Here is a 57,671-nt window from a genome sequence, read left to right as displayed (position 1 = left end):
GAATATTCTTTTTCCTTTCATTGCAGCTAATATCGTATCTAAAGCAGCTACATACATCTGCCGTTCATTTTCATTGGATTTGGAACGCTTTTTTAAGTCGGGTTCTGTAAAGATTTTACTTCCATATTTAATAATTTCTATAAGGTTTTTTTCTACATCGAATGTTTTCAGGATATACTGCGCTTTGGGTGAAACCATTCCTTTCTTACTTCTATTTATCCATTCGGCAACGATTATATTTGCCATAGCCTTATTTGCAACTATTAAATGAAAGTGAGGGTTATACGTTCTTCTCTGTGGATTGAAACAGCATTCTAAAGATTTTACACCTATTAGTTTCTCACCCGTTCCTCTCTGATCCTGCTTTTTATGCTTTTCAATGATTCGCTTAAATGTACTCTTCATTGATCTTATATAAGATCTTAACTGATTGTGGTTACAGGACTTTACGGTTAAGGTTATAAAATGAGGATCTTCCCATTCTTTTATTACTGGTAAATATTTATTAATGATTTCCGCTTTGCGAATACTACAACATAATGTGCAAAACCTATTTTTACAATATTTACCATAAAGTTTCCCCTTTGAAGTAGTTATGGAACTTTGACAATAGTATGTATTCCAATAAGCTTTTTCTCTTTCAGAATCATCTTTTTCTTTAACTACATCTATAAGACTTAAAGCCATAGACTGAGTAATAGTTTTTCTCTTAGCCCTTCCTTTTAAGGCTTCTTTATTGCTGAGGTCTGAACCTTCACCGGTTACAAATATGTGATCCTGTCCCTTTTTATCTGTCCCGTTTTCTGCTAATGTATACATATACCTAATTTTTGATTGGATAATTCCGTTAGAAGAATCTTAGCTACGTTTGTATTTTAGGGACTTCACACCTTCCAATGAATTATCAATATCGGTACGATTGATAAGAAGAATCCTGCCCACTTTTTTAGCAGGTATAAATCCTTTTTTGATGTAGTTGTGAACTGACTGCTCAGAAACCTTTAGAAGTTTGGCTGTTTCTTTTACGGTTAGGTTTTCAGGTTTTTCTTTATCCTCTGGTTTGTGTTTGATCTCCAGAAGAAGAGTTTCGATGTTTGCTAATCTTTGGTTTAGCGTTTCAAATGGGTTATTCATGACAAAATACTTTTAGAATTTCTTCGAAAGTATATGTCAGTGATTGAGGTAAGGGGGATGTAACTATTACATTATACCGTTACCTATTTTTAGATTGTGCTAATTTCAATTCTTCTAAAGCGATGTTTCGTGCTTCAGGATACTTATTAAGCATCTTTTTTGCTACAAATGATATATTAGAAATTTGATTGTTAGCTATCCGGTTAGTCTTGTGGTTGCTAATTTTGTTATATGCAATCTGAAAATATTTAGCCGTTGTATCTATTACCTTACTTCCTTCCAACAGTTCTTCAATTGCTGCTAATTTACCATTTGAATGATTTTCAAAATATTCGATCTTTCCGGCTGCTTGCATGTAATAAATGTATAGAGCGAATTTAAGAACAGTTATTTCCTGTTTGTCTTCTCTATTTTTCTGAGATTTATTTTTTAAGTATGGTGTTATTTCATCAATGAATTTCTTTTCACCTTTCAACCATTTCTTTAATACTTTAATATAACCGGATTGTTTAGAATTGTCAATGAGTTGCATTTCAAATAATTCCGTTTCCCTTTTTTTAATTATTAAGTCATACTTGATTTTCTCAGTATCTGTTAACAAGCCTGCCTTTAGTAGTGAATTACCATTCACCTGGCTTAAAATATTCTTTGTAGTATCTATTAATGATTGAGTTAGAGATTCTTTAGTATGAAGTTTAGCAACCTTTACATTCGAATACCTGTTTAAATGAAATGGCTCTGCAAGAATTGGGATATTAGTTCTATATCTTTCTCTTATATTATTGAAATAAGTAAGCTCAAATGGGAAAATTTTGTACCATTTATGATAGGTGCTTAGTAAAAGATTCAGATCTGGGTTTTTATTCTCAGGGTTGTCTTTTCTGAAACTATTGATGAAAGCCTTTATTTTTTCAATTCTTATTTTGATTTCTTTTTTAGAGATTTCATCTGACGTTATACTATTTTCAACAGTTCTAATTAATTCCAGTACATACAAAAAGTAACTTCCTAATTGAAATGATCCACCATATTGGGGGGGTAATGTTCCAATACTCTCAGTTACATAAGCTATATAGTCAGTAATATCTTCATACCAATCTTCATTATCGATTCGATCTATAATGTGATGATGAGTGAAATATACTTTATCGGCAATTTCTTTGTCTAAGTTTTTATAATCCTCAATATTAAAATCGGGAAACTCAGTCAGTTTTGCATGCTGTTCGCAGCAAAATGGAAATTTATCAGTTAATGGTCTAATCTCTTTCATCAATAATTCATGATTTTCCCTGCAGCTTTCGCAATTCTCAAAATTATGCGCACAATCGGTAGGTTGTATCGAAAAGGGAATTTCGTATTCACCCCCTGTAAATTGAAACATTTGATTGCCACAAAAACTTATTTCTTCTACTTTATCAACAAATAACTTTTTTCTTCTATGCATTACTCAGCTTTTTTTAATGGTGAATTTTTCATTTTCCATACTGTTTGCATAAAATCCTTTTTGTCTTCGTTATTAGGTTTATAGTATTTGTTGAATACTTCTAAACTCCTATGTCCGGTATATCCCATAATAATTTTATCGGGAATCTTTTTATTTTTCATTATTGTTATAAAGCTTCTTCGTGCTGTATGTGAAGAGATTCTTTCATAGAAGAAATTTTCTTTTTCGATAAGGTCTTTGCCTATCTTAATAGTTTTCTTTAATCGGTCTTTGTATTCCATTTCTTCAAAAACATCTTTGATATAAGAATTGAATTTTTGGGTAGAAATAGTAGGTAACTTATAATCGTACTTTTTCAGAATGTAATTTGAGAAGTCATTAAGTGGAATTTCTAAGGACTTATCTTTATTCTTCTGATCCCTAACTTTTATATTGCCGTTCTGAATGTCATTCTTCTTGATTTTAGAGTAATTACTTATTCTTAGACCTGTTACACAGCCAAATACAAATAAGTCCCTTACACGTTCTAATTTTGGTTTTTTACTTAGGTCATATTCAAATACTTTTTCAACCTGATCGATTGTTAAGGCAATTTCATCAGTTTGTTGAGCTTTAGGTGCTTTGAATTTCTGAAAATCTGTTTTGTAGGTGTGATTATTTTCTAAAGCCCAATAAAGGAATGTTTTTAATAGACCAACATTTCTTCTAAGTGTATTGGCTGAATGTTTTTTTTCTTCAATACAATACTGAATGAATTTGTTATAAAAGCTTTGATTAATCTGGTTGAAATGAATCTTTTTCTTCCTGTGGTCCTGAAAGTCTTCTAATAACTTTTTATTGTATTCGTATCGCTTTATGGTAGTTTCAGAATTGGCTTCATCTGTGAAATCACTTTTCTTCATATACAGAAAACTATCATAAACGCTGAAAAACTTATTTGAGATTGCCTTAGTACGTTTAAATTCAATATCAAATTCATCTTTTATGTCAACTATTAATAGCTCTCTATTTGAAAGCTTAAATGAGTTTACAGTATCAGTAAAGAAGTTGGAATACCTGTCTAGCTGTCTTTTAATAGTTCTTTGTTGATCTGACTTTGCAGTTCTCCCGTTGAGGTTCTTTGGCTGTCTATTTTCAAAGTCCCAATCGATAGGATTAATCACTTCTCCGGTAGAGTAGACAAATTTTCTTCCTTCGTTTTTGAAGTAAGCTGAAAAGAGTATTAGGGAATCCCCATCTTTCTTGGGTTCTTTCAAATTAAATGTTGATCTCATAACTTTTACCAGTTGACAGAATAGTTGACAGTAAAGATATAATTTAATAACGGTTGAGGATATAAATAATAGTTGTAATTATCAACAAACCCCTGTTAATTAAGGGTTTATTTAAAATAGGCTATATCTAAAATTATATAGTTCAAATACCTCTTTCTCCGCAAAAGAAAACCCGCAATGAAAATTGCGGGTTTTTTGTTTTAAACAAAGTATACCTGGTTCTTTAGTTTAATTCTTAAGATTTCCACCTGGATGATATTTTAAATCATCTTTATTAATTTTCTTTAACCTGAATAAAGCTTACTCTAACTCTTTGCAGAGTCCTCGTAATAAAAAAACCATCAACGAATTTGATCGTTAATGGCTTTTGGCTTGAAAAAATAGATTGGTTAGTTTGGATGATCTCTGGATAAAAAGATTAGAGAAGTGACTGCCACCATAGCTTAAATATGAAATTACAACCCTACCCATAATCTCAATTCTTAAAGCAACCCCAATTTAGGTGTAGCTGCCACTTGCCCTAATTTTTTTATAAAACTAAATATTTTGTTAAGATCAATTCTGCCCGTTTAGTAAACGTGTGGATTTTGGCAGTAAACGTTATATCTCTAAGGTAATGATGACTGTAGTTCCTTTGTTTTTTTTGGAATTTATGCGAACGGCCTCCTCTACATTATAACCTAGTAACGCCAGTCGCTCCTGGACGAGGCGCACCCCTTTTGAATCATGCAATTTATTAGTTGTACCTGAAGTAAAGCCAATACCGTTGTCTTGAATTTTACATTGTAGCAGATCCTCTGTCAATAGCTTAAAGGAAATTTCTAACCTGGGATCTTTAATATCACCGGGGAATGCGTGTACAAATACATTTTCCACAAAGGTTTGCAATATCATTGTAGGGATCTCCACCTCGTAGGTATCAATTTCAGGATCTATGCTCATTACCACTTCAATTTTATTATTGAACCTGGTATTTTCGATACGGATATAAGATCGTAAATATTCAATTTCCTCGACTAATAAAATACTAGGTTTGGTGCAGTGATCGAGGTTGAGCCGAATTAATTTGGCAAAATCACCCAGGAAAATGGTGGCGTTATCTATATCGCTGTCCATGATATAATTCTGTATGGAATTCATCGCATTGAAGATAAAATGCGGATTCATCTGCGCCAGGAGAGCTTCCATTTTTGTTTCTTCAAATCGTTTCTGGATAAGTCTCTTTTGCATTTCAAAATTCCGGGTTTGCCGTATCTGAAATTTATAGATGCTAAAAATCAATAGTGAAATTGTGGACATCACGATTAAAAGAAACCACCAGGATTTATAGAATGGAGGTAAAATCGCCATATTTAATAGAGACTGTGTATAACTTAAACCAGTGCTTTTATCTAAGACCCTCACATCAACCTCGTAATCTTTTGATGGTAAAAAAGGCAGAAATATTTGTGGTTCTGGAAAGGGACGACTCCAGTTCTCACTATTATTCAAACGATATTGATAACGTAATTTATGAGGATAAGGATGTGCATTGGTGCTAAATTTCAGCAATACAGTATTCTGGTCATACGGCAGGTCAATCTCCGTTTCTCCAGTGAACTCTTCGTATGCGAACTCATTGTTATTGATAAAAATTTCCTTGATATTCAGATCATTTACCAAAGGTTCGGCATCGCTTACCCGGTTAAGATCAATGGTGTAATAACCATCCTTGCTTCCAATAACTAACCTGTTTCCATCTACTTCTCCGCTAAGAAATGGCTGTTTCAGGCCCTGTTCCTCATTTAAGTATATAAACCTATCATCTTTATAAAGGCTTAGTCCTTTTTCAGTTCCTATCAACAAACTTCCCTGGTATTCCTTAAGGAATGAAATCGTATTACCCTCAATTTTTGCCCGTGGTATTTTCTTTAAGATTTCAAATGATTTTCCATCATTAACAATGAATACATCCCCAAACTCATTAGAGATAGCGAGGTTTTTTCCTAAGGAAGTGATATGTCTCAATTTTTTTTCTTTCCATCTTCCGCTTTGAATATAGGAGCTAAATTCATCCTTCTCCCAGGCATAAAGTCCTGAGAAAACCGAAAGAAAATAGGTCTTACGGTTTGTTTGTAAGCTATTGACCACCAAGGTAGGTGTTTCGGGATGATCCTGTAAAAAGTGGGTATACTCAAATTTGTTCAGATCCTGGTAGACTCTTACGCCACCATAAGGATGAGTTTCAATGAGATCTCCGTTTATTGTAAAGTTGATCTCTTCTGAATGTAGAGGCAGGTATCGATGCAATTTTCCGTTTTCCTCAATAGCGAATATCCCAATATTAGTATTTACCCAATAAACGTCTTTGTAAGTTTTAATGTCGTAAAACTGAATATCCCTGGCCCTGGTGGAATAATCTAATTCGTAAAAGGAATCTTCATGTTTTGGCAATGGTTGTTTTGTGGTTTTTATATATTCCTCCTGCCATTTTTTAAGCTGATCCAGGTTAATTTTGATCTCTTTTTCTTTTATAAGAATACCATTGCTGGATAATTCTGCGGAAGTGTTTCCGGTCCTGGCAAAGCCTATGATATTTTTACCTTCAGTTCTATGGAATTTTACCAGAGGATCTAATTTGATTTCAAACAAACCAGCATCCCTGGTACCTACGTATAACTTTTCAAATTTATCATCATAAGCAAGGGAGATCACTTCTTTACTGAAAATATTGAAGTCTGAAGCCCTTGAAATTAGTTCATCATTTTGGACCTCATAAATCCCTCCACTAGTATCATATATACCCCAGCCAGCCGCAAAAATTTTCTGATCCCTGGTTTTTATGTAATCCCAGATAATTGAATATCCAAGTTTTTTCGAAGATATAGTATCGCCCTTTTTTAAATAATCTGTAAGCGTAGTTTTCCTGAAAAAGCCTTTTTTACTGATGTAGATGCTGTCATTATTTTTTAATACGGAATAAACATAATCGTCGTTATTGACCTTGGTTAGAACCTTTTCATTGTCCTTTCCTGAAATTTTATAAATGCCAGATCTATAGGTAACCACATAAATTTGTTCCTTGACCTCAAAAAAGTTCTGAACTCTAAACAATTTCTCGCTTTCCGGAATATTAAAGGTGTGAACGTCATAGTTGTTAATGTTGACTAGGGAAACCCCGTCGCTGGTGCCAATAAACATGTGGTCCTTATGAGAGAATAGCTTGGTGACCTCATTATGAGCCAGTCCATCTTTCTCTGATATTACCCGGAATTTCGCGCCATTATAAATACTTATACCTTCGCCATAACTACCAAACCACAGGTTCTTATTCCTGTCTTCAGCAATTGCCCAGCAACTGTTCAGGGCCAAGCCATCCTCTTCAAAAAAGTATTTAAAAACATCGTTCTCCTTTTTTACCACCCCGTTATCGGTGCCAATCCAGAGTACATTATCGCTGTCCAACAATAGGGCTCTAACGGTATTGTTTGGCAACTCACTGGCAGCGTTATAATTTTTGCTGGGAAAATTTTGAGAGAACGCAATATTAAACCATAAAAAGAGTAAGAAGAAAAGTCTAGTGGTTTTGCAGAATCGCATTGATAAATTCTTCTTCTTTGCGGAAAGAGACAGGAAGTTTCTCTCCATTGGTTAATTCAACTTCTTTATTGGCCTTATGGTATCTAACCACATAATTTAAATTGAGAACATAGCTTTTGTGTATCCTTTTAAAGGAATTGGCAGGAAGGATCTCTTCTACAAATTTTAAGGTCTTCGCAGCCGTTTTAGTGCAACCGTCAATTTTCTTTATGCAGCAATAATTGCTCTCTGCTTTGCAATATAAGATTTGATTGGAATGTACGAGTTCAAAACCATCCACAGTAGGAAAAGCGATCTTACTCACGTTCTGGTCATTTACATTCAGGTTCTCGAGTAGTAAAGAAAGTTTTTTCTGAGCAGAACTGCCGGTCTTTTTAGATTCAAACCTTTTAATGGCTTCAGCAAGTTCGAGATGATTTATAGGTTTCAGTAAATAATCCAGCGCACTGCGCTTGATCGCTTTAATGGCAAATTGATTATAAGCTGTAGTGAAGATGACCTCAAAATTTATAACATCGAAATACTTGAATAATTCGAAACCATTTTTTTCGGGCATTTGTATGTCTAAAAACACGAGGTCTGGTTCATGTTCTTTAATCGCCAGAACCCCTGTGTCTACTGAATTGCACTTACCTGCAATATTGAATTTATTTGGGAAATATCTATCCAGGGTTTTTTCCAGTAAACTCTGGGCATTTAATTCATCGTCGATGATCACAGCTTTTATCATAAAATAAAACTACTATTTATTGCTGAAAAGAAAACCATTTAACCCTGTATTTCTGTTTTTTGAGGATTTTTTATTTCCTTTTCATTGCAACAATGCTTTATTTTAGAAAGCCTGTTTTATAAAGATTCTTCTCTTACTTCGAAGATGATCGGTAAAGTATAGACCACGCTTACGGGGCGGTTTCTTTGCCTTCCCGGACTCATTTTAGGTAGCATTTTAACAACTCTCTCAGCCTCTGCTTCCAGTAATTTATGTGGGCCACGGGTTTGGATTCCAGTTACATCACCATGCTCGTTGATTCTGAAAACTACGTAAATTCTATTGATACCGTACATGTTTAGGTCCGCACCAAGATTCGTATTGAACTCATCTTGTATCAATTCATCAATTTTGGTCGACATACATTTCTTTTTAGAAGCATTATCGGGTTGGTTCTCACAACCAGGATATACAGGCACATTTTCAATAAGCACAAAGGGAACTTCTTCTACCTTTTCTTCTAACTTTTCTTCTTTGATTTCGGCCACTTCGATCACCTTCTCGATCATTTGTTCCTGGCTGGATTCTGTAGATCTAATTTCGGTTTCTTCTACTTCCAGTTCATCGGCGACCACTTCGATCACTTCTGGTACGGGTGGGGGAGGTGGAGGAGGCGGAGGTACATCCTTTATCGCCGTCACCGGGATATCTTCCATATCGAATTCGGGTACAGTGACCTCATAGTTGAAAGTATCAGAATGTTCTGTAAACTTCCATTCAATTCCAAAATAAGTGATTGAAAGAATGATGATCAATCCTATCTGGAAATATATTAAGCTGTTACGGCTTAGGTCTGCTTTTGGATTTTTCTTGACTTGCATGGCTATGATATTTTAAGTCAATAATTATTAATCCTGAAGGTACTTCTAATACCCGCTAAATAATATGACAGGTATCATCTAACCAATCATTTGAGTCTACTCTTATTTTGGAGATTCCCGACCCGATCTTCATTTAAGCCCTTCAAAAATTTAGTCGGAAAACTCCTCCATTTTCCACGGATATAGCCGTTTAATTTTAAAGTAAATACAATGAATTAAATCGCAGCTTGACGTCTATATGATTCTTAAAATGAGCTGGTTATGATGTAGGTCATATTTTATAAGGATGAGCCATCGTATTTTGTAAAGAATTTAAAGTACAGGTCATGAAAAATATTCTTCTACCAACAGATTTTTCAGAGAATTCGGTAAATGCGATTAAATATGCGCTGAGGTTTTTTGAGAAGAGGAACTGTAATTTTTATCTACTGCATACTTTCACCCCGGCTTCCTATCATTCGGGTAAAGCTTTTCAGAATTTTACTTCTATGGAACTTGTCCACGCCACCAGGGATGCGGCGGCTGAAAAAATAAAGGCTCTTATAGCAGATCTCAAATCTGAATTCAAGAATCAGAAACACCATCTTAAGTGGGTAGTAGATTTCAACCTGCTTATAGGGAAGATTAGGAGCATGGTAAAGGAGAAGAATATAGATCTCATTATTATGGGAACCCAGGGTGCTACCGGTGCCAAAGAGATCTTTCTGGGTACGCACACCATGTATACCATCAAGAAAGTGAATTGTCCTGTGCTGGCCGTGCCTTCGGGATATCACTATAAAAAGCCGGAAGAGATATTGTTCGCAACAGACTATAACATCTTAAGGCCCCAGGATCTCAGGTTTCTGGAATATTATATCGGGTTACACTCCGCACGTTTACATATATTAAATGTTTATACCGAAACCCTGGACGAAAAACAACGGGAACACCGCAAACAGCTATCTGAATTTCTGAAAGATCGTAAACCTGTTTTTCATCTTACCGAAGGTGATGATATTCCCGAGGCTGTAGAGGCTTTTCAAAAAGAGAATAACATAGATCTTATGATGATGGTACATAAGAAGCATAGTTTTTTCGAAAATATACTTTTTAAACCTGTCATCAATCAACTGGTATATCATACCAATGTGCCCTTTATGGTCATGCCGGTACGGGAGAAGCAGAGTGAAGAGTAAGGTATGAAACTTAAGAAAAGATCACCCCTTTACAAATACCAAACAATGCTGCCAGGGTAGGTTATCAATATTTTTCTTCAATTTAAAACCGTTTGCTTTAAATTCTTTTACCGCCTGCTCTTCAGTCATTTTGTGAAGTTCTTTGATGGGGATCGAATCGTCCTCCCCGCGGTATTCTATTAGATAAATCTGGCCATCCTCACGTAAAGCTCTATGCATGGATTCCAGCATCTCTACCGGGTAACTGAATTCGTGATACACATCTACCATAAGGATCTTATCTACCGAGTCTTCGGGTAGATTTACTCTCTTTTCTGATCCCTTTACGATTTCAATATTGTTCAAACCCGATTCCTTCTTTCGTTCAAGGATGGACTGCAACATTTCCGGTTGGATATCTACGGCATAAATGAGACCTTCCATGGCTAGTGGAGCCATTTTAAAAACGTGATAGCCAGAGCCCGCGCCTATATCCGCGATGCTGTCTCCTGGTGAGATATCCAGGTTCTCAATAAGCCTGCTCGTATTTTCTTCTTTTTCACGTTCCGGGCGCTCCAACCATTTTATTCCCTGGTATCCCATTACATGAGAGATCTCCCGGCCTTTGTAGAATTTACCTGTGCCGTCTAAACTGCCAGATTGGTACGTATATTGTTCGCTGTTTTTTTCGGTTTGTCCTTTGCATTGAAAAAAGCTTAGGGCCAATAAGCTTATTATTATGGAATAAATGTAATTTCTCATGGGATCATCTTGATTTCCATAAATTTAAGCAAAGGAGAGCTCAATTTCGCTTTTCAGACCTTAGGAATCCCCATTTAATTAATTCTCTTTAGACTTTTCCAGTTTGCTGTTGCCCAGTCTGAACTTTGTTTTCAGTTTTCGCTCTCGCTCCTTTTTGCTTTCTTTATCCTGGATGATCTGTAGGTAAAATTTGGCTCCCGACTTTTCAAATGAGACCTTCTCAGGTAATTCAAGACCGTCCCTGCTCTTAAAAATATTATTCCAGGGAATAGAGATCCAGAGGTTATAATATTCGCCAGGCTTGAGTTCTCCTTCTACGAATAATTGCATCGCGGTAGATTGTATCTGCGTTCTGGGCACCATGATCTTACCGTCTATAACCTCGAAGGTTTGTTTGATAGGTTGGAATTCTAATTTTTCAAATCGTTCTTCTTTCAAAAGCACCACGCTTTCTACCAATGGTTCATAATCATAAAGAGCCAGTTCTGTGATATTTACCATCATAGTTCCGTTGAGGGAATTCATTTTCAGTTTACCCTGCTCACCCAAGATTCCGTTTACATCGAAATTCAAATCCATTTCACCACTGATCTTTTCTGCTTTCCGCAGTTCGTCATCCTTGAAATAATCAAGGTCCTTTACTAACTTTTCAATCGCGAGATCTTCGATATTCATCTGAATTCGAACAGGCAAATTCTTGGAGGTTTCAAGACCTGCCTGAAACATAAGTTTAGCCGACCCCTCAAAATACTTTAAACTAGTATTGTGTATTCTCAGGTCTCCGCTGTCATTAAAGCCAATTTCTGAAGCGAAATCTGAAACTGCAATATTATCATAAATGAGGGTGTCGATCTGAAAACTGGCAGAAGGGAAATAGGAATTATTGAGGTTGCTTAGTAATTCCTTCAGGTTTTTCATTTCGAATTGACTGGATTTTGAACTGTCCTTTTTCTTTCCGTTACCCCCAACAAATTTTTTAATATCCTCGCTATGTAGATAAGGAGACCGAATCTTAAATGAAGAATTATGGGAATCTATCGCCTGTTCGTTATTGATGAAATTGGAGAAATTATCTATCTGGCCGGTTATATCTATAGAGCTTTTACCGGGCAGTTTAATATCCAGGCGTTCCAGGGTAGCAAGGTTATTTTTGATGTAAAGGTGGAGACTGTCTACCGGGACCTGTATAGAAGTACCCTTGATATCTACTCTGGTCTTTCCAAGGATTAGATCTCCGCTGGCGTTTGAATTCATGATCTTAAGATCCCTGGCCTCCCCGTTATAACTTCCACTGAACTCAAAATTCCCAGATCTAAGATCGAAATTTACCGTTTGTAAAAGATCATTCAGATCTTTAGACCTTCCCGATGCTTCTGCTGAAAACTTAAAATTAAAGGGATTTTGATTGGCCACTGACGCCGTGGTTTCCTGTGCTGCCAGCTCACCCCTTATCTTTGCTTTGGAATCCCTAAAATGGATTTCCAGGTCTTCGAGTTTTAGGATTGAATCGTTCTCAAAGTATACTTTTGCGGCAATATTTTCGGCCTTAAGATCTTTGTAATTCAGAGTGTCTACCACTAGTTCAAATTCGGGATCAAACCTGTAGATATCAGTAAAAATAGCTGCCAGATCCCGTTTTTTAAGTGATTTATCTGCTTTTTCAAGGTCCATTGAATTTATGGTTTCTAACCACTCATCTATATCCACCAAAGGTGCATCCAGGCGCACAAATACCTTTCCGTTACTTTGAATGCTGTCCAGAAGGAAACCTGGAAAATCTTCAATTCGGCCTCGAAGGGCAAAAGGTTGATGTTCATCAATTTCAACTACGAACCTATCCAGTTCAATTCCAGCATTATGTACGGCCACTTTAAGTGAATCAAATTCGATGTCTATCGCCGCTTTCGGATAGTAGAAACTAGCATTCAGTAATTTCAGGTCACCGTTGATATTACCAAGTAATTGTTCGGTTTTTTGAACATTGCCGGTAACATTTCCGGAGAAATTATATTCGCCTGCATTAATTTCTAATAACTGAATATTAAAAAGATCCTGGAATATTTCTAAAGGACCAGAAGAGTTTGCAACTACATTTAAAAAAATAGGCTCTTCAAAATTATTATCGGGTTTGGGGATCTTTAAAGTTCCTTCAAGCTCGGTAAAGGCATCCTGGAAGATAAAACTCAGGTTACTGAAACTAACCGTTTCCGGATCTATAAGTTGAATATCGGCTTCCAGAACTTCATAATTGTTATTATTATACTCTACAGAATTAATATCCAGCCTGAAGCGCGGCTGGAATTTCCTGTATATCGCATTAAAAGTTTGATGTAAGGTCTTTAAATCATTCTTTGATCTTTCTGCCGGTGGAATAAATTCCTTGGCTGTGATAATTAGCTCATTTATGTTCAGCGCATCAGACTCTAGAAATACATCTGCTGTTGCGGGTTTTTCCGGTTCATCGGCTAGAAGCGATGAGATATTTTTGATAGTGCCTTTAAAGACAAATTGCTCTTCATTCGGTAAATTAACTATAAGGTTTTCTAGTATCGAATTCTGGTTATTCAGTTTGATGTCCAGTAACTGTACAGGTAGTTGCAGGTTATTTTCATTCAGAATTACGCGGGTATTTCTCAGGGTAAATCTTCCGGTAGCAGAATTAAAAACTTCTCCGGCACTGGGAATGTCGCCGATGATCCTGGCATTAAGGTCAAATGTACCACCCAGGAAATTGAAATTGCTGTTTTGCATGATCCTGGCCAGGGTCTCATTGGAGCCATACAATTTAAGGTTGGCATCTACATAATTTAAAGCTTCTTCTGAAGATTGAAAATACGAATCTCCGGCTTCAATTTTTAGGTCTTCCAGGTCTGCATTAAGATCTTCAAAATAAATTTTGATATCACGACGCGATGGTTCAAAATCTTCGTCCTTATCATTTTCAAGCGTATTGGTAAGGTATCCGCTGAGATTGATATTATCCAGTTTAAGACTGTCGTTAATGCTTCCGGTATTTCCTGTTGTGGAAAAGTCGGCATCTATAAATGGAATATCCCCATATAGAAACTTACCTTTTAATCGAACCTCTGCAGTGATAGCTTCTGAAATTTCATAAGCAGAAAGCTTCGTAGAAATATTTTCAGGCAAAAGTTTTTTCAGTTCCTGAAAATTGGTTTCATCATTCTGAAGAGAAAAGTTATAGCTGTTAGCTCCGTTAAAATCGAAATCGGCCTGGGTCTTAAAACTTTGACTTCCTATTTCCAGAAGGAATTCAGGAATATTTAGAAGATTGGTATTCTGGTCAAGCTGAAATTCAGGATTTCCGGTAACCATCGCACTATTGAGGTAACTTCCTTTCCTGGTATTGAATCCCAGGGCATTTACAATTCCTTTGAAATGAAGCCTTCCACTTACTTTTTCATCCTTAATTTGAATCTTACCGGAGGCATCAATCACTTCCACGTTGAAATACTTGTGGAGCATACTGTCTTTGGAAACAAATTTTATATCGCGTAACCTGAAATCTGTTTTTTTAGATAACCATTCAGGCAGATCGAGACCCGTTGAAGGGTTAGCTTGTTTTTGATTTTTTAATCGAATATATTCCTCTATGGTTTTTTTAGAAATAACCTCGGTTTGAATCTCGGCATTTTCGATCTTAATATTTTTGAATTCAAGATTTCCGCTTAAAAGATCGGTCGCAGCGATACTTACCTGGGCTTGCTTAATAGAGATCGAGGAACGTTTATCCAGGATCGTATCGAAACTGCTTTGATAAATGTTGTTAATGGTAAAACCAACATTTGGGAAACCGCTTAAAAAGGTGGCGTCTACATGCCCGATTTCTAACTGCCCACGGCTATTATTTTTATACCAGTCCTGCAATTGATCGATAAGCAGGTCGCGGTTAAACCAGCCAATCGTGAACAGGAGTGTCGGGGCCAGCAAAAGCGCTGCCAGGATAAGACCTATGCGTTTGAGCAATTTAAGCCTGGTTTTCCTATGTTGAGTAGGTTCGGGTTTCACGATTTAGAGCTTAGGAGATCTGGTTTTTATTCCTAGTGCCGATAATTAGCTAATTCTTCAGGAAATATCGTCAATTTAATTCTTTTTTTCAGTTTTATGAATTTTACTGAAACGGTTACTAAAACGTTGCTTTATTTGTAGATAAAATATTCATCCATTTCTATTAGAATGCTGATAATTTGGATTTCGGGAAGAATTTGAAATTAGGAGCTAAAGTTCTTCTGGGATAGTTTTTTTGCTGTGGTAAGCCTTACCCTGGATAATGGATATTCCACCAAAAGATAAGTTAGACTGGAAAATAGAATGGTTAAGGCCAGGTATGCAATGCTGTTGTAATATTTGCTCCCGAGGTTATAATCATGAAGGATAAAAATAAAAAGGCAGTGGAACAAATAAATACTGTAAGAGATATTCCCAATGTATCGCAGGATCTTCCATTCGAATATTTTAGAAAAAAATCCCTTGCTATCTTTTACGAGGACCATTAAAAGACCTATCAATATTGCATAGGTTAAAAAACTAATATTGAAGTAATGTCTGTCCACCACTAGTAAAGGGAAGATAGAATCAACGGTAATGAGCAATCCCAGGATTATTGGAATGAGCAGATCATAAGAATACGGCCTGAACCTTAATTGGTCTATTATTCCCAAATAGGACCCAATTATAAAAAATGGTATATAATTCACTAATCGGAAATACTCAAAATCTAGCTGCTGAAAGTATAGTGTAGAAATCAATACAATTGATACCAGAAATGCCTTAATGTGGTTTATTTTCCAACGAAATAATTTAAATGCTAAATACACTATAAGGGGAGAAATAAAATAATATTGGAATTCGACCCTAATAGACCAATACATAGCTTTTGCCTCCTGAAAGGTCAAATGCTCCAGTATACCTGATGGATATTTTATGATATTCAAGGTAACAAACCCGAAGCGGTATGATATATAGTAAACGATAAGAGAAATAAAGAAAAGTGGGAAGATCCTCAAAAATCGACGTAAAAAATAGTTACACCAGTACTGTATATTACCAAGCCCATTTATTAGAGCTTTGCTAATTTGCATATCCAATAGATAAGCAGAAAGGACAAAAAATATAAAAACTCCAAGTTGACCTAAATAGGTAAAATCCAGGATGAAATCAATTCTATCGGTAACTTCACTTCCATGCGCCAGAACAACGAATAATACCGCCATTCCTCTTAGACCATCAAGACTTTTAATATGTTCAGGTTTTCCGTCTTGAGGAAAAAATATCTCTTTGAGCATTTACCTTAAGCTAGACTTTTGGTAGGGTAGGTTATTGATATCTCAAAACTATTAATTTTTTTGAATTTATGAGTATAGGAGGTGTATAACTTTTAGGGATAAAAAAACTATAGATTCAATATTTATAAAATTCCCTTATGAGCCGCTAATTTTCTTTCTCATCAAAACAAATCTGATCAAAGTCATTTTCCCAAAATTATTTCGTAGGTATATTAGATTGAAATTCAGAACTTTATATGATGCAGGATTCTGAAGATATTTGGGGTAATGTAAAAAGTTTTTTTACAGAAGCGGGAGATATGGCCTATTTCGCCGGCCGGTTTTTCGTGGAGGTTTTCAAGCCACCCTTTGAGTTCAGAGAATTATTGAGACAGTGCTATAATATGGGGAACCGGTCTTTACTACTGGTAGGCGTAACCGGGTTTATACTTGGTTTGGTTTTTACCCTGCAATCCCGTCCAACCCTCATGGAATTCGGAGCAGAATCATGGATGCCTTCTATGGTAAGTATATCTATCGTAAGGGAAATTGGGCCTGTGATCATTGCCCTTATCTGTGCCGGAAGGATAGGCTCAGGGATCGGTGCAGAGCTTGGTTCCATGCGTGTAACCGAGCAGATCGACGCCATGGAAGTTTCTGGAACTAACCCTTTCAAGTATCTTGTGGTTACGCGAATCCTTGCTACGACATTAATGTTACCGCTACTAATAATTATAGGTGATGCAATTGCGGTTCTAGGTTCTGCACTTATCGAAAACCTGAAAGGAGAGGTTTCCTTTGTTCTATATTTCAACAAGGTATTTCATGCGCTTAAATTCTCAGATATCATCCCGGCAACTATCAAATCCTTTTTCTTCGGCTTCGCCATAGGTTTGGTAGGATGTTATAAAGGATATTATTGCTCCAAAGGGACCGTAGGAGTAGGGGAAGCGTCTAATGCCGCAGTGGTTTATACTTCAATGCTATTGTTTGTGATAGACTTTATCGCTGTTTTTGTAACCGACATATTCTATGGATAATGGAGACATCTACAAACATAGAACCGATACTTGAAATAAGGGATCTTAGAAAATCCTTTGGCGACCAAAATGTTTTGAATGGTTTCAACCTGAAGCTTTTCAAAGGAGAGAGCCTGGTGGTCATGGGAAAATCTGGTTCCGGAAAATCTGTGATGATAAAATGTTTGGTGGGATTGATGCAGGCAGACAGTGGTAGCATAAAGATCAAAGACAGGGATATCAGTACTTTGGGTAGGGCTGAACTGGACCTGCTAAGAACGGAGATAGGTTTCCTGTTTCAGGGGAGTGCCCTGTATGACTCTATGACCGTAAGGGAGAACCTGGAGTTTCCATTAAGAAGGCATAAAAAGAAACTTCATATGGATGGCAGTACTGAAGGCCTGGTGCTTGAAGCCCTCGAAAATGTAGGTCTGGCAAATGCCATAGATCTAATGCCTTCAGAATTATCTGGTGGTATGCAAAGACGAGTGGCCCTGGCCAGGGCACTTATCTTAAAACCAAACATTATTCTTTATGACGAACCAACCACTGGATTAGATCCGATCACTTCCAAAGAGATAATCCAGCTAATGAGAAACATTCAGGAAACCTATAATACCTCATCACTTATTATAACTCATGATGTGGATTGCGCCAGGGTCATTTCTAACCGGATTATCCTGCTGGTGGACGGAATAAATTACGCTGAAGGAACTTTTGAAGAACTCGTGCAAAATAAAGATCCTAAGGTTCAGGCCTTTTTTAAAAATTAGAATTATGGAAAAGTCAGTATCACAACGTATCAAATTAGGGGTTTTTGTAGTGGTGGGAACCTTACTGCTTATCGCTGCTCTTTATTTCATAGGCAACCGCCAGCACCTTTTTACTAAAAACATGGTGGTTTTTTCTGAGTTTGAGAATGTGAACGGTCTGCAAATAGGGAACAACGTGCGTTATTCTGGAGTTAACGTAGGTACAGTTAGTAAAATAGAAATGCTGGAAGAATCCCGTATCCTGGTTCAAATGATGGTTGAAGAATCTACCGGAATTTATATTAAGAAAGATGCGACAGCTACTATAGGATCAGATGGTCTTGTGGGAAGTATGGTGGTAAATATTCTCCCGGGAAAAGAAAGTCTGGCCTCCATAAACTCGGGTGATACGATTGCCTCTTATAGCAGAATTGGTGCAGATGATATGTTGTCTACCTTAAACGTTACCAACGAAAATGCTGCTCTCCTAACTTCAGACCTGCTTAAGATCACCAATAAGATCCTGGAAGGTAAAGGAACCTTAGGCGTTCTGGTGAGTGATTCAACCCTGGCTAATGATATTCAGTTAACCCTGGCAAGTTTAAAGGAAACCAGCAGACAAACTACCATTGCCATGAATAAGATCAACAGAGAACTAAAGCAGATTAATTTCAGCGAAAGCCTGGCAGGGACCTTGCTCGCGGATACTGTTTCCAGGGATCGAATGGAAAATATTATTATGGAACTCGATTCTTCCAGCAGTAATATTATGGCCATAACCAAGAATGTTGAATCTATATTAGACGAGATAAAGAACGGCGAAGGAGCACTTAATTACCTTACTCAAAACGAAGAACTGGTGAAAAATATAGATACAACGCTTATCAATATCAAGGAATCGTCGGTTAAGATGAATGAAAATATGGAAGCAATGCGGCATAACTTTTTGTTCAGGGGTTATTTTAGAAAACTGGAGCGTCAGGAACGGAAAGCAGCAAAAAAAGCGGCGAAAGATAAAGATTAAGATGATAGTTTTTCAGTCTTATTTGAAAGCAACTCGCCTTTTTCCTCTAATATCTTTACTGCTTCTCGATACCCCAGATCAAATATCGCGTCCATATTCTTCAGGCTGAACAAGCCGTAATCCCCCAGTTTTTTTGGTGAGATCATCAGGTCACAATACTTGAATTTTGAATGGCACTGGTGGTCGAGGCTTATCTGGTAGGCCCGGGTGATAACCTGGTAAGAATGTCTTAAGCCTTTAACCTGAAACTTTCTAAGCGGATTCACATAACCTCCAATGATCTGGTCGCAGCTGTGTTGTAGCGGTTCAATTGGGAAATTGTTGGTGATTCCCCCATCAGCATACATCGCTTCATTGAATTGTACGGGAGTGAAAATTCCTGGGATAGAGGCAGAAGCCAGTAATGGCCTGATGAGCTCGCCAGAATCAAAAAATTTCAATTTTCCATCGATCAAATTAGTGGCGGTGATATAAACTTTTTTCTTAAGAATGCTGAAATCATCTTCTGAAAAGAATTTCAGAAAATCATTATAGAATTTATTGGTGTCTATGAAGCCGGGTTTATTACGGGCATAACGCTTATAATGAAAAATAGGAACCGATTTAAAAAAACCAAGTATTTCTTTCCAGTTAGCTCCTGAGGCATACATCACTCCAATTATAGCTCCCGCACTGGTCCCAGAGATATGAGTGATCTCGATACCGTATTCGTCAAGGGCTTTTAGAAAACCAATTTGCGCCACGCCGCGTGCACCACCGCCGGAAAGAACTAAACCTGTATTCATTACAAATAATTTTTTAAAAATTAGCAAATAGCTTTTATAGCCGGAATTATAAATCTTATTCAGCCTGTTATTTCTTCAGATTGATCTGTATTTGAGTTTATTCAGAGGATTCCACTTACCGTGAACGGGTAAAGGTCACCAATTAGATCATTCCTGTTTTCATCATTCTTTGTGAGACCTGATCAAGCCTTTTAAGCTTTCCAGGTATTCTTTAAGCACTTTATTAGTTATATCTGGATGCTCAAAGCTGGGAATAGTGATGGGTTCTTCGTCAATAAATGAATAGAGTTCGGGATAATCTGTTTCAAGTTTCAAGGTCAGCTTATTGATTTGCTCCAGTATTTTAGTGGAAAGTACCATGTTGCTGCGTTATTAATATTCTATCTAAGATAATACTTAAAATTGAAGAATCGTATGATGGTAATCCGGTAAAAGTCTAAAATTCAGTATGATGATTTAAAATGATTCCCTTTTTCAATTTAATAATGAACTTTGTTTTAGCGACAAAATCTTCATTAGGATGAATAAATTAAGGATAGACCTTATGAAGGTTGTCATTTAGCAAGGTGAATGGCTTAAACGAATTCTGAGATTTTACCAAAGTGCTTTTATTCAAAATTTTAGAAAGTCAAAATCATTTTGGATGCTGAAAGCATCTTCTAACAAAAAGCTGCTTATAAATTTTAGTATCACATTGATAATATTCGTAATTTTAATAAGGTCTATTAACCAATTTGTCCTTGTCTGCCTGCTTATAATCCATTAAAAACAAAGGATTATGAATTTAAAGTCTTCAAATAAAGGACGAATTCGACGGCAGTTAATCATTGTTTTTTCATTCCTTATCGTACTGCTCATCATTATTTATCTCTTATTTGATTATGGTGCCTTTGAACCTGAATATGAGGAGGTCGATAAAAAGGAAAATATAGATCCACTTACCGCAGACTATGAGACATTTTATCTGGACGATTCTAAAAAGAATAAACAGATAAAGTATGGTTTCGAACTTTTCACAAATACTGCTAAATACCTTGGCCCCTCTAATGGAAAGGAGGACATGATCTATTCAGGTAATAATCTCGCCTGTAATAATTGTCATCTAAATGCTGGTACAAAGTCTTATTCGGGAATGTTGATAGGGGTGAATAAACGCTTTCCCCAGTTCAGAGGTAGGGAGAATAAGATAGGTAGCCTTGAAGAACGCATAAACGGTTGTATGGAACGAAGCATGAATGGAAAGGAACTTCCTCCCAATGGTAAGGAAATGAAAGCCTTCTTAGCTTATATGGACTGGCTTAGCCGTTATGCTCCGGAAGATGGCAAAGTCGAAGGAATGGGTTATGCCAGGATCGAGATTCCAAATCGTGCAGTCGATCTCCAAAAAGGTGAACTATTATTCCTGAAAAAATGTGCTTCCTGTCATGGAGAAGATGGGCAGGGGATCGCCCTGAAGAATTCCCCCGGCTACCTTTATCCTCCACTTTGGGGTGAGGACACATATAATACCGGCGCGGGAATGACTAGGGTTATAACTGCGGCAGAATTTATCAAGGCGAATATGCCCTATGGTGTAACTTATGAAAAACCGGAATTGACCGATGAGGAAAGTTACGATCTCGCCGGGTACATTAATCATAAAGACAGACCTGTAAAATCTAATCCGGATTTTGATTTCCCCGATCTTAAGAAAAAACCGGTTTCTACACCTTATCCACCATATGCAGATACTTTTTCTGTTTCTCAGCATCAGCTTGGTCCTTTTCAACCAATAATGGATTACTATCAGAAAGAGTATGGGATAACCAAGACCAAATAAATATTTGTTGAGTAATTTTAAAACACTGGTTTTTAGGTATTTATAAATAATAATAGTTTAAATTTATTAACAATCGTTTAATCAAAAAATCATATAAAAATGAAATCTGATCAATTAAATGCAACAAGGAGGGACTTTCTGGGGGCTATGGTCCTTGGAGCCGCGGCCAGTGGAATATCCATTTTGGCCAATCCTCTGGAAGCTAAAATTTCGGCTTTAGACAAAAAGAGCATAGGTGACCCTGAGAAATGGTTTGACAAGATCAAAGGTTCCCATAGGGTAGTTTTTGATGGATCTACTCCACATCAAAATTTTCCAGTGATCTGGAACTGGGCGTGGTATTATTCAAATAATGGTGCGGGAGCCATCGATGATGATCTAACCGGGATGACTGTTATAAGGCATGATGCTATCCCATTCGCTATGAACGATAGTGCCTGGGAAAAGTATAACCTTGGTAAAATGTTCGATATAAAAGATAACACTACCAAGGCGGCAGCAATTCGCAATGTAGTGTATGAACCAAAGGAAGGGGATATGCCTATGCCTGTGGTAGAAGGGATTAAAAAGCTACAGGATAGGGGAGCCATGTTCTGTGTATGTGACCTGGCGCTGAATGTTTATAGCGGTATGGCTGCACAACAAATGGGTATGGATGCCAACGAGGTGTATGAAGAATGGAAGGCTGCAGTGCTGCCAGAGATCCAGATCGTGCCTTCAGGAGTCTGGGCATTGACCATGGCACAGGAACGTGGTTGCGCCTATATTTTTGCAGGTTAGCAATAACTTAAATTGAACATTATGAAAAAGTATTTAATAATTTTCTTTAACTGTTTTTTTGCGCTGAACCTATTAGCTCAGGAAAATCCGGTTAAGATTGTATTTGATGTAACTAGCGATGATGTTAAGGTGCACCAGAAGGCGGTAAGACATGTGAAAATGATGTCTGAAGCATACCCAGAATCAGACTTCGAGATCGTGGTCTATAGCGGTGCGCTGGATATGGTTTTAAATGATAAGTCCTCGGTCGCTGATGATCTCACTAAGCTAGCCCAGGATGAACACGTGACAGTAGCGGTGTGTAATGGCACAATGACCAGAGAGAATGCCGATAAATCTGCATTATTGCCGGGTGTGATCGTTGTTCCAGATGGGATACTTGAAATTGCTCAAAAACAGTCCCAAGGCTGGAGTTATATAAAGGAACAGTAGATCAGTTCAAATTCCGGAATCCTGGGATAGATAACTCTGGATCCCGGAATTTGAATGATAAATTTTAATTGATCTCTTTAAGTATTAATACCGGTAATTTAGGATCAAAATTTATTTCATTTGATCTAGTGGGTCTGAAAAGACGCGAGAAGAAACCCTGTTTTCTTTGGTAAAGTGCCAGAAAATCACTGTCCCTGCTTTCAATGAATAAATGTACCCCGGTAGAAGGAGTGGTTTGAGTTAGCATATGAAAAGTGAAAGATACATCGGCAAAATGTTTGCTAAGTTCTTCCTTGTTTTCTTCCTGATCTTCAGTTAATTTTTTATTCTCACTATTGATATAAAGTATTTTTATAGAAGCATTCAGCCCTTTAGCTAATTCCATAATGGGAACCAGTTCCTTCTGTTTAAAAGGTAATCTCAGGTTCGTTGGAAATACAATTTCGAGAGTTTTCTCGGTTCTCAATTCAAACTGTTCCGGCACTACCAGCAGAGGACATTGCTCAATTTCTTCGGTAATTTTTGAAATCTTACTGTCGTTGGAAGGATTTATTCCAGCGGTTTCCCCGTCAGATCCAAGTACAATCAGATCAATACCATACTTTTCGGCACTTTCCTGAATCCCATCTACCAGATTCCCTTTGAATGAAATGGTTTTGAATTGATGTTTAGGATTCTCCTTTCTAAATCCTAAACCTTTCATCATACGTTCCAGACCCTTTTCAGAAATCTCCTCTTCGCTCTCTTCCTCGTCATCTTTAGCCTTACCAAGTGGAATAGCCTCAGTTAAGAAATTTTGAGACTGGTATACGTTAATTAGATAAAAGGTACAGGGATGTTTTTTATAAAGGTTCATGGAAAATATCAATGCATTCCACGAATGTTTTGAAAAATTTGTAGGGACTAAAATGTTCTTCTCCATATACAAGGGATTGAATTGTAAATATACTCAGCCAAAATTCATAATTAGAATTTGTATCGCCTAAAAAATATTAATTAAGTAAAATATTCTGAATAATGGTGAAAACGGTTTTAATCTTGAATAATTTAGGTAAAAAATTGCAAATACATCAATAAATAAAGCTTTTCGGCTTATTTCTTTAAAACTAGAGCTTCATTTTTATCGTAAATATATAAAACTAAAGAAGGAGGTTTTATATGGAAAAATAAAGATTAAGTATAATTACAATGATTGTTTAACTAATTATTAATCATTGAATTAGCCTAATAAATGAAGCCCTGTACCAATTACAGGGCTTTTTTTTGATCACCTAATGCTTAAACTACTATAGCCCTGCCCGTTCCTGGTAAGTTTTATCTGTGTAGAAATTCGCTCTTTCAATGAATCTACATGACTAATAATTCCAATGGTTTTTGAACTTTCTGCCTGTAACTTTTCCAGGGTGTCAAGGGTTTGATCCAATGTTTCGGGGTCCAGGGTTCCAAAACCTTCATCTATGAAAAGGCTGTTGATCTCCACATTCTTCGAGGCGAGGTCAGATAATGCCAGGGCCATACTTAAACTTAAAATAAAAGTTTCGCCACCAGAAAGTGTTTTCACAGATCTGCGCTGCCCGCCCATATGCTCGTCGATTGCTACCAGGCCATCATCTTCTTCTGGTTCGGGTTTGTCGATAAGGTAACGGTCGTTAAGATCCTGCAATCGCACGTTGGCCAGTTTTAGTAATTGTGAAAGTGTAAGGTCCTGCGCAAAGTCATTGAATTGTTTCCCTTTGGAATCCCCAATAAGCTCATTCAGCAATCTCCATCGTTTGGTTTGTTTTTCCTTTTCAGTGATCTGTTCCTGTAGTTCCTGCATTCTTTTTAGGCGTTCCTGCTGGTTTTTAAGTTTGCGTTCCAGTTCTTTGCATTCATTGCTCAGACTGGTGAACAGCGCATTTTTTTCCTCAAGATGCTCTTTTAACTTTTCTATTTCAGTTTCGGTATCTAGTTTTTTCAATTTTTCGAGCTGCTCGTTTAGTAATTTAATAGATGCTCTTGCATCATCTATTTGTTTAGAAAGCTGTTGTTTTTCCTGGCGAAGTTTCGAAGCTTCAGCTTCCGACATTAATGCTTTCCAGGCTTCTTCGATATTTTGAAAATCGGTATGAGCAATGAATTGGTCTAAATGCTGTTCGATCTTTGCGATTTGGTTATTTAGATCTGAAAGTTGTTTTTCATTTTCACCGGCTCTTTCCTGATAATTTGAAAAATTCTCTCGCAGTTTTATCCACGAATTGGAGATCTGCTGCACGTCTTTCTGAATATTGTTCCCTCTATAGATGGCATCCAGTTCTTTTTTCAATGCTTTTCCGTCGCTAATAATCTCCTTTAACTCTTTTGCGAGCGGAATGGCATTTTTGATCGCTCTGGACCTTCTTACCTGCTTATCAATTTCGATAATAACCTCCAATTTTTTTTCCAGTTCATCGGCGATCAACTCTATTTCTTTTCTTGATTCGAAACCTTCGAACTCGTTGAAATTGTTTGAAAATGTAGCCTTGCTTTTTTCCTGTTCTTCCTGAATTGTATTCAGCTTATTATTTAACTCATTCCTGCGCTTTTGAAGGCTTAAGAATTCTGCTTCCAACTGGTGAAGTTCTTTGTCGGCTGCCTGGGATTTGGCCTTTAGTTCCGCAATTTCCTTTTCCAAATCATTGTCTTCAAGGTCTTGCTGATGAGCATAGGGGTGATGTTCTGAACCACAGAGAGGACAGGCTTCACCGTCTTTTAATTTCTTTCGAAGATCATCCAGACTCGCCTTCATCAACTCGAGCTCTTTCCTTTGTTCGGAATTCTGAAGTTGGAGTTTGAGTGATTCTGAGGTCGCTTTTTTATCCTTTATCTTCCGCGGTAGTTCCTCAAAGATCTTTTCATCTTTCTCCAGTTCTTTCTCAATGTTTCGAATTTCAGAATTCCGGGTTTCAAAGTTCAGAAAAATATTGGCAGCTTCACGTGCTGTTTTGATCTCAGCTTTTGTTTTTTGGGAAACCTCTTCAAGGTTTTCCCCGGCCTCAATTTTTAAATGTTGATTGAGAATATCTTTTTTCTTTTCGGAATTTTCTAATTCTGAAGTAAGACTAATTATGGAGCCCTGAAGGTCCTGCTCATTAAAATTGATCGCGGTGTCCCGCAGTTCTGTTAATAGCTGTTCTTTTTTGGAAGCATAAGAACTAAGCTTGTTTTTCCTGGTTTCCTGTAGTCCGAGAACTTTCTCCCTGAAGGAATCCAGTTTTCCTGATATGGTTTCAGCGGTCACTGGCTCTCCAATTAGTTCAGAGCTTTGATTTAAAACCTGGGTTTGTTGCTCAAGGTTATCCTTTATAGCCGCAGAGATCTTTTCTTTCGTTTCGCTGGCCTCTTTCAGATTATTCTTATACAGATGCCAATCTCTTAACTGATCTGCTTCTGCCTGTACCTTTTCATGTTGTTTTAAAGGGAATCCATGTTCAGCATCGAATTTCCTTAATTCTTGGGTAGCTGTTGTTTCAATCTGTTTCTGCTTAAGGATCTCCTTTTCCTGAGCTGCAATATCAACTTTTAACTGGATAGCTTTTTTTAACTTTTCGATCTCTTTCTGATGATCCTCGCACTGACTGGTCTTTTTCTTTAGATCAGATTCATGTTGATCAATGATTTCATCTTCCAGCAGGTCATTTTGAATGACCTTTATTTCATTCTGTTGTTCCTGGATCTCACGATTTGCTTCTTTATTCTTTTCGAAAGCTTTGATTCCGAGTCGGCGATAGATTCCAGTACCCGTAATTTTTTCGAGCAATTCGCCGCGTTCCTCTTTTTTGGCTTTCAAAAATTGGGCGAATTCACCCTGGGCCAGTAAGACCGCTTTGATGAACTGGTCATAATTGAGTCCTATCAATTCCTCGTTCTTATTAGGAACCATAGACTTTTTCAGATCGAGTAATTTACCTGAATGATGATCATGGATCTCCATCTCATAATCATTCAGGTTACCATTTCTATTGATCTCAATGGTCCATTGCGAGCTATAAACACCATTATTACATTCATAGGTAACCCTCGCCATAGAATTTTTCTGGTTGCGGGTAAGTATCGCTCCTTTGCTCTGGATCTCATTTTTGGTGATCTTGCCTAAACGGGGCACATGGTTAAACAGGGCAAGGGAGATCACATCAAGGATGCTGCTCTTCCCACTACCCGTTGGGCCGGTAATGGCAAAAAGTGAATTGGTAAGAAAAGGTTCCTTGCTGAAATCTATTTCGTGAAAACCTTTCAGGGAATTGATGTTTTCGAATTCTACTTTCAGGATCTTCATTTATTCCGTAGTATTTTCAGATTGAACTTCTTCCAGAATCTCGTCAAAAGCGGCGAGGATCTCATTCCTATCTTGCTCAGAATATTCATGCCGGGCGATAAGCTCAGTAAAAACATCTTTTGGTTTCAGATCTTCAAGGTGTTGCTCGTTCTTGTAAAGTTCGGCTGCACCTTTAACCCTGTTCCTGAACTGTACCCGTTGCTTTACGATCTCGAACCCTTCACGGTTAAAATCATTCACCATGCTATCCAGCGCATATATCTTTTGGGCATCATATTGTTCCTCAACCAGGTCGACTTCGATCAAAGAGGTTAGTTCAGACTTATGTTCAAGGCTATTCAATTTTAACTGAAGTTCCTCCAGATTTCCGCTTAGTCTTATCAATTGCCTGAAATTTGGCAGGTTGATGCTTTCAGGTTCATATCCTTTTTCGATATCAAGGACCAGTACCCTTTTTTCATCTTTTCTTTCAGAAAATGAAAGTGGAATAGGGGAACCGCTGTAGAGAACTGGTATACCCGCATTCACTCGCTGCGGTTTATGAATATGGCCTAAAGCAACGTATTTGAAATATTCTCCAAACTGTGAAGCCTGGAATGCCGCCAGGTTTCCAATTTGAATATCCCGTTCGCTTTCTGAAGTTTCGATCCCGGCCGTATATAAATGTCCCATGGCGATAACCGGAATTTCAGGATATTTTTCCTGGCAAATTTCCGCAGCAGAATTGAAAATATTTTTGATGCCTTCTCTTATTGCTTCCAGCCGGTCTTCATAATTGCTGGCTCCTGCGCCCGACCTAAGATCTGCATCCCGCAGGTAGGAGATCGCGGCTACCACCAGCTCAATTTCCTGATTCCTATTATAAACCGGGATTAGGGTTTCTTCGAGATCTGTGGGTAAACCCCCAATCACTTCCATGTCCAGAGCCTTCATCAGGTCCTTGGGAGCGTCCAGCATAGAAGGAGAATCATGATTACCGCCGGTAGCGATGATCTTACAATTTAATTTCTGAAGCTTTATCAGTGCCTGGTAATATTGTTTTCTGGCTTCCGAAGAAGGATTCGCTAGGTCAAAAATATCACCTGATATCAATAGAACATCAATATTTTCTGATTTGATATACTCAATGAGCCAGTTTATGAAAAGATCGAAATCTTCCCTTAGCTCGTGTTTATGTAGTTTTTTACCAATATGCCAGTCGGCAGTGTGGAGTATTTTCATGTTTTTGGAACTTACCCTGCAAAGTAATTAAGTTTTAACGCCATTTCAAGTCGTCCCGGAAATTTTATACATAAAGAATTATATCAAAGATATGACCAAGCACAACCGAAATTAATGTTGAGATACCGGTTGCTTTTCCACGGTTTTTCCTTTCTCAACATATAGTCTTATATCTTCGGAGATCAGATATAAGCAGGGAACGATGACCAGGATGATCGAAGTTGCAAACACGATCCCAAAACCAAGAGATATTGCCATAGGAATAAGATAATAGGCCTGGCTCGAAGTTTCCAGGATGATAGGGGTCAAACCTCCAAAAGTGGTTAGGGTTGTGAGCATAATTGGCCTGAAACGCCTGATGCCTGCTTCGTGAATAGAATCGTATATCGAATTATCTTTTCGTTTTTTATTAGCATAATCTATCATGATAAGGGAGTCATTCACCACAACACCAGATAGGGCGATCACACCCATTAAACTTACCAGGGAAAGATCATAACCAAGCAAAATATGTCCAATCACTGCACCTACGATCCCAAACGGAATTGCGATTAATACTATAAGAGGTTGAGTATAACTATTAAATGCTATGGCCAGTAGGGCATAAATTAGTAACATCGCAATGCTGAAACCACTCCAGAGCGAGGAAGTAGATTCTCTCATATCTGCCTGGCTGCCTTCAAAACTCCAGGTAATACCGGGGAAATCGGCGCGTAATTGCGGCAGTACTTCCTGTTCTATAGAAGCCAGCACCTGGGAAACGGTATTCGCAGGTTCCACATCCATTCCTACTGTCACCACCCGGCTGCCATCTCTTCGGTTAATATTGGTGAAAGCTTCTCTTTGCTCTACATCTACCACATCCAGCAAAGGAACTTCCACACCTGTAGGGGTGCGCACCAGAAAGTTTTCCAGGTTCTGAAGGTCCCGTCGTTCTTCCAACGGTAGTTTTACCCGTACCTCGATCTCGTTGGTTCCCCTTAGCTGTCTCATGGCTAAAGCGCCATAAAACGCATCTCTAACCTGTTGGCCAACTTCAGAAGAGGTAAGCCCCAGGTTACGGCCCTCAGGTTTTAATTTGAAATCGTACTGCATCTTTCCCTTGTTGTAATTATCATTTACATCACGGGTATTGTTAAAGGCCTTTACTCTTTGCAGGAATGCCTGGCTAGCTCTTTCCAGGACATTGATATCTGGATGACTAAGGTCTACGCTAATGGCTTGCTGATAACCACCAGGACCTCTTTCCGCCTCAAAAGTGATCTGGTCTACTCCTTCGATATCTCCAATATTATCACGCCATAGTGCAATTACTTCCCTGGCCGTCATTTCTCTTTGGTCAGGAGGGCGCATTACGATCTCTACATCTATAAAATTCTGACCGCGCACATTCGTTTTTATTCCTTCAGCGACTTCATATAAATTATGTTCTTCAAACATTTTCCTGGTAGACTCTGTGATCTCTTCCGCTACCTTGGCAGCTTGTAGGGGAGTAGTGCCCACCGGAAGTGAAACTCCGGCTTCAATCTCATCTGCGGCAACCTCGGGCATCATGATCATTCCCATATGGTCGCTATAACCGTATGCTCCTACCATTAGTAAAAGAGCTATAGCCGCGGTAAGAGTTATGTAGCGAAACTCAAGACATTTGTCTAGCAATGGCCGGTAATATTTATCAATAAGCCTGTCGAAGCCCCGGGCAAATTTTTCCTGCCAGTCTTCAAATTTCCTGATAAACCCCTTCTTCTTTTTTATGGAAAGGTGAGCCAGGTGAGAGGGCAATATGAACAATGCTTCCAATAATGAAATGGCAAGTATCACAATTACCACAACTGGTAAGGGCCACCAGAATTTACCGGTTTCACCAGGCATAAAAAGCAAAGGCACAAAGGCGATGATCGTGGTAATTATGCTGAAAATAACCGGTCTAGAAACATCCCGCGTTCCTTTTATAGCAGCATCGATGGCACTCATGCCTTTCTGCCTATACTCGTATACATTCTCACCTACTACAATAGCATCATCTACTACGATACCTAACACTATAAGAAACCCGAACATCGAGATCATATTTATACTTACTCCCACCAGAGGTAGAAACAGCATTCCCCCAATGAAAGAAATGGCCATACCCATCATTACCCAGAAGGCAAGCCTGTATTCCAGAAAAAGAGTTAGGATCACCATTACTATAATAATTGCCAGAACACCATTTTCTGTTAGGAGCGATAATCTTTCACGATAATCTTCGGCCCGGTTACTATCTATTCGATATTCTATCCCAGGAGGTAATTGAAAGTCTTCCAGAATTTCATTAGTGATTTCAGAAATTTCAAGAGGGGACTGGTCGCCAACCCTGTAAATACTTAAACTTACAGCAGGCTGCTGATTGAACTGCCCATGAAATCCGGTTTCTTCGAAGCCATCTGTGATCTTTGCAATATCTTCAAGCACCACCTTGGCGCCAGAAGGGGAGGAAACGATCGTAATATTTCCAAACTCTTCTGCCCATTGCTTCCGCTCCTTCATTCTTAGAAGGATCTCGCCAGATTCGGTTTCCACGGCACCTGCCGGGACGTCTCGACTAGATCTTTCAATAATATCTGCAACCTGACCTAAAGTAAGATTGTACTCCCGAAGTTTATTTCTAGGGATCTCAATATGGGTCACATAATCTGGCACATTACCTAGTTCTACCTGGGTGATATTAGGATTACTTAGAAGCCGGTTCCTGAGCCTTTCTGCCAGTTGTCTTAAATTCCAGATATCAGTATTCCCAAAAAGACTTATTTCGAGCACATCCCTTTGCCTGGTTTGTAAATTTACCTGGGGTTCTTCGATATCATCTGGAAAGGTTCTTATACGGCTCACTGCCTGGTCTATTTCCTGAAAACTTTTCATTCTGTTCGTTCCAGCAATAAGTTCGATAGTAACATTTCCCGATCCCTCATTGGCAGTGGAAACGATCTCTTTGATTCCCTGGATACCTCGTACTGCTTCCTCTACGGGTAGTATGATGCCTTGTTCCACTTCGGCAGGAGCAGCGCCGGGATAGGTTACATTAACCTCTACATAATCCAATTGGAATTGCGGGAAGACCTCTTTCTGAATTTTAAACATGGTATAAATACCGCCACCTAATAATACCAGCATCAAAAGATTTGCGGCAATAGAGTTTCTGGCCATGTAGCCTATGACTCCCTCACGTCTTACCTTTTTTTCTCCATTCTCGCTCATAGCTCCCTAATTCATCATTTCTTTATTTCCTGTGGAGTTGCTATCCTTTTCTGTTCTCAGCTTTATACCGTTAGATACAGTGCTCAAATTGGTAACCACTACTGAATCTCCATCTTCCAGGCCTTTTTTGATATAGGAATATTTAGCATCTGTAAGCAAGATCTCTACATCTCTTATTTGTAGTTCCCCTTCTTGCATGACCCAAACCGTGTTATTACTTCTAATAAGATCACGGTTAAGCCTTACCACGTCTTTTATCTCTTCAGCCTGCATATGAGCTTCTACAAAAGATCCTATCATTAGTTCTGGTTTGTCCTTTTCTGAATTCCGGCCCAGGGGATCTGGAACCCGTACCAATACCCTGGCCAATCTCGTTTGATCATCTAATGCGCCAACCTGTTTATATAGATAACCTTCACGGAATTCACCTTCATTCCATGCCGAAGTACTTAAGATCTTTACCGGTGAACCCTTTTCAGAATCTGAGCCAGGGAAATGCAACCATTTGATCTTATTAACCGGTACGGTTAGGTTGATCCAGTAAAAATCTGTGCCAACCAGTCTGCCAAGATTATCTCCCGGGCTAACCTGCGAACCTATCGTTACATTCTGGCTAAGGATATGTGCATCAAACGGAGCTTTTATTGTCGTGCGGGAAAGGTTTAATTGAGCCTGCTGAACTGATGCCCTGGCCGATTTAAGGTTTGCTTCTACAGAACTTAGCTGAGGTTTTCTAAGAACAAGGGACTTTTGATCCTGAGAAAGGGAATCTATGCCGAGTAATTCCAGGTCCTGTTCTGCCACTTCCTGTCTTCCCATTTCAACATCCAGGTTTGTTTCTGCCTGCTGAAGTTCGCTTTTTCTTAATTCCAACGTGTTTCGATAATCTGAAGGATCTATCTGAAGAAGTACTTCTCCTTTTTTTACGAATCCCCCTGGAATAAATGAGTCATCGCGTCTTATTACCTGGCCGCCCACCAAAGGGCTTAACATCACATCTTCAACAGGCTGTACCGTTCCCGTAGCTACAATAATTGGTTTAAAATCTCCCTTTTCAGCTGGTTCAACTTTTACGAGCATAGCCATTTGTTTTGTAGCTCCTTCACTTTGTGCAGTGGGTTCGCTAAGAAAAATAAATGCAGTGATCACTACCGCGATTAGCAATATGACACCACAAATGATCAATATTTTTTTCGTACTCATATTATTCTTCCAGGTATTTTAATTCTTCCATTTCAACTTCTCTTTCAGTTTCAAAACCTCCGGCGAGTGCACGGTATAATGAGATTCTAATTTCCAGTAGTTGTTGTCTGGCATTGATAAGGTCTCTCTGTAATTGCTGTTCCTGTCCCAGGGCCAACAATACATCCAGGTAATCTGTTAATCCATTTAAAAAGGAAAGTTTTAATTGTTTGTTTGTTTTTGCAGAAAGATCCAGCTGTTTTTCGAGGGTAGTTATTCTTTCTTTCTGCTTTATTTCTCGGATTAATGCATCTTCAACCTCCCTAAAAGCAATTAGCACAGTTTGTCCATATTCATATAATCGTTGATTTTTCAAGGCTTCTGTTCGGTCTACTTCAGCTTTAAGTCTTCCGCCATAGATCAATGGAGCCACTATATTCCCGGCAAGGGTATAAGCCCAATCCTGAAACAAGGCATTAAAATCATTAGATCTGGCCTGTGCGCTTAAATCAAGTGAGATCTGCGGATATTTATTTCTAATAGCCTGCGCCATATCGCGATCTGCGGCTAGCACCAGGCTATAGGCGCTTTTAAGATCGGGCCTTCTTCTGGTCAATTCCAGCGGTAAACTGGTTTCGGGTAAACCTGGAAGTTCTGGAAAGTCGGTATTTGGAATATTGCTTAAATTTTGAGGTGGTATACCCAGTAATACCGCAAGTTGATTCTCAATAAGCTGTACTTCGGTTTCAAAAGTGATCTTCTGATTGCGAGTAGATTCCACAAGATTCTCCTGCCTTAAAATATCTACTGCTCTAATTTGTCCACTGGTATATCTCGCCCTTATCAGTTTTAAAATATTCTCATTGGTCTCAACCTGTTCTTCAATAAGAGCAAGCTCTTTCCTCGCAGCCACCAGCCGATACCAATTTATAGCTGTTTCTGCAGAAACCGTCATCGCCGCAGCCTGATAATCGAAATAATTTGCCTGAGCCCGGAATTCTTCGGCCTCGATACCTGAGCGAATTCTTCCCCAAAGATCTATTTCGTAAGCGGCGGAAACTCCAAATCTCGTATTCTCACCCCCGGCAAAATCTGGCTCCGGGCGACTTATACCGGTTCTGGCTTCAGCCTGAATGTCGGGGAATAAGAAGGAACGCTGTCTCTTTACACTAGCAATAGATGCCTGAAATTGTTCCCAGGAACCTGCCAGTTCAAGATTAGCCGTGAGAGCGGTATCTACCAGCCGGTTCAAAACTGGATCTTCGAATGAAGTCCACCATTTTTCCTGAACATTAGTATTACCACCATCGGTAAAATTTTCTGGATTTTCTATAGGAGCCTCCACATCTTGCATTTTGGGAGCACAGGAAAAGAAAAAAATAAAAAGCATTCCTAATCCAATGAATGGTTTTATCTGGAAAATCGGGGCTATATGTAAACCTGATGGCTTTATAACGATATCGATTTAATTTGGGAGGGGTTTTTAAGGGATTATAAACCGTTAAACCTCAGTGAATTCTAAAGTTACAGAAATTTTTAGAATACAGACAGCGCACCAGGTCTATAGCCTTTCTTTTATTGATTAATTAACAACTGTAAAGACTTTTACACCTGTTATCGGGGTGCATCTAGTAAAAAAGAACTCCGTAAAAAAGGAATTGGCTGGGATTCAGATCTTTTTAAAATAATTACCGGACCTGAAGCAGGCAAACCGACCCTACTCAATTTGCTTTGCCTTTTAAAACGGTCCGGTAATTTTATTTAATTCTTTTAGAAAATTAGAGTACTAGCGATATACAAGTATGGATAAAAGGTATATTGTTACAGTTGAAATGCAGGAATTTTGAATTTTCTTTTTCTATTCAAATAATTAAATTGGCTCTCAGATAATTACAGTTAGTTTAATCCTTACGGAAAACATCCTGCTGCATCAAAACCTCTCCAAAGGAGATCTCTTCAGCGGCCATTACTAGAATTGTTGTCGGTAGATCTTTCAATCGTTTTTGTAAACTTGCATAGTAATTCTCAAAATTAGCATCTGGTTTCGCCATACCCATAAATATTAGATCTGCTTTGGCCGAAGATTCCTGTAATACTTCGTCGAATGATCTACCTCCGGAAACTATTATCTCCAATTTAAATCCTGTTCGAAGCTTTTTAATTACCTGGGCAATATTACGGTGTGCATCCTCGCCGGCTTTGTCATTTTCCACCATCATTTTAAGGGTTACCCTGGCACCGTACCAGGCCCGGCTACTTTTAAGCAAATATGCCAGAATCATCAACAAACCTCCATTACCTTTTAAACCACCCCACCAAACGTCTATTTGTTCTTTTTCCCCGAAGCCTTTTTCTTTATTATCCCTAACCAAAACAAGATTTCGGTTAAGCTTATAAAATTTAGTGATCATGTCACAATACTGTTTTCTAAAAGCAATATTTTCACTATCACCAAGAATGATCGTATTTGGCTCGAGAGAGGCCAGGCCATAGGCTTTTACAAAATCTTCAGCGCCTTTAAAGGTGTCTTCTGCTTCAATAACCCGCGCAAAACCACGGGAACTTTTTTTAGTTAAAAAATCCTCGATATTCTGCTGCATCTGTTTTCTACGTTCAGAAGTAGTATGACTACTGGTGAGAACCGTAGCAACTGTTAGAATCCCCCGGTTGTGAGTGATATTTGAAGCAAAATCTATAAGATGCCATCTCTTGGTTGGAGCGCCAGAAAGTACCAACGGATTAGGCCTCCACGTTTTAGATTCCTTGGCACTCCTAAGGTTTAATAAGCTTATCCTAACCAGGGCCATCCATACACCCCTGCGCACATCTCCCCATGCTGTTTTCATTTCCCTGCTCTGAAGCCAGACAAATATAATGGCTATAAAAATAAAGGCGATCCCGGTGGCCAGGCCATTAATAAGGAACATAACGGCTATACATCCTAAAGTTCCAAGAAGAGAAAAGATCCAGTGTATTTTAAAAGCGGGCCTGAACGAAGGACTATCCAGAATTCCCTCTATTCCCGCTGCAGCATTTAAAACTCCATAAGTGGTAAGAAAGAACATAGTAAGGATAGGAGCAATAATATTAAGGTTGCCCAGGTATACGGCAATAAGTGCAATGAACATAGTAAATAAAGTTCCATACCTCGGAGAGTCATCTTTGGCAGAACCTCTACCCAACCAGTTCAACCATTGAGGTAAAACTCTATCTCTTGCGAGGGCCTGTAAAACACGTGGAGCACCAAGTATACTTCCAACTGCGCTGGAAAGCGTGGCACCCCAGACTCCAATAAGGATCGCATCACCCCAGTAGGAGATCTTTCTCATTATCATGGGATCTGCAATGAGGGTTTCGGCATCAGCACGATATGCCAGTATGATGGGTAAGGTCATGTAAATAAAATAACCTACACCGATGGCAGCAAAGGTTCCCTTAGGAATCGATTTAGACGGATCCTTCAGATCTCCAGACATATTTACTCCGGCCATGATTCCTGTTACAGCCGGAAAGAAAACGGCGAAAACAACCCAGAAACTTTCTTTTCCTTCTACCGAAGAGCTCCACATTTCAATACTCGTATTTTCGATGGGGCTTCCAAAGGCAAGTGACAACAAGGATAGAGCAATCCCTACCATTATAAAATACTGTGCTTTTATCGCGACTTTTGCTGAGATCATAGCTAATACCGCGACTAGTATTGTTGTGATCAAACCAACCGATTTAAAATCAAGTTGGGGAAAAACGCTCACCACACTTTCGGCAAAGCCTACAGTGTATAGAGCTATAGAAAGAGTAAGAGCAATAAATAAGGGAATGCCAATCGCACCTCCAGCTTCTACGCCCAGAGACCGACTTATCATATAATAGGCTCCACCCGCTCTTACCTGTTGATCTGTTGCAATGGAAGCGACTGATAATGCAGTTAAAAACGTTATGGAAACAGAAAGGGTTACAATGATCAATGTTCCCAGAAGTCCAACATTTCCTACCACCCAGCCAAACCGCAGGTACATGATCACTCCAAGAATAGTAAGTATGGAAGGAGTAAAGACCCCGCCGAAGGTACCCAGACCGCCTTTAACAGAAGGTATTACCGGATCGTTATTTTGATTCCTGGTTTTAAAGAATTTCTTCATAGGTTCAACGAAACCTTAATTTGATCTTAGTAAAATTTTGAATCAATGATCATCAGGATTAACCTTGTCTTGAGTAAATGAAGATAGTGAATATTTCATTACAGGTTATTCATCATGAAAGAAGTCTTAAATCAAGTTACTGGAAAAAGAATTTCTTTGTAAATGTGAGTTTTCCGCAAAAAAATCAGTTTATCGATCAAAAAATTTTCGTTTTGAAAGTTATTAGCATCTTTTTTAAGGAAACTGTAATTAGACATTTCAGCCATAAAAAAATCTGTTTTTAAATGCATCAAAAAGACTTAGTTTTATCGGTTCAAAGCAATAGTATTGAATTTCAATATGGAGAATAAAAGGCATTTTGTTATCGATTTTGACAGCACATTTACCCAGGTAGAAGCTCTGGATGTGCTTGGTGAGATCACTCTGGCGAATAACCCCAACAAAGACAGGAAATTAAAAGAACTTAAAGAACTTACAGATCTGGCAATGGGCGGGAACCTTGCTTTTAGAGAATCCCTTGAGAGAAGATTGGAGATCCTGGACGCTCATAAAAATGAGATCCCGGAGTTGATCGCCAGGCTTAAAAAAAAGGTCTCAGTTTCCTTTGTTAGAAATGAAGAGTTCTTCACCGAATACCAGGACCGGATCTACATTATTTCAAACGGGTTTAAAGAGTTTATTGTTCCTATTGTAAAAGAATACGGGGTAAAAGAAGAGAATGTCTTTGCCAACAATTTTGTTTTTGATGAAGAAGGGAATATCAATGGTTTTGATCAGAATAATGTACTTTCTTCAAATAATGGCAAGGTTGAGCTTTTAAAACAACTTGACCTTAAAGGGGATGTTTATGTGATTGGAGACGGTTATAACGACTACGAGATCAAAGCCGCTGGCCTGGCCAATAAATTCTATGCTTTTACCGAAAATGTAGAGCGAGATAACATCCTCGATAAAGCAGACCACATCACACCAAGTCTTGACGAATTCCTATACCTTCATAAAATGAATAAAGCTATTTCTTATCCAAAAAACAGAATCAAAGTTCTATTACTTGAAAATGTCCATTCTGATGCAGTAACCATTATGAAAAATGAGGGTTACAATGTTTCTACAATTTCGGGCGCCCTGGATGAAGAGGAACTGGCTGAAAAGATCAAGGATGTTTCGGTTCTGGGTATCAGGTCAAAAACACAATTAACGGCTAAGGTCCTTGAAAATGCGAACCGGCTTATAGCAGTTGGAGCCTTTTGTATAGGTACCAACCAAATAGATCTTGAAGCCTGCCTTAAAAAAGGTGTAGCTGTATTTAATGCACCGTTTAGTAATACTCGTTCTGTGGTTGAACTTGCTATTGGCGAGATCATCCTGTTAATGAGGAATTTGCCAGACAGGATCGCTGAGATGCATAAAGGCGAATGGAACAAATCTGCAAAGGGAAGTTTTGAAGTAAGAGGTAAGAAGCTCGGAATTGTTGGGTATGGTAATATTGGTTCGCAGTTGTCTGTTGTTGCAGAAGCTATTGGATTTGATGTTTATTATTATGACCTTGTAGAGAAACTAGCCCTTGGGAATGCTACGAAGTGCCATAGCTTAAAGGAACTTTTTGAAAAAGTTGATATAGTTACCCTGCATGTAGACGGCCGTAAGGAAAATAAGAATATGATTGGGGATAAGGAATTTAGCTGGATGCAAGAAGGCTCCATATTTCTCAACCTTGCCAGGGGACAGGTGGTGGATGTTGACGCCCTTAAAAAACATATGGAATCTGGCCGAATTCGTGGTGCCGGAGTGGACGTTTTTCCAAAGGAACCCAAAACTAACCAGGAAGAATTTGAATCCCCATTGCGTGGGTTACCAAACCTTATTTTAACTCCGCATATTGGCGGAAGTACTGAAGAGGCTCAGGTTAACATTGGAAATTTTGTTCCAGGAAAAATTATTAATTATATCAATACGGGTAGTACTACAAATTCTGTGAATTTCCCGAATTTACAATTGCCTATCCTGGAAAATGCGCACAGACTTATTCATATTCACCACAATAAACCAGGTATTATTGCACACATTAACAGGATCCTGGCGGCTCATGATATCAATATTGTAGGGCAATATTTAAAGACAAATGAAACTATAGGTTACGTGATTACAGACATAGATAAGGAGTATGATGCAGAAGTGATCAAAGAACTTAAAGGCATCGAAGGAACTATTAGATTTAGAGTTTTGTATTAATATTCTTACATACTTAAAAATATAGAAATAATGTATTTCGTCGTTTAAAAACGTTAATAAACTCTTAATAAGTATTATTAGGTCATCTTTCACGTTGGTTGTCAATTAGATAAATTCGGGACTTAAACCCCTTATCTAATAACAAAACCAAACAATGAAAAACCCTAATTATTTTAAATACCTGCTTTTAATGCAGGTATTTCTGTTTATTATCGGATGCTCAACCGATGAATCTGAAATTTCTGATGATTCTTTTTCAGAAGTTAATTTTACCCTTAATCAAGCCGGCAATTTCGAAGAGAATTTTGAAAATGGATTTAAATCTGCCTATGCTGGCGGCATGGTAAGCTTTAGCGGTGGTGACTGGTATTTCACAAATGCTCTTACCGGAAGCTTAAGTTCAGATCTTAAAAACGGAAATCAGTCTGTAAGAATGGTTTCTAATGCTGTGATCACTATGAACTATGATTTACCGGAAGGGGCGAAGTATCTAAGCCTGCAGTATGGAAAATTTGGTCGTGATAAACAAACTTCTTTTCAGGTTTATTATTCTTCAGATTCAGGTAATTCCTGGCAAACTCTGGGAAATGAAATTTTAGTCAAAAAGTCGTTCCTGGAAACGGCTACTTTTTCCCTGAATGTAGTTGGAAATATAAGATTTGAGATCAGAAAAACTGATGGTTCAAATGAAAGGCTGAATATTGATGATATCGTGGTAGAACCGAATCCTGTAACTACTACGGGAAATATCATTGATATTAGCGAGGATTATGAAGCTGGATCAAAAGGCAGCTATTCGGCAGGAACTGTAGACCTTCCATCGGGGATTTGGTATTTGGAAGAGGCGCTGTTAGGTTCTCTGGATAACGATAGAAAAACCGGAAATAAATCTGTAAGAATTAGAGATTATGGTATTCTGGAAATGAATTATGATGTTTTGGGAGCTCAATCTGTAAGTTTTAACCACGCGGTTTACGGAACAGATGGTTCGAGTGATTGGGAATTCCAGATGAGTACAGACCAGGGAAGCAGCTGGATTACTCTGGGAACACAGAACTCGACATCTACCAATCTTCAAACGGCAAATTTTGACGTTAACTCATCTAATAATGTTAGGTTTAGAATTGTAAAATTATCGGGAAGCGGAGATAGGATAAATATTGATGATTTTACGATCTACAGCACCGAGGAAACTGGAGAAGGAACCGGTGAAGAAAATCCAACTGTTTCGGGTGCGGTTCATTTAACTATGGGAAATCCTTCAGCCGCCATTACCGATATTAATTTCCCAAATAATTATCTATTGGAAAAGGAAGAATATGTTATGTCTTATAGTAGAGACAAGGGTACAGCGAATTGGGTAAGCTGGCATCTGGATGAAGCCTGGCTGGGAAGTGCTTCCAGGCAGGATGATTTTAGATCAGACAGCAGTCTACCTTCTTCATGGTATCAGGTTGGAGCTACAGATTACCAGTATAGTGGATTTGATCGCGGACATTTGTGTCCTTCTGCCGACAGGACATTGTCTGTAGATGATAATTCTAATACTTTTTATATGACCAATATGATGCCACAGGCACCAAGCAATAACAGATATGCATGGGCAAACCTGGAGAGTTATTGCCGTTCCATGCTTGATGGAGGAAATGAAATTTATATCATTTCAGGAGGCTATGGTCTTGGAGGAGATGGTGCTAATGGATATGCTGAATATTTAGCCGACGGTAAGATCCAGATCCCTTCCAATACATGGAAAGTTATCATGATTATCCCTGACGGAACAGATGATGTTAACCGGGTTACAACTTCTACCAGAGTGATAGCGATAGATATGCCTAATAGCAATTCTGTAACATCAGACTGGACTCAGTATCTAACTACAGTAGACGATATCGAGGCTGCTACTGGTTACGACTTCTTTGACCTGGTACCAGATTCTATTGAAAACGTTATTGAATCCAATATCGATTCGATCTAAAAAAAACAACACATTTCACAACTTAGATAAGGTAAAAGCCACGCACTAGTCGTGGCTTTTTTCTTAACTTTTAGATAGTGCTTTGTTTAAATGAGCTTAATGTAATTTCTGTTCTGAAATTCTATATTTGATATAAATAGTGAATAAGGAAAAGGGTCAATTCTGAAATGATAGTCACGGCCCTTTTTTATTTTCATCTGATTATCAGACTGCTGGAAAAGTTTTCAGAAATTTCTTACACCCCAGATCTTCAGTAATAGGGGAAATACTGTTAAAAAAAGCTTAATTCACTAGAGATCAAAATCTTAAGTCTTAAATAATTCTATCTTTAGAAGCCCGGATCACTTCAGTTAATAACATATAAATTTAAGCAAGATGGATGAGAATTTATTCTATTTCGTAGTGGGAGCTTCTGTGATAATTGTAGCGGGAATCTGGATAAAACTTTTAATGGATAATACCAGGCAGGAGAAACTTATAAAAAGATATATCGCCGATCTTTCCATTCTGAAAAAGAATAGATCCAACAGAGTTCATTAAATTTTAAAGACTAATAGAGGTAAAAAATTTTATAATTTTTTTACCATAAAATTAGCTTTCAGTTAACTCAAAACAATCCTTAATTATAGTATTTTTATATAAGTAATTATCAGTGAAGTGATAGTTGCGAAGGGTAACTAAAAAATGGTTTAAATGTTTTAGTTACCCTTTTTTATTACCTAAATTTTTCCATTAGCTCTTTCAGATTACGTTCAAATAAAAGTACAGGCAGTTTAAACTTGAACCTCCCATATTTAGATCTACAAAATTGTTCAAGTAGAAAAACATTTTTACTTTCCTATACACTTCTATTCAGTTTCAATAATTATGATTTGTATTCATTTGGATCTAATTGCAGATCCGTATTTAATCACGTATCAGACTGGAAAAACTCTATAATTCCGATAGGTTAAAAAAGTAAATATCCTAATCCTTTGAATATCAGTGTTTAGAGGTAGTGCAGTGAAATAACTTCTTTTAGCGGTAAGTTACCATTATGATGCGGTGAATTACCTAATAATGATTTTAGAGGTAAAAAAATTCCTTTTATCTGTTTTAAAGCTTTTTACATGTGATTGGTTACTATACTTGGGTTGCCGGGATCATTCTATCTAAATTAAGGCTTTTATCCTGTAGTTTAGCAGTGTTATTAATTCATTAATCAATTAATCAACAGTTATCAAAAATCATTATTCATTCAAAAAACATTCATCATGAAAACATTAATTTTTTCTTTATTGCTAATTGCCGTGACAACATTCAGTCAGGCGCAGGAAATTACCCAACTGGAAGAAGCTAAAGTAGGTTTTGCACCTCTAGACACGAAAATATCACGTGACGGTGATAGATTTACTTACAAAGTAGGAGAGGCCTACGCAGGTGAATTCTCGAAAGACGCGATCGCCTTTATGAAAGCTAATTTTGATATTCAAAACTTTATTGCTGAGTTCAACGGACAAGACTATGATTCTTATGTGGTGACCTTTACCAGTCCGAAAGGATTTTTAACTGCAGATTATGATGAAGTAGGAAATTTGGTAAAGACATACCAGAAGTTTAATGATATAGCACTTCCTTTAGACGTTCGTCGAGAAGTATATATGGCCAATAAAGGTTGGACCATGACCAAAAATAAATATGTCGCTTCTGGTAGAGGAGATCTTATTGAAAAAGAAATGTACAAGATCAAACTTGAAAATGGAAACCAAAAGAGGACTATGAAATTAGATCCTAGAGCATCAGGATCATCAGTAGCAAGTAATGACTAGGTTGGAATTTATAAATAATTTGTTTTAGTCAAAGATAAAGGCTGTCAAAATTAATTTTTTGATAGCCTTTTACTGGATATAAAATAGCAGAAAATAGATTTGTATGATAAATAGTTACTTTTCTTCTCTCGAAATTGTGAATTTTTTAAAAATAATCTTGAAATAGTTTTAAATTGGAAGAGTCTAATCATTTAAAAACTATGAGAGCACTTATAATCGACGATGAGGAGTTAGCCAGGAAAAGGGTTTTAAATCTTCTGGAAGATGTAGATAAGATCGAGGTCATAGGTGAATGTTCAAACGGGCGTACGGCCATTGAAAGGATCAATGCTGATAAACCAGATCTTCTTTTTCTTGACATCAATATGAAAGACATGAATGGTTTTGAAGTATTGAAGAAAGTGGAAATATCACCCAAACCGGTAGTTATTTTCGTCACAGCCTACGATAATTATGCTTTAAAAGCCTTTGATGTTGAAGCCTTCGATTTTTTGCTAAAACCATTTAAAGATCAAAGATTTTTTAAAACTATAGACAAGGTGCTGAAAACGACAAAGTCTGAAGCTAACAGCAATTTTGAAAAGCGAATGGTAGAATTCTTCCATGAATATTCAAAAGGGGGAATTCAACTTAACGCGGTTTCAAAGATCCCGATCAAGCAAGGTAATAAGACTGCATTAGTAGACCCTAATGATATTTTATATATACAGGCCTCCGGCTATTACGCCGAGATCTATGTAGATTCTAAAAAATATGTACTAAGGGAGTCGTTGAATAATCTTGCTGAAATTCTGGATAGCAACATATTTGTAAGGATTCACAGATCTACGATCGCAAATTTGAATTATGTGGATGAAATAATTCATTCAGATTATTCAGAGATCGATGCTAAAATGACCGACGGCAAATTACTTCATATTAGTAAATCCCATAAAAAGGAGTTTTTGGATAAAATTGGAATATAAATGAGCCTCTCAACTCTCAAAAAGAAGTACATAGATTTTAAACTGGTTTTATTACTGGCCGGGTTTTATTTGTTGTTTGACTTAGTTCTACTAGTCAAGGTTAGCTATATGAGACAATATATGCCTCGAGAAGATCATTTTGTCTGGTCAGATTTCCTTATCAATAACCTGCTTTTTGACTATATCATCGTGGTGAGCTACATGACCTTAATCGCAATTAGTACTAAAAGGTTTCTGAATAAGAATTATTCCTGGGTTAAGATCATTTTTATACATACCATTTTCTCCATATTGATAGGGCTTATCATTCGGTTTATTTTCGATTTTTATGCTATTCTGATTGGGCGTATTGAGCTAGCCGATTTTAACCTCCGTAAAAGTATCAATGCTTTTATCTATGTGATAGACCTCAATTTCCTTATCTATTTTGCGATGGTGTTTATCATTTACACCTATTATTACCTTAAACAGGTCAAGGAGGCTGAGAAACGACATTCAAAGCTGGAATCTCAGTTGGTCAATACCAGAATGAAGATGCTTTCTTCACAGTTACAACCACACTTTTTATTCAATACTCTTAATTCAATTGCTGTGTTAACCGATATGGATACGGCCAAAGCAAAGGATACTATTGCTGATCTTAGTGATTTTCTTCGTGAGATACTCTATAATAGTGATCGCAACCGCATAAGCCTGGATGAAGAACTCAGGATATTGGAGTATTATTTGAACATAGTGAACGTCAGGTTTTCAGACCATTTAAGTATTAAAAAAGAGATCGATGATTCACTATTATTAAGAAAGGTGCCCGCCATGCTTTTGCAACCAGTCATAGAAAACTCAATTAAGCATGGATATTCTTACGAGCATACAGATCTTAATATCTTGGTTTCTGTTTATGAAGAAGATAAAATGCTGGTCATAAAAGTTGAAAATGATGGCGCCCCGGTTTCTGAAACCCATGCCGAGCTTATGCAAAAAGGGGTTGGCCTAAAGAATATAAACGACAGGCTTTATAATCTATATAAGGATAATTTCTTTTTTGAGATCCGAAATAAAAAAGATAATTCAGGTGTGGAAACCGTAATTAAGATACCAGAATAGAATTTTAATTAATTCGAATGAAAATTTGAACTTACCCAAAATGTATTCTCCTTTCTGAAATATTCTGAATTACCCTATTGCAAATTTCGTGATTTTCAGTTAAATTAATAAGACTATTACTACTGAAAATGGGACGTATAAAAAAGCCAAAATATTATCCCCCCGAAGAAGAACGATGGAATATTCTTTCCCATGGAGTTGGGTTTGGATTAAGCATTCTTGCCCTGGTTTTATTGATCCTGAAAGCCAACAAACTAGGAGAGCAGGAGCACCTGGTAAGTTTCAGTATTTTCGGGGCGAGTATGGTTTTGGTTTATGCCGCTTCCACTTTTTATCATAGTGCCAAAGCCAGCAGGTTAAGAATTAAGCTGAATATTTTAGACCATGCCGCTATTTATATTCTTATTGCCGGCACGTATACTCCATACGCTCTCGTAACTCTTAATGGTACCACAGGATATACTATACTCTGGCTGGTCTGGGGTATGGCATTGATTGGAGTGATCCTGAAACTTTTTTATGCAGGTAGATATCAATTGTTGTCTACAATTATGTATGTTGCCATGGGATGGCTTATAATCTTCGCAATTAATCCTCTAATAAAAAATTTATCAACCGAAGGCCTTTGGTGGCTTTTTGGCGGCGGAATTTCATATACCATTGGAGCTATTTTATTTATGCAGAATAGGATCCCTTATAACCATGCCATCTTCCATATTTTCGTTCTTCTGGGAACCTTCGCTCATTTTATAAGTATATATTTCTATATCATACCTTCAGGAGAACCGGCTTAAAAGGTATCCCCATTTGGACATAATCTTACTATTTCCTGCTAATAAATTTTCTGAATGAAACATTTTCTTATTGCTTCAATTCTAGTTTTTATTGCCGCAGAATTTGGCTTTATTAATGTAATATTTTTTAAACTCCCTCTGGTTTATGCCAAAGGGAGTTAAAATATTAGGCTTTAGGTTGAATGTTCTGATTGACCCTAAAAAAATTATCGGGATCGTATTTTGTTTTTATTTCTCTCAACCTGTCATAGTTGTTTCTGAAAGAGGCTTTGACCCTTTCCTGACCTTCTTCCATCATAAAATTGGAGTAAGATCCTCCCATTGAGAATGGATGCAGCGCATTCCAGTATTCCTTACACCAATCTGTAATGATCTCGGCATTTTCGGGATCAGGGTCAACTCCAACGAATACTCCGGCATATTTTGCATCTCGATAGGCCCAAGCGGTATCTTCAGAAGAAATCCGTCCTGCAGCCCCGCTTATTGGATACAGATGCATTTGAGACAGGCTGGTAGGGATTCGAGATCCATATTCTTTATGCAGCTTAGAAGCTTCCGCCGGAATTTCACTAAAAAAATCACCTCGCCAGTACCACTGCAAACCTGGAGGCATTATACCATCAAAAAGCGTTTGAATAGCGGGATAAGGCATCTCTCCAATATGTTCAAAAATAGGTTCCAGGTCGCGGGCAGGTTTAATTAAATCATCAAATTTATCTGGATCTCCTGTGTAGCACCAAATGATTCCGCAGAATTTCTTTTTATGAAGGAAATCTGGGAACGGATCGCCGGGAATAACCATTGTTGCAATAAAGCCGTTGAGGTCATCTGGTTGCTGGTGAATGAAACCGTCATACCATTTCATGATCTCTTCTGTTCGTTCTATCGGCCACAAAGTTGGGCCGCCAATAACTGTTTTTAATTTGTGGGCCTGGAAAAGAAAGGATGTTACTATTCCAAAATTTCCACCACCTCCTCTAACAGCCCAGAATAGATCTTCATTCTGACTTTTATTTGCGCTCACAATACTGCCATCTGCCAGCACCATATCTACTTCAAGTAGATTGTCAATTGTTAGACCGAATTTTCGGGATAAATAACCTACTCCGCCTCCAAGTGTAAGGCCACCAACCCCTGTAGTTGAAATAACTCCAGCGGGAACAACCAGCCCATAGACATGGGTTGCATGGTCAACCTCGCCCCAAAGATTACCACCCCCTACCCGAACAGTATTATTGGAGGTGTCTACCCTAACATTTTTAAGTAGGGAAAGATCAATTACGAGACCTTCGTCACATAGTCCAAGGCCACCGCCGTTATGGCCACCACCGCGAACAGCAGTAAGAATATTATTTTCTCTTCCAAAATTTACAGCCGTAACCACATCTGCCACGTCAACGCATTTTGCGATCATCGCTGGTTTCTTGCTGATCATGGCATTGTAGATCTTGCGCGAATCTTCATAATTCACATCACCTTCGAGGATCAGTTCTCCCCGAAGAGAATTTCGAAGTTCTTCAACTTTCGTGTTTTCCATTTTAAGCGTACTCATAAGGTTTGATTTTGAAGTATTTGAATTAGATATTAAAATGGGGGGTAATTTCCTGGTTGTACAGGTTATAGGGGGTGAAGCGAAGCAGAAATATGAATGTTAAGGTGATCTCTTGGTTAGATCATACGGGTATGCAAAGTTACTCAAATATGGGTTAAGTGGTTAAAAATCAGTACCTAAAAGTTGTTGTTCGGCAAAAGAAAAAACTTTTAGCAGATCCCAGTTTTCTCCGTTATGTTTAAAAAGATAAATATCCTGAACACTAAAAGAAGCCGAATATGACTTGTCTTTAAAATCTTCCCAGATTTCAGGGAAATGACTTCTTTTTAGATCACGAGTGGCTATGGTAATATGAGGATGAATCTTTGCAGAGATCTCATGGCTTTTCAGGTCTAGAAATCCAAGCATCATTTCTTGCAGGTCTTTATGGATCTGAGCAAATGGTTGATGCTCCTGAATTTTTATAAAGATGACATTCTTTGCAAATCTTCCAAAGCCATCAATTTTGGTATTCCATGAATGACGATGAGCAGAGAATTCTCTTAATTTTTTGAAAAGATTTTTTTCCTTGCTTTGATGCATCCGGAAAGGGATCTGGATGGTAATATGAGCTGGCAGTTTTAAAGCATGCTTAATGCCATAATTATTTTTGATCTCCTTTTTTATTAATTCTACTTCTTTCCTGATTTTTTCAGGAGGCATGAGGGTAATAAAGTAAAGTGGATCTTTTGTTGGTACAGGCATTGGGTAAAGTTACTTAATCGCAATGATCCTCAAGGGTCCGCCGCTTCCTCCTTGAATTTTCATAGGCAAAGCAATAATTTGAAATCCTCTCGCCGGCAGCAATTCCAGATTTGCAACGTTCTCAAATGCCGGAACATTCTGGGTCATTAAGGCCACATGAGTAGCAAAATCTGTTGATTGTCCGTAATCTATACTTGCAGTATCAAGACCCACAGCTTTAATATTCCTGTTGGTTATTAACCATTTTGCAGCTTCCGGAGAAAGGCCTGGGAAGTGGAGTTCTTTGATGGCATCGGAACCACGTTCGTCTGTACCAAGATATTTTTTTGCATCAGGATAATATTTTCCAAATCCAGTTTGAAGTAGAACGATACTCTGCTGAGGTATTTCCGAATTTTCACGTTCCCAGGCTTGAAGATCTTCTACACTTATTAGATAATCAGGATTCTCTGAAGCCTTGCTGGAAACATCGATCTTAACGCCCTCACCAATCAAATTTTTCAGAGGAATAAGATCTACGGTCTGTTTATTTTCGGCAAAATGGATGGGTGCATCTATATGTGTTCCTCCATGTTCTGCAGTAGAAAAGTTATTGGCAGAATAATAGAAACCGTTTTCTGTCTTGCCTTTCGCCACTTCTTCAAGCTGAAATTCTTTTGCGGTAACCCAATAAACACTTTCCCTGGAAAAAGCATGGGTAAGATCTATGATCTCGCCCTGGATTTCCTGACCGAAAGTAAAAGATGTTACCAGGAAGAGAATAAGATACTTTAGATTTTTCATCATTATGGAATTAAGACCTTTAAATTAAGTAATCAATTCCAATTTATCTCGGTATAGGAACCAATCCTTTTCGTGAATTCTTCAGGAGTTTCTACATAGATCAGTTCACCTTTGGTTTTCGCTTCAGTCCTTAATATATTACTGTACCTTTCAATTATCGCATTCATCAATTCCAGGTGTTGAGGATCTTTCAACTTTATATCTTCCGAATTCAATTTCTTTTTTAAGACCATGAGGTCATGATCATTACCAAGGTAATCTGCCAACTGATGGATCTCTGCTTCCAGAGTTTCAAAAAATTGTGGCCAGGTTTCCTGAAGTAACAGTGTTTGGTACCACAGGTATTTCACTCTTTTTCTCCATTCATGAAAATTTTCCGTCTTAGGATCCTTGTAGGACTTATTTAATCCTTTCTGCCCACGTTTATAAACCCGTTGGATACCCGGAAGAATTACTTGTATTTCGTTTGAGTTTACCGGCCATTTTACAAGATCATCCTGGGCATATTTCAATTTTTCAGGGAGGTATTCTGAAAAGAAATTCTTAGCTCTAAGCTCCTTTTCCATATGGTCACGTTCTTTATCCAGTTGGGTGATTATTGGATTGAAAAAATTCACATAGAGGTAACTGCCATACCTTTCTTCCAGGACATTCAATGTTTCTATATGAGCGGTAAGGTCCCGGAAGTCTGAAATTTCCCGTCCCAGATCCCTAAAGTAAATATTTATCTCCTTGTAATTTTCTTCTCCCATTTCGTCCCGAACCAGTCTGGCCAGAGCACGTAGTTTTTTTAACCTTTTCCTGATATCGTGGACAGCCTCGTGAATATTTAAGGTCTCAAGGGAAATAAAGCAACCTTCTAATTCTTCAGCCGCTATAACGCTAATATTTTTTGGTAAAGATAGCTCTCTATTCAATTGGTAACTCATTTTGATCTTTTCAATTAAGATACTCAATTGGACTAACAGAGAGGGTTAGAGAATTATTAAAAATTGAATTTTATAAAATATGTTTAGTGATCAAAATCCTAATAAAAAAAGCAGCCAACAGGCTGCTTTAATATTTAGTCTTTATCTGCTAGTTCCTTGGGAGAAGTATCAAAGTTCATTTCTACCTGATGCCTGGTAAGGTCCTCAAAAGTTTCACGTTTTCTAATTAGATGTGCTTTGCCTTTATACCAAAGGACTTCTGGTGGGCGAAATCTTGAATTGAAATTACTGGCCATTGAAAAGCAATAGGCCCCGGCATTACTAAAACTTAATATATCTCCTTCACGAATTTCAGAGATCCTGCGGTTATTGGCGAATGTATCGGTTTCACAAATATATCCTACAACACTATAAAACCTTGGCTTAGCACCTGGATTAGAAATATTGGTGATCTCATGATGAGAACCATAGAACATAGGTCTTATTAAATGATTGAACCCAGAATCTATTCCTGCAAAAACCGTTGATGTGGTTTGTTTGATAACATTCACCCTGGCCAGGAATTTTCCAGATTCGCTAACCAGATATTTACCTGGTTCAAAAGCAAGGGTAAGTTCCCTGCCGTACTCTTTACAAAAATTATTAAACCTCTCGGTTAGTTGTGCTCCAAGATCTTCAATATCCGTTTCTATATCTCCTTCACGATAGGGTACTTTAAAACCACTTCCAAAATCGATGAATTCAAGTTCTTTAAAGTGCCTTGCGGCTTCAAAAAGAATTTCTGAAGCATGCAGAAAAACGCCAATATCAAGAATATCGCTACCGGTATGCATATGAATTCCATTAATATGCATCCCTGTATTTTCCACGATCCTTAAAAGGTGTGGCATCTGGTGGATACTAATGCCAAATTTTGAGTCTATATGCCCAACAGAGATCTTGGAATTTCCACCTGCCATCACGTGAGGGTTAATCCGGATACATACCGGGATCTCCGGGTGACGGGTCCCAAACTGTTCGAGGATAGAAAGATTATCAATATTTATCTGGGCTCCTAATGCTACAACCTCCTCGATCTCTTCGAGAGAAACTCCATTAGGTGTATAAATGATATTAGCAGGATCTACCCCGGCCTTTATCCCTAACTCTACTTCCTGAACCGAAACTGTATCCAGTCCGCAACCTAGAGAATTCAATAATTTAAGTATAGAAATATTCGAAAGCGCCTTCACGGCATAGTGAATTCTAAGGTTGTCAACTTTAAAAGCATTGGTAAGTCGTTTATACTGAGAAATGATCTTATCAGCATCATAAACATAAACAGGGCTTCCAAATTTTTCGGCAACCGATAGTAATTCGTTTTGTGTCATCTTCTAAAAATTTAGCGCAAAAATATATTTCTTAACCTTTGCCAGATAAGGTGTATACCAAATATAACCGATTTTTATAATTTGTTATTTTCGAAATTGAAAAATTAAGTGTTGCTCATCTCTAACTGAACAGATCGTTGTTTTCTAAGAAGAACAACACCTACACCAATAAGAATGCCTATTCCAGCCATAGCGGCGCCAACATATTGTGCTGAAACTATTCCGTATCCATAGGCTATTGGTAATCCGGCAAGGTAAGCTCCACTGGCATTTCCCATATTAAAAGCACTCTGATTTAAAGAGGAGCCTAACATTTCAGATCCTTTGGCAGATTTGATTACTGCCATCTGAATTGGGGTCGCGATACAAAACGCGATCACCGGAAGAATAAAGGTCATGATCAAAACTCCGATCTTGTCATATGCCAGAAACGTATTTGATAAAAGGGCGGTAACCATTAAAATGAGTGCAATGATAACGGCATAGATAGGGCTGAACATTTCTGCCAGTTTTGCACCAAGGAAATTACCCACAACCATTCCCAGACCAGCCAGGATCATGGCATAACTAACAATATTCTCACTATGCCCAGCCACATCTGTGATCAAGGGCGCGATGTAACTATACCAGGCAAAGAATCCACCTGTACCAATTGTGGTTAGCAGAATGATCATCCATAATTCTGCTTTTTTTAGCACTTTCAGATCTTTTCTAAATCCATTGGATTTAGATTTTGGTAATTCGGGCATCCAGAATTTAATGCTCAGAACGGCCATTATTCCTACAACTCCTACCGCCAGGAAGGAAACTCCCCAGTTGAAATTCTGGCCCAGCCAGGTTCCCAGGGGAACTCCAATGACATTTGCTACCGTAAGTCCTGTAAACATAATTGCAATGGCCTGTGCGTCCTTACCCGGTTTGGCAAGTTTCCCTGCGACCACGGCTCCAATTCCGAAGAAAGCGCCGTGTGGCAATCCAGATAAGAACCTCGAGATCATCAGTAATATATAAGAATTTGAAAAGGCTGAAAGGGTATTAAATACCGTAAACCAGATCATAAGAAAAAGTAAAACCCTGTGTGCTGGCCATTTATTTCCGAAGGCCGTGAGCAAAGGTGCTCCCACCACAACTCCCAGTGCGTAGGCAGAAATAAAGTGGCCTGCCTGTGGAATCGAAATGCCTAGTGAACCTGCAACTTCTGGCAAAATACCCATTATAACGAATTCTGTCATCCCAATTCCAAAACCTCCTATCGCTAATGCTAATAATGCCTTTCTCATACTGCAAAAATTAAACAGCTAATTTACAGGAGAATAAAACTTCATGACAGGAAAAATCGAATTTTCTACGATAACCTTTTCGCTGATTCGCATAAAATTGGAAAGCCTTGAGTACTATCGGAATTACCTGAACTGATAAGCGTTAAGATGCTCAAAAAAGATTGGTACAATAGTATGTATTTGTTACTTTTGCCTTCCGTAATTAATACAGAAGAAATAGCTGATTATGAATATACACGAATATCAAGGAAAAGAGATTTTAAGCAGCTTCAGAGTTCGCATACAACGTGGGACCGTTGCAAGAAACGCCAAAGAAGCAGTAGATGCTGCAAAAGAACTAACCGAGAAAACGGGAACTGGATGGCATGTGATCAAAGCACAGGTACACGCCGGTGGACGTGGTAAAGGTGGTGGGGTGAAGCTTGCCAAAAACCTTAAAGAGGTTGAAGAGATCGCAGGTGACATCATCGGGATGAATCTTGTAACTCCTCAAACTTCTGCAGAAGGGAAAAAAGTACATCAGGTACTTGTTGCTGAAGATGTATACTATCCGGGAGATAACGAACCTGAAGAATATTATATGTCTGTATTGCTTAACCGTGCGACCGGTCGTAATATGATCATGTATTCTACTGAAGGTGGTATGGATATCGAAACAGTAGCTGAAGAAACTCCAGATCTTATATTCACTGAAGAAATTGATCCGGCTACAGGTCTTCTAGGATTCCAGGCGCGTAGAATTGCTTTCAATCTTGGACTTAATGGAAAAGCTTTTAAAGAAATGACCAAATTCGTAATGTCTCTTTATGAAGCATTCGAAAAGTCTGATTCTTCTTTATTTGAGATCAACCCGGTATTGAAAACCAGTGATGATCTTATCATGGCGGTAGATGCTAAGGTAACTTTAGATGACAATGCATTATTCCGTCACAAGGATTATGCAGAGATGCGCGATATTCGTGAAGAAAATCCAACTGAGGTTGAAGCAAGAGAAGTGGGACTTAATTACGTAGATCTTGACGGTAATGTTGGATGTATGGTAAATGGTGCTGGTCTTGCTATGGCAACTATGGACCTTATTAAGCAGGCCGGTGGAGAACCAGCTAACTTCCTTGATGTTGGAGGTACTGCCGATGCGAAAAGAGTGGAAGAAGCTTTCAGGCTGATCCTTAAGGATGATAAAGTAGAGGCGATCCTGGTAAATATCTTTGGAGGTATTGTTAGATGTGACCGTGTTGCACAGGGAATCGTTGATGCATCCAAAAATATGGGAGATGCGATGAATGTGCCAATCATTGTTCGTCTGCAGGGTACAAATGCAGATATTGCAAAAGAACTTATAGATAATAGTGGATTGAAAGTGTATAGCGCTATTCAATTCCAGGAAGCTGCAGATAAAGTACAGGAAGTACTTTCTTAAAAAGCTGATATATTGAAATTAAAAGCCCTGCGCATTGCGCAGGGCTTTTTTTTTGATCCCTGGAAGATCATCGAAAATTTGATATTATGTTCAATATCAAAATGTTAAAAATTAAAATAAACTGTAACGATTAAATTCTAGAGTCGTCTTTTAAATAGAACCACTAAGTTAATATTATGAAAAAGGTCCAGTTTTTTCTCTTCGCAATCATCCTTGTTGCCATCGCAGCAAAAGTTAACACAACTCCTGAAGTGAGGATTGATTATGCCGCTCTTTCAACAGATACTAAATTGGAGCATGTGGAACAGTTCTTTAAATATAAAGTGAATAATTTTCCACAGGAAAATTCATACCGGGTTAAAAGCTGTATGATCCAGACTGCAGTTTGCTGTCATACTTAATAGGGGGACATTCATCAATCAAAAAACCTAAACTGAATCATATCGTCCATCAATGAAGGGAAATCAGAATTCAATAAAATTAAAATTGGAATATTTTAAAACAATCTGATAATTAATAGATTACATTGAATAAATTTTGTTAAATTTAAATTGATAATCAGTCACTTTGATATAGTTTATCAAAATATTCCAAGTCATCTCCTAAACGTCATTTGCGTTGAAATACTGTTAAATTTGAATTAGCCAAAATAGAATTTTACATAATCAACCTTCGCAAAAGTATTAAGGAGATGGCTTTTTTATTTCTGAGGATACCATTCCAAAAACTCAACTTCTATATTTGAATTTCCTTTATTAACTAATTCCTTGAATTTATCAATATCAGAATACCCATCCTTTCCACGATAATGATATGGAATTACTTTCTTAGGCTGAAAAGCAAGTACACCATCTGCGGCCTGGTCTACCGGCATGGTGTAAGGTAAGTTCATAGAAACAAGAGCTACATCTATATCTTTTAGATCTCTCATTTCAGGAATATCTTCAGTATCGCCAGAAATATAAAGGCGTTCCCCATCCTTTTCTAGTACATAACCATTTCCCCGGCCTTTCACATGCATGGCATCTTTTGTTTGAGGAAGATTATACATTGGAATCGCTTTTATGCTAAAACCGTTATGCTCTAAAATCTCACCATTGTTCATAACAATAAGATTAGACTGCAGGTCTTCAGGTAATTTTTCCTGAACCGATTTCGGAACTATGATCTTCGTATCTCCTAGTTCCAAAGCCATGATCGTTTCAGCGTTCATGTGATCTCCATGGATATCTGTGATAAGGATAAAGTCTGGCTCAGGCATTCCTTCGAATGCTTCAGCACCTCCTACTGGATCTGTATAGAAAACAGCGTCCCCCCAATTAAAAACCGCTGTGGCGTGGGAAATAGGGGTGATCTCAATATTAGAAGAATCTGCCTGCATTTCTGATCGTGCATCGTTTTGTGCAATATCTGTGCTGACTTCTTCCTCTTGAGATTTAGTTTCATTTTTACATGATGTTAGAATAATTCCAACAGCAATTAGGGTAACTATTTTTCTCATAATTCGCTTTTTCCTAAATGTAAAAAAGGTTGAAACGAGTATTCGCCTAATTAATAAAGTTTTATGATAGGTTTAGTTCCATTTTAATATCACCCCTGGAATAAGGATTGTTCTTCTCAATTGGAATTTCATTAAATCCATACTTTTTATAAAGATGTATGGCATTTTCAAGTTTTCTGTTGGAGTAAATAATTAGTTTATTCCATTCTTTCTCCCTGGCAAAATTCAGGGTATATTTCATTAATTCCTGACCTATTTTCTTTCCCCGATATTCCGGTTTAACAGCCATTTTCGTGAGTTCGAAAATTTTGTTTTCAATCTTCATAAGTGCTACACAGCCAATGACCTTGTCATTATCTTTAATGAAAAAGATATTCCCACCCGGTTCTATAATATATTTTTCAGGATCACCAAGGACGTCTTCATCATGTGGCTCAACCCAGAAGAATTCTTCCAGCCAGTAAACATTCATTTCTTTAAACTCCTTTGAATATTCAGGTTTCCAGGATACTATCTGCATTTATTTAAAATTTTAATGGTAAAATTAATTATTAAATGCTGATTGTAGTGTTCTGGAGGCTTATTCTATTTCCATTATATTTATATTTCAGTTAAATCGACCATCATGAAAATTGACATTCCTTATAAATTAAGTTACCTGCTTATTATTCTGTTTTTTCTTTCCTGCAAAATCGGTCCGGATCCTGAACAGGAAATTGAAAAACTGGAGGAGAAGATCGAAATTCTTCCACCGGTAGACCTATACGGTGATTTGTTTTATGATGTGCAGAAGGGTGAGATCTTTGAGGATAGTAAAACCTTTGTAGATGCAATTCCACAGTATAATGTAGGCCTTATCAGGCAACGTTATAACATGCTTGATGATACAACGAATACGGCAATCTCCGAATTTGTGGAACAACATTTTGAAGTTCCTGGAGATCAACTTGCTTTTGAAGCCGATTCATCTTCAATCAATCAGCATATCACCAAACTTTGGGCTTCGTTAAAGCGTAAAAAAGATGATAGTATTTCGGGTACATTAATTCCGCTTCCCAATCCATACATAGTTCCCGGAGGAAGATTTCGGGAGATCTATTATTGGGATAGTTATTTCACGATGCTCGGTCTTTTAGAAGATGGCGAAGTAGAAACTATCGAAAATATGGTAGATAACTTTGCCTATCTCATAGATGAATATGGTTTTATTCCCAACGGCAATCGTACCTATTATCTAGGAAGATCACAACCGCCATTTTTTGCCATGATGGTAAAAATTCTGGCGGAGGCAAAAGGGGAGAAGGTTCTTAAGACATATTTGCCAGAGTTGGAAAAGGAGTATAATTTCTGGATGAATGGAATTCAAAAACTTGACCAGGAAAACGCCGTCCGTAGAGTGGTGAAAATGCAGGATGGAGAAGTGCTCAACCGTTATTGGGATGATAATGATACACCCAGACCTGAAAGTTACAGGGAAGATATTGAGACTGCTAAAATTACGGTTTCTAAAAATCCGGAGCTTTCCAAAGAAGAGATCTACAGAAATTTACGTGCGGGAGCAGAATCTGGATGGGATTTTTCAAGCAGATGGCTGAATAGAAATGCAGAGGGAGAATTTGATCTTTCCACCATACATACCACAGATATTATTCCTGTAGATCTAAATTCATTACTCTATAACCTGGAAATGACCATTGCTGAAACTTATGAAATTAACGACGATAAAGAGGCTTCTGAAGAGTATAGACTTAAAGCTGAGAATAGAAAAAAAGCGATACTCAAATATTGCTGGAGCGAAACTGAAGGTTTTTTTATGGATTATAACTTTAAAAGAAATGAGCAAACCGGGCGATTATCCCTTGCCGGTGTCTATCCATTATTTTTTGAAATAGCTACAGACCCTCAGGCTAATGAGGTTAGAAAGAAAATTAATGAAGTCTTTTTGAAGCCAGGTGGAGTGGTAACTTCCCCTTATAATACCGGGGAACAATGGGATGCACCCAATGGTTGGGCTCCTTTGCAGTGGTTAACTATTAAAGGTCTCGAGAATTATGGTTTTACCGAATTGGCAGGAGAAATTAGTTCAAGATGGCTGGATCTAAATCGCAAGGTTTACCAGGACACCTATAAAATGCTTGAAAAATATAATGTTGAAGATCTTTCTAAAAAAAGTGGAGGAGGAGAATATCCTACACAGGATGGATTTGGATGGACGAATGGTGTTTATCAAAAACTATCTTCAGAAAATTAATTTATGGAAACCATAGCATTGTATATTGAATATATCGCTAGAATAATTGAAGTT

45 protein-coding genes (2 of these 45 cut by a window edge) are annotated in these 57,671 nt (G+C 37.9%); 18 read left to right on the top strand and 27 right to left on the bottom strand.

The window, feature by feature from the left end; translation table 11 throughout:
* From G3I01_RS16870 to G3I01_RS16840, 7 genes are all read right to left on the bottom strand, one after another.
* A protein-coding gene (locus G3I01_RS16870) for a protein rep (RefSeq protein WP_219549901.1) crosses the window boundary here: on the bottom strand, positions 1-819 show its 5' portion. 204 nt of this gene lie to the left of the window's left edge; the window shows 819 of its 1,023 coding nt (coding positions 1-819); it begins with the start codon at positions 817-819; its stop codon lies off the left edge, out of view.
* 39 nt (positions 820-858) lie between these two features.
* Positions 859-1,134, bottom strand: coding sequence for a helix-turn-helix domain-containing protein (locus G3I01_RS16865; protein ID WP_219549899.1), 276 nt, complete (start codon positions 1,132-1,134; stop codon positions 859-861).
* 79 nt (positions 1,135-1,213) lie between these two features.
* The gene (locus G3I01_RS16860) at positions 1,214-2,578 is read right to left on the bottom strand and encodes a hypothetical protein (protein ID WP_219549897.1); all 1,365 of its coding nucleotides are present in this window, start codon (positions 2,576-2,578) and stop codon (positions 1,214-1,216) included.
* Positions 2,578-3,852 (bottom strand): tyrosine-type recombinase/integrase, encoded by a 1,275-nt coding sequence (locus G3I01_RS16855; protein WP_219549895.1) that lies wholly within the window; start codon positions 3,850-3,852, stop codon positions 2,578-2,580. The genes G3I01_RS16860 and G3I01_RS16855 overlap by 1 nt, the downstream gene beginning before the upstream one ends.
* Positions 3,853-4,452: 600 nt before the next feature.
* Positions 4,453-7,431, bottom strand: coding sequence for a histidine kinase (locus G3I01_RS16850; protein ID WP_219549893.1), 2,979 nt, complete (start codon positions 7,429-7,431; stop codon positions 4,453-4,455).
* Positions 7,409-8,161 (bottom strand): LytTR family DNA-binding domain-containing protein, encoded by a 753-nt coding sequence (locus tag G3I01_RS16845; RefSeq protein ID WP_219549891.1) that lies wholly within the window; start codon positions 8,159-8,161, stop codon positions 7,409-7,411. Before G3I01_RS16845 ends, G3I01_RS16850 begins: the two co-directional genes overlap by 23 nt.
* A gap of 116 nt (positions 8,162-8,277) precedes the next feature.
* Positions 8,278-9,021, bottom strand: a complete 744-nt coding sequence (locus tag G3I01_RS16840) for an energy transducer TonB (RefSeq protein ID WP_219549889.1) — start codon at positions 9,019-9,021, stop codon at positions 8,278-8,280.
* Positions 9,022-9,347: 326 nt separating this feature from the next.
* Between G3I01_RS16840 and G3I01_RS16835 the strand changes: the two genes are divergently transcribed.
* On the top strand, positions 9,348-10,199 hold the full coding sequence (locus tag G3I01_RS16835) for a universal stress protein (protein ID WP_219549887.1): 852 nt from the start codon (positions 9,348-9,350) through the stop codon (positions 10,197-10,199).
* A gap of 21 nt (positions 10,200-10,220) precedes the next feature.
* On the opposite strand, the gene G3I01_RS16830 is transcribed toward G3I01_RS16835, so the two are convergent.
* The 3 genes from G3I01_RS16830 to G3I01_RS16820 form a co-directional block, all read right to left on the bottom strand.
* Entirely contained in the window at positions 10,221-10,940 is a 720-nt protein-coding gene (locus G3I01_RS16830) for a class I SAM-dependent methyltransferase (RefSeq protein WP_219549885.1), read from the bottom strand.
* Positions 10,941-11,018: 78 nt separating this feature from the next.
* Positions 11,019-14,924 carry an AsmA family protein gene (locus tag G3I01_RS16825; protein ID WP_219549883.1) on the bottom strand — a complete coding sequence of 1,302 codons (3,906 nt, stop codon included), beginning with the start codon at positions 14,922-14,924 and terminating at the stop codon, positions 11,019-11,021.
* Between the two features lie 245 nt (positions 14,925-15,169).
* On the bottom strand, positions 15,170-16,243 hold the full coding sequence (locus tag G3I01_RS16820; protein ID WP_219549881.1) for an acyltransferase: 1,074 nt from the start codon (positions 16,241-16,243) through the stop codon (positions 15,170-15,172).
* A 239-nt stretch (positions 16,244-16,482) separates the two neighbouring features.
* Between G3I01_RS16820 and G3I01_RS16815 the strand changes: the two genes are divergently transcribed.
* Genes G3I01_RS16815 through G3I01_RS16805 form a run of 3 tightly spaced genes read left to right on the top strand, consistent with a single transcriptional unit; the run spans position 16,483 to position 19,017 of the window.
* Complete coding sequence (locus G3I01_RS16815; RefSeq protein ID WP_219552857.1) at positions 16,483-17,262, top strand: ABC transporter permease; 780 nt, start codon at positions 16,483-16,485, stop codon at positions 17,260-17,262.
* On the top strand, positions 17,262-18,014 hold the full coding sequence (locus G3I01_RS16810; protein ID WP_219549879.1) for an ATP-binding cassette domain-containing protein: 753 nt from the start codon (positions 17,262-17,264) through the stop codon (positions 18,012-18,014). The genes G3I01_RS16815 and G3I01_RS16810 overlap by 1 nt, the downstream gene beginning before the upstream one ends.
* A gap of 4 nt (positions 18,015-18,018) precedes the next feature.
* Positions 18,019-19,017 carry an MlaD family protein gene (locus G3I01_RS16805; RefSeq protein WP_219549877.1) on the top strand — a complete coding sequence of 333 codons (999 nt, stop codon included), beginning with the start codon at positions 18,019-18,021 and terminating at the stop codon, positions 19,015-19,017.
* Here G3I01_RS16805 and G3I01_RS16800 read toward each other — a convergent pair.
* Positions 19,014-19,802, bottom strand: coding sequence for a patatin-like phospholipase family protein (locus tag G3I01_RS16800; RefSeq protein ID WP_219549875.1), 789 nt, complete (start codon positions 19,800-19,802; stop codon positions 19,014-19,016). The two genes, G3I01_RS16805 and G3I01_RS16800, sit on opposite strands and share 4 nt — an antisense overlap.
* Positions 19,803-19,964: 162 nt before the next feature.
* Positions 19,965-20,162, bottom strand: coding sequence for a hypothetical protein (locus tag G3I01_RS16795; protein ID WP_219549873.1), 198 nt, complete (start codon positions 20,160-20,162; stop codon positions 19,965-19,967).
* A gap of 418 nt (positions 20,163-20,580) precedes the next feature.
* Here G3I01_RS16795 and G3I01_RS16790 point away from each other — a divergent pair, with 418 nt between their 5' ends.
* The 3 genes from G3I01_RS16790 (at position 20,581) to G3I01_RS16780 (ending at position 22,833) form a co-directional block, all read left to right on the top strand.
* Positions 20,581-21,621, top strand: coding sequence for a c-type cytochrome (locus G3I01_RS16790; protein ID WP_219549871.1), 1,041 nt, complete (start codon positions 20,581-20,583; stop codon positions 21,619-21,621).
* 99 nt (positions 21,622-21,720) lie between these two features.
* The gene (locus G3I01_RS16785; protein WP_219549869.1) at positions 21,721-22,401 is read left to right on the top strand and encodes a Tat (twin-arginine translocation) pathway signal sequence containing protein; all 681 of its coding nucleotides are present in this window, start codon (positions 21,721-21,723) and stop codon (positions 22,399-22,401) included.
* Positions 22,402-22,422: 21 nt separating this feature from the next.
* The gene (locus G3I01_RS16780) at positions 22,423-22,833 is read left to right on the top strand and encodes a DsrE family protein (RefSeq protein WP_219549867.1); all 411 of its coding nucleotides are present in this window, start codon (positions 22,423-22,425) and stop codon (positions 22,831-22,833) included.
* 64 nt (positions 22,834-22,897) lie between these two features.
* On the opposite strand, the gene G3I01_RS16775 is transcribed toward G3I01_RS16780, so the two are convergent.
* The 7 genes from G3I01_RS16775 to G3I01_RS16745 all read right to left on the bottom strand — a co-directional run bounded on the left by G3I01_RS16775 (position 22,898) and on the right by G3I01_RS16745 (position 36,906).
* Positions 22,898-23,755, bottom strand: coding sequence for a universal stress protein (locus G3I01_RS16775; protein WP_219549865.1), 858 nt, complete (start codon positions 23,753-23,755; stop codon positions 22,898-22,900).
* Between the two features lie 345 nt (positions 23,756-24,100).
* Positions 24,101-27,127 (bottom strand): SbcC/MukB-like Walker B domain-containing protein, encoded by a 3,027-nt coding sequence (locus G3I01_RS16770; protein ID WP_219549863.1) that lies wholly within the window; start codon positions 27,125-27,127, stop codon positions 24,101-24,103.
* Positions 27,128-28,348, bottom strand: coding sequence for an exonuclease SbcCD subunit D C-terminal domain-containing protein (locus G3I01_RS16765; protein WP_219549861.1), 1,221 nt, complete (start codon positions 28,346-28,348; stop codon positions 27,128-27,130). It lies immediately after the preceding gene.
* A gap of 111 nt (positions 28,349-28,459) precedes the next feature.
* A complete protein-coding gene (locus G3I01_RS16760; RefSeq protein WP_219549859.1) occupies positions 28,460-31,585 on the bottom strand; it encodes an efflux RND transporter permease subunit in 3,126 nt (1,041 codons plus the stop codon).
* 6 nt (positions 31,586-31,591) lie between these two features.
* Positions 31,592-32,788, bottom strand: coding sequence for an efflux RND transporter periplasmic adaptor subunit (locus tag G3I01_RS16755; RefSeq protein ID WP_219549857.1), 1,197 nt, complete (start codon positions 32,786-32,788; stop codon positions 31,592-31,594).
* 1 nt (position 32,789) lies between these two features.
* On the bottom strand, positions 32,790-34,157 hold the full coding sequence (locus tag G3I01_RS16750) for a TolC family protein (RefSeq protein ID WP_219549855.1): 1,368 nt from the start codon (positions 34,155-34,157) through the stop codon (positions 32,790-32,792).
* Between the two features lie 511 nt (positions 34,158-34,668).
* Positions 34,669-36,906 (bottom strand): Na-K-Cl cotransporter, encoded by a 2,238-nt coding sequence (locus G3I01_RS16745; RefSeq protein ID WP_219549853.1) that lies wholly within the window; start codon positions 36,904-36,906, stop codon positions 34,669-34,671.
* 339 nt (positions 36,907-37,245) lie between these two features.
* On the opposite strand from G3I01_RS16745, the gene serA reads away from it, so the two are divergent.
* The 7 genes from serA to G3I01_RS16710 all read left to right on the top strand — a co-directional run bounded on the left by serA (position 37,246) and on the right by G3I01_RS16710 (position 45,787).
* A complete protein-coding gene (gene serA / locus G3I01_RS16740; protein WP_219549851.1) occupies positions 37,246-39,138 on the top strand; it encodes a phosphoglycerate dehydrogenase in 1,893 nt (630 codons plus the stop codon).
* A gap of 154 nt (positions 39,139-39,292) precedes the next feature.
* The gene (locus G3I01_RS16735) at positions 39,293-41,116 is read left to right on the top strand and encodes a DNA/RNA non-specific endonuclease (protein WP_219549849.1); all 1,824 of its coding nucleotides are present in this window, start codon (positions 39,293-39,295) and stop codon (positions 41,114-41,116) included.
* Between the two features lie 375 nt (positions 41,117-41,491).
* Positions 41,492-41,656, top strand: coding sequence for a hypothetical protein (locus tag G3I01_RS16730; protein WP_219549847.1), 165 nt, complete (start codon positions 41,492-41,494; stop codon positions 41,654-41,656).
* A gap of 713 nt (positions 41,657-42,369) precedes the next feature.
* Positions 42,370-42,924 (top strand): hypothetical protein, encoded by a 555-nt coding sequence (locus tag G3I01_RS16725; protein ID WP_219549845.1) that lies wholly within the window; start codon positions 42,370-42,372, stop codon positions 42,922-42,924.
* Between the two features lie 200 nt (positions 42,925-43,124).
* Positions 43,125-43,889, top strand: coding sequence for a LytTR family DNA-binding domain-containing protein (locus G3I01_RS16720; RefSeq protein WP_219549843.1), 765 nt, complete (start codon positions 43,125-43,127; stop codon positions 43,887-43,889).
* A complete protein-coding gene (locus G3I01_RS16715; RefSeq protein ID WP_219549841.1) occupies positions 43,890-44,993 on the top strand; it encodes a histidine kinase in 1,104 nt (367 codons plus the stop codon).
* Positions 44,994-45,121: 128 nt separating this feature from the next.
* Complete coding sequence (locus G3I01_RS16710) at positions 45,122-45,787, top strand: hemolysin III family protein (RefSeq protein ID WP_219549839.1); 666 nt, start codon at positions 45,122-45,124, stop codon at positions 45,785-45,787.
* A gap of 166 nt (positions 45,788-45,953) precedes the next feature.
* Here the strand turns inward: G3I01_RS16710 and G3I01_RS16705 are convergent, their stop codons facing one another.
* The 6 genes from G3I01_RS16705 to G3I01_RS16680 form a co-directional block, all read right to left on the bottom strand.
* Complete coding sequence (locus tag G3I01_RS16705; RefSeq protein WP_257710661.1) at positions 45,954-47,339, bottom strand: FAD-binding protein; 1,386 nt, start codon at positions 47,337-47,339, stop codon at positions 45,954-45,956.
* A 162-nt stretch (positions 47,340-47,501) separates the two neighbouring features.
* Positions 47,502-48,083, bottom strand: coding sequence for a 2'-5' RNA ligase family protein (locus G3I01_RS16700; RefSeq protein ID WP_219549837.1), 582 nt, complete (start codon positions 48,081-48,083; stop codon positions 47,502-47,504).
* Between the two features lie 9 nt (positions 48,084-48,092).
* Positions 48,093-48,869: a cyclase family protein gene (locus tag G3I01_RS16695; RefSeq protein ID WP_219549835.1), complete on the bottom strand. Its 777-nt coding sequence runs from the start codon at positions 48,867-48,869 to the stop codon at positions 48,093-48,095.
* A 29-nt stretch (positions 48,870-48,898) separates the two neighbouring features.
* On the bottom strand, positions 48,899-49,783 hold the full coding sequence (locus tag G3I01_RS16690) for a CHAD domain-containing protein (RefSeq protein ID WP_219549833.1): 885 nt from the start codon (positions 49,781-49,783) through the stop codon (positions 48,899-48,901).
* A gap of 146 nt (positions 49,784-49,929) precedes the next feature.
* Positions 49,930-51,165 carry a diaminopimelate decarboxylase gene (gene lysA, locus G3I01_RS16685; RefSeq protein WP_219549831.1) on the bottom strand — a complete coding sequence of 412 codons (1,236 nt, stop codon included), beginning with the start codon at positions 51,163-51,165 and terminating at the stop codon, positions 49,930-49,932.
* Between the two features lie 104 nt (positions 51,166-51,269).
* Positions 51,270-52,445: an MFS transporter gene (locus G3I01_RS16680; protein WP_219549829.1), complete on the bottom strand. Its 1,176-nt coding sequence runs from the start codon at positions 52,443-52,445 to the stop codon at positions 51,270-51,272.
* A gap of 226 nt (positions 52,446-52,671) precedes the next feature.
* On the opposite strand from G3I01_RS16680, the gene sucC reads away from it, so the two are divergent.
* The gene (gene sucC, locus G3I01_RS16675; protein ID WP_219549827.1) at positions 52,672-53,865 is read left to right on the top strand and encodes an ADP-forming succinate--CoA ligase subunit beta; all 1,194 of its coding nucleotides are present in this window, start codon (positions 52,672-52,674) and stop codon (positions 53,863-53,865) included.
* A 176-nt stretch (positions 53,866-54,041) separates the two neighbouring features.
* Complete coding sequence (locus tag G3I01_RS16670; protein ID WP_219549825.1) at positions 54,042-54,266, top strand: hypothetical protein; 225 nt, start codon at positions 54,042-54,044, stop codon at positions 54,264-54,266.
* Positions 54,267-54,565: 299 nt separating this feature from the next.
* Here G3I01_RS16670 and G3I01_RS16665 read toward each other — a convergent pair whose 3' ends face one another.
* Together G3I01_RS16665 and G3I01_RS16660 are read right to left on the bottom strand one after the other, a co-directional pair.
* Positions 54,566-55,366 (bottom strand): MBL fold metallo-hydrolase, encoded by an 801-nt coding sequence (locus G3I01_RS16665; protein ID WP_219549823.1) that lies wholly within the window; start codon positions 55,364-55,366, stop codon positions 54,566-54,568.
* 61 nt (positions 55,367-55,427) lie between these two features.
* Positions 55,428-55,886, bottom strand: a complete 459-nt coding sequence (locus G3I01_RS16660; protein ID WP_219549821.1) for a GNAT family N-acetyltransferase — start codon at positions 55,884-55,886, stop codon at positions 55,428-55,430.
* A gap of 105 nt (positions 55,887-55,991) precedes the next feature.
* Between G3I01_RS16660 and treF the strand changes: the two genes are divergently transcribed.
* Both treF and G3I01_RS16650 read left to right on the top strand, forming a co-directional pair.
* Complete coding sequence (gene treF, locus G3I01_RS16655) at positions 55,992-57,617, top strand: alpha,alpha-trehalase TreF (protein ID WP_219549819.1); 1,626 nt, start codon at positions 55,992-55,994, stop codon at positions 57,615-57,617.
* Between the two features lie 3 nt (positions 57,618-57,620).
* Positions 57,621-57,671, top strand: partial view of a DUF1622 domain-containing protein gene (locus G3I01_RS16650; protein WP_257710660.1) — the start only. It continues 318 nt past the right edge of the window; only the first 51 of its 369 coding nucleotides appear in the window; the start codon lies at positions 57,621-57,623; its stop codon lies beyond the right edge, outside the window.

Source organism: Gramella sp. MT6 (assembly GCF_019357415.1).
Taxonomy (GTDB): Bacteria; Bacteroidota; Bacteroidia; order Flavobacteriales; family Flavobacteriaceae; genus Christiangramia.
Note: the sequence above shows the minus strand (reverse complement) of the source record. Positions and strands in the feature narration are given on the sequence as shown.

Coding starts and splice junctions, on each gene's coding strand:
- G3I01_RS16780 (WP_219549867.1), top strand. CDS start 22,423: ATGAAAAAGTATTTAATAATTTTCTTTAACTGTTTTTTTGCGCTGAAC.
- lysA (WP_219549831.1), bottom strand. CDS start 51,165: ATGACACAAAACGAATTACTATCGGTTGCCGAAAAATTTGGAAGCCCT.
- G3I01_RS16855 (WP_219549895.1), bottom strand. CDS start 3,852: ATGAGATCAACATTTAATTTGAAAGAACCCAAGAAAGATGGGGATTCC.
- G3I01_RS16850 (WP_219549893.1), bottom strand. CDS start 7,431: ATGCGATTCTGCAAAACCACTAGACTTTTCTTCTTACTCTTTTTATGG.
- G3I01_RS16810 (WP_219549879.1), top strand. CDS start 17,262: ATGGAGACATCTACAAACATAGAACCGATACTTGAAATAAGGGATCTT.
- G3I01_RS16745 (WP_219549853.1), bottom strand. CDS start 36,906: ATGAAGAAATTCTTTAAAACCAGGAATCAAAATAACGATCCGGTAATA.
- G3I01_RS16660 (WP_219549821.1), bottom strand. CDS start 55,886: ATGCAGATAGTATCCTGGAAACCTGAATATTCAAAGGAGTTTAAAGAA.
- G3I01_RS16840 (WP_219549889.1), bottom strand. CDS start 9,021: ATGCAAGTCAAGAAAAATCCAAAAGCAGACCTAAGCCGTAACAGCTTA.
- G3I01_RS16845 (WP_219549891.1), bottom strand. CDS start 8,161: ATGATAAAAGCTGTGATCATCGACGATGAATTAAATGCCCAGAGTTTA.
- G3I01_RS16735 (WP_219549849.1), top strand. CDS start 39,293: ATGAAAAACCCTAATTATTTTAAATACCTGCTTTTAATGCAGGTATTT.
- G3I01_RS16695 (WP_219549835.1), bottom strand. CDS start 48,869: ATGATGAAAAATCTAAAGTATCTTATTCTCTTCCTGGTAACATCTTTT.
- G3I01_RS16815 (WP_219552857.1), top strand. CDS start 16,483: ATGCAGGATTCTGAAGATATTTGGGGTAATGTAAAAAGTTTTTTTACA.
- G3I01_RS16785 (WP_219549869.1), top strand. CDS start 21,721: ATGAAATCTGATCAATTAAATGCAACAAGGAGGGACTTTCTGGGGGCT.
- G3I01_RS16830 (WP_219549885.1), bottom strand. CDS start 10,940: ATGAGAAATTACATTTATTCCATAATAATAAGCTTATTGGCCCTAAGC.
- G3I01_RS16755 (WP_219549857.1), bottom strand. CDS start 32,788: ATGAGTACGAAAAAAATATTGATCATTTGTGGTGTCATATTGCTAATC.
- G3I01_RS16680 (WP_219549829.1), bottom strand. CDS start 52,445: ATGAGAAAGGCATTATTAGCATTAGCGATAGGAGGTTTTGGAATTGGG.
- G3I01_RS16670 (WP_219549825.1), top strand. CDS start 54,042: ATGAAAAAGGTCCAGTTTTTTCTCTTCGCAATCATCCTTGTTGCCATC.
- G3I01_RS16865 (WP_219549899.1), bottom strand. CDS start 1,134: ATGAATAACCCATTTGAAACGCTAAACCAAAGATTAGCAAACATCGAA.
- G3I01_RS16835 (WP_219549887.1), top strand. CDS start 9,348: ATGAAAAATATTCTTCTACCAACAGATTTTTCAGAGAATTCGGTAAAT.
- G3I01_RS16775 (WP_219549865.1), bottom strand. CDS start 23,755: ATGGAGAAGAACATTTTAGTCCCTACAAATTTTTCAAAACATTCGTGG.
- G3I01_RS16700 (WP_219549837.1), bottom strand. CDS start 48,083: ATGCCTGTACCAACAAAAGATCCACTTTACTTTATTACCCTCATGCCT.
- G3I01_RS16720 (WP_219549843.1), top strand. CDS start 43,125: ATGAGAGCACTTATAATCGACGATGAGGAGTTAGCCAGGAAAAGGGTT.
- G3I01_RS16760 (WP_219549859.1), bottom strand. CDS start 31,585: ATGAGCGAGAATGGAGAAAAAAAGGTAAGACGTGAGGGAGTCATAGGC.
- G3I01_RS16725 (WP_219549845.1), top strand. CDS start 42,370: ATGAAAACATTAATTTTTTCTTTATTGCTAATTGCCGTGACAACATTC.
- treF (WP_219549819.1), top strand. CDS start 55,992: ATGAAAATTGACATTCCTTATAAATTAAGTTACCTGCTTATTATTCTG.
- G3I01_RS16800 (WP_219549875.1), bottom strand. CDS start 19,802: ATGAATACAGGTTTAGTTCTTTCCGGCGGTGGTGCACGCGGCGTGGCG.
- G3I01_RS16820 (WP_219549881.1), bottom strand. CDS start 16,243: ATGCTCAAAGAGATATTTTTTCCTCAAGACGGAAAACCTGAACATATT.
- G3I01_RS16750 (WP_219549855.1), bottom strand. CDS start 34,157: ATGCTTTTTATTTTTTTCTTTTCCTGTGCTCCCAAAATGCAAGATGTG.
- G3I01_RS16765 (WP_219549861.1), bottom strand. CDS start 28,348: ATGAAAATACTCCACACTGCCGACTGGCATATTGGTAAAAAACTACAT.
- serA (WP_219549851.1), top strand. CDS start 37,246: ATGGAGAATAAAAGGCATTTTGTTATCGATTTTGACAGCACATTTACC.
- G3I01_RS16665 (WP_219549823.1), bottom strand. CDS start 55,366: ATGAGAAAAATAGTTACCCTAATTGCTGTTGGAATTATTCTAACATCA.
- G3I01_RS16860 (WP_219549897.1), bottom strand. CDS start 2,578: ATGCATAGAAGAAAAAAGTTATTTGTTGATAAAGTAGAAGAAATAAGT.
- G3I01_RS16715 (WP_219549841.1), top strand. CDS start 43,890: ATGAGCCTCTCAACTCTCAAAAAGAAGTACATAGATTTTAAACTGGTT.
- G3I01_RS16795 (WP_219549873.1), bottom strand. CDS start 20,162: ATGGTACTTTCCACTAAAATACTGGAGCAAATCAATAAGCTGACCTTG.
- G3I01_RS16710 (WP_219549839.1), top strand. CDS start 45,122: ATGGGACGTATAAAAAAGCCAAAATATTATCCCCCCGAAGAAGAACGA.
- G3I01_RS16730 (WP_219549847.1), top strand. CDS start 41,492: ATGGATGAGAATTTATTCTATTTCGTAGTGGGAGCTTCTGTGATAATT.
- G3I01_RS16790 (WP_219549871.1), top strand. CDS start 20,581: ATGAATTTAAAGTCTTCAAATAAAGGACGAATTCGACGGCAGTTAATC.
- sucC (WP_219549827.1), top strand. CDS start 52,672: ATGAATATACACGAATATCAAGGAAAAGAGATTTTAAGCAGCTTCAGA.
- G3I01_RS16705 (WP_257710661.1), bottom strand. CDS start 47,339: ATGAGTACGCTTAAAATGGAAAACACGAAAGTTGAAGAACTTCGAAAT.
- G3I01_RS16770 (WP_219549863.1), bottom strand. CDS start 27,127: ATGAAGATCCTGAAAGTAGAATTCGAAAACATCAATTCCCTGAAAGGT.
- G3I01_RS16805 (WP_219549877.1), top strand. CDS start 18,019: ATGGAAAAGTCAGTATCACAACGTATCAAATTAGGGGTTTTTGTAGTG.